The organism is Patescibacteria group bacterium, from assembly GCA_028692545.1.
Classification (GTDB): domain Bacteria; phylum Patescibacteriota; class Patescibacteriia; order UBA1558; family S5-K13; genus STD2-204.
The window spans coordinates 1-57,166 of the sequence record JAQUXC010000001.1; the positions used below are offsets into that span (position 1 = coordinate 1).

Consider the following 57,166-nt stretch of genomic DNA (forward strand, 5'->3'; position numbering starts at 1 on the left):
CTCCTAAATACCATAAAACTCGCTTTTCTTTTGGATAACTTGGTTTTAAAGGCATATATTTGTTTATTAGTTAACAGTGTTACCCCTAAGTATACCAAGTGTTACCTATTAGTGTTAACTGTACAAAGTATTGATATAATTTTAAAAATGATATAATGTATTTATAATTTAAAATAAAAAATGTCATGGGCTTTTTTGCATTGTCTCCCTTCTTCATTTTTATTTTATGTGGATTATGGCGGACAGACAGTTGGATTAGCATTTTAACAATTAGTAAGATTTATATAATAATATTATGGGCTTATAGCTTCCCGCAATCGTTTCACTTATGCGGGATCTTCGCTTCATCCTGCTAAGTAGGATTTCGCTTCGACAGTTGGATTAGCATTTTAACAATTAGTAAGATTTATATAATAATATTATGGGCTTATAGCTCAGTTGGTTAGAGCGCTTGCATGGCATGCAAGAGGTCAAGGGTTCGAGTCCCTTTAAGTCCACCATTCTTCGTTCCGCATAGCGGAACTTCGAATGGCGCAGCCGTGAGAATTAGAAGAATGTTCTTTGTAGTTTTAACGAAGAAGGACTAAAAATTACAAAGTATTATAATAAACCCTCATAGTTTACACCTTCCCTCTCGATAAATTAGAGGTACGGCAGACAAGTAATGGATAAATTATATTTCGGTTGTTCAAATACATTTTTAATATTAATATATATTATTTTACCCCCATATTTTAATGAACTTTCCTTCATTATTAAAATTATTGCGGGCGGGAAGTACATTAAAAACAATTTTTGTGGTAATCTTATTGATATAACTTTTATAAACAAGCCCTCGTAGTTCAACGGATAGAACAGATCCGTCCTAAGGATAAAATCTGGGTTCAATTCCTAGCGAGGGTACCAAAACATTATTAGAATAATTGTATAATCCCGTCTTCAAATATATTATAATTGTTGCGGGGTATAGCTTTGCAGAATAGTGTAATATATTAATAGGATTATTTTTTTAATGTATTTTTATAAAATTGTTCCACGTGGAACAATTTAGCTAGACTTGGCTTATTTTATGTCTTTTTTATATTTAACAAAAAATAGCTTTAAGTTTTTTATTTATTATTTAGTATTTTGAGGTTATCTATATAAATCAAATTGTTCCACGTGGAACAATTTAGATAATTTTAAATAATATGTCACAAATCGGTGTAATAGAGTAATTTTATGCAAATCGTGGTAGTCATAGTCATGGACATAATTTTAAAGTAGAAGTTGTTGTAGAAGGTAAAATTGATAAAAATACAGAATTTGTTGAAGGTATAGATGATTATCAGATCATTTTAGAGCTAAATAATATAATAAAAGAGATTACTAATAAGGACTTAAAAGAAATTTTAATAAAAGAAGGGTATATATCATCTGGTAATGAATCAATTGCAATGTATTTTTTGAAATTTCTTAAACCAAAATTTCCTGTAAAATTTATAAAAATTTGGGAAACAGAAAATAGATATGCTGTTGTATATTCAGAAGAAGTTTAAAATGTTCCACCTGTCTGCGCGTAGCCGCTTCAGCGAAGGCAGGTGGAACATTTTATATATATTTTGGCTCATTTGAGCCATTTTTTTGTACATTTAATAAAATAATAGTTACAATATTGGCTATTTTATGTATTTTTTGATATTTTAAGAATATTTATATGAGTCAAATTGTTCCACGTGGAACAATCTATGTAATTTTTTAGTAAATTAAATAAAAGATAGTTCTATGTCATTTTATATTATAAATTTTTATTAATTATATATTTATAGTCTTTTATAGTATTTAAAATGTTCCACGTGGAACAATTTAGCTAAACTTGGCTTATTTTATGTCTTTTTTATATTTAACAAAAAAATAGTTTTAAGTTTTTTATTTATTATTTAGTATTTTGAGGTTATTTATATAAATCAAATTGTTCCACGTGGAACAATTTAGTATATTATTTGTTTATTAGAGTTATTTTTTTTAGAAATAAAAAACTCCCCTAAGATCAAAACATTATGTATTTTATACCTGGGGAGTTTCACTCCCCATTTTTAGGCCTATTACCAAGGGTATTTTATCTATATTAAATAAGATACTTTTAGTAATTTCCATTTTCATTCTTGCTCTGAGGAGCATTGTATTTTTATATTTTTCTAAACAATCCTTATTATTTTTATACTTTTTTATTAGATCTCATGCTTTTTGCACAGGATTCTAAATTTATAAAATTTTATTTTTATTTTTGTAATAAAGGCTGTCTAGAATTGTTAATGTTCTACTATAATATAAGTATATCATAAGTTTTCAAAAAAGTCAATCTCATATTTTGGCTTATTCAAGCCAAAAATATAAATTTTGTTTTATTATTGCTTTATATTAAATAATATATTTATACATTTTTGTAAAGTTATGCACATATAAATACACTTATCAACAGACTTATCCACAGATTTAACATTCTTATACCCAAGAATTAACATGTTATCCACAGATTTTTAATATGATTAATTGATATTTTTTGTTGTGATCTTGTATTTTTAATGAAATTTATGAATTTATATTAAAATTTAGTAAAAATGTATCAATTTGTATAATTTTTATATATTTGTAAAAATAGTTAAAATAAGCCAGTTGTGTTATAATTATGAGTATATATTCATAATTGACCTTATTTCATTATCTTCAGAATGATGATAAAATTTATCTATTATGGATATTGTAAAAAAAGTAAAACAATTTGTTGAAAGTGAATGCAAAAAACCCACAAGCAAGTATGGATATGAGCCTTTTGTTTATCATTTTTTACCAATGCTCAAATATGCAAAGGATCTAAGTGAAAAATATAAAGCTGATCGAGAAATTGTCTTGCTTTCTGTATGGCTTCATGATATTGGCTCTATTATATGTGGAAGGGAAAATCATCATATTACTGGATCGCGTATTGCAGAGGAGAAATTAAAAGAATTAGATTATTCAAAAGAAAGAATAAAATTAATTAAAAATTGTATTTTGCATCATCGTGGATCAAGAAATGAGAAAATGAAAACAATTGAAGAAAAAATTGTAGCTGAGGCTGATGCAATGAGTGCGTTTGATAACATTTCAGGAATTTTCAAGGCTGCATTTGTTTATGAGAAACTTGATCAAGGTGAGGCAAAAAGGAAAGTAAGAAAAAAATTTGAAAACAAGTGGAAACAATTATCTCCAATTGCAAAAAAGATTATAAAGAAAAAATATGATGCAATTATGTATATATTAAAAGATTAATTATAAATATAAATGAAGAGACTTAAATGTAATATTGGTGAATATGGAATTGTTTTAAATAGTAAAAAAGAATTTTTGATTTTGAAACTTCCTATAAACAAAGAATTTAAAAAAGAAATGTGGATGTTGCCAGGTGGGAGACTTAATTACAATGATCAAGCGGAAAGCGGTTTAATGCGAGAAGTATTTGAGGAAACTGGACTCAAAATAAAAATTGTCAAACCAATACATGTTGCTAGATGGGGTATTGAAAAACCAATAAAATATTCTGTGTTTTTTTTATGCAAGTTAACAGGTAATAAAGTTATAAAACTCAGTAAAGAACATACTGAATATAAATGGGTTGATTTTTCTTTTATAAATAAGATTTCGTGGAATAATATAAATACTAAAATTGCAGTAAAAAAAGCAAAACTAGAATATTTAAATATATTAAAAGAAAATTAATAATTATGAAATTATCAACAAAACAAATAAATTTTATAAACAAAAATTATACAGCAGTTTTTACAACATGTGACTCAAGAAATAAACCAAATTCTATTTTTGTAGAAATTTGTAAAATTGAAGATGAAGACAAAATTATTATCACAGATAATGAAATGAAGATTACCAGAAAAAATTTGCAAGAAAATTGTAATGTTTGTCTTTTGTTTAATGACAATAAATATAATGTGATAAAAATTTTTGGAAAAGCCAAATATTTTAAGTCGGGCAAATATTTTGAATACGTAAAAAAATTAAAAGATAATATTGGACATAATCCCAAAGCAGCGGTTGTAGTAAAAGTTTTAAAAATAATTGAAATTTCTTAAACAAAAAGAAAAGGGAACCGAAGTTCCCTTAATGTGCGATTGATGAGATACGTTATTGACAGGAGCAGGTGTGTTTTTTCTTCAACATGCTGAGCGTAAGCTTTCCATCTCCGCGTTTGATTTTTCCGATTTTTTTTGGTTTGTATCCGTCTGGAACATCAAACATTGTACCATCTTCAATCGGAGTTTGAAGGATGAAACTTATTTTTTCAGTCCCAACGGATTCTGCGGGGCAGTCGTAAAGCACTTCACCATTGTGTTCAGCGCTTTGAACTATACTACCTATTGGTAGTTCAATTTGGAAAACTTCATTAGCTGGTGTGTTTTCCGGAATTTGGACTATTCCTTTCTTATACAGCATTTTTACCTCCTGCTGTTTTTTATTTCGCCTATATATTACTATGCCAATCTTATATTGTCAATTGTATAATCTAGTATTTGATGTTTGATTTTAATATTTATATAAATAATGATAAAATGTATTTATATTATTAATAATTAATTAAATGGAAATAAATAAGCTTTTAAAGATTGCTGTTGAAAAAAAGGCATCTGATTTACATCTTGTAGTAGGTCATGTTCCAGTTTTGAGAATTGATACGGAAATTAAGCCAATGAAAGATGAATCGGAAATAAGTAATGTTGAGTTAAAGAAAATGGTGGAAGGTATATTGACCGTAAGTCAGAAAAAGAAATTTTATGAAGATAGGGAATTAGATCTTTCTTATGAAATAAATAATGTCGGTAGATTTAGAATTAATCTGTGTTGGGAAAAAGATAATGTAAGTCTTGTTTCTAGAATTATAAACAACAAGATTCCAAACATGAATGATTTGGGATTAAATGATGTTGTTGCTGAAATGTTGCTACAAAACCAAGGACTTATTCTTGTCACAGGGCCAACTGGTAGTGGAAAATCTACAACTCTTGCTTCAATGGTAAATTATATAAATGAAAATAGAAAAGTTTCTATTATAACCCTAGAAGATCCTATTGAGTATTTGTTCCCAAAAGCAAGTAGTATTATTACTCAGCGTGAACTTGGTTCTGATATGAAAACATTTGCCGCAGGATTGAAACATGTACTTCGTCAAGATCCTGATATTGTAATGGTTGGTGAGATGAGAGATTTGGAGACTATTGCCCTTACTTTAACACTCGCAGAAACTGGACATTTAGTACTTGCAACACTTCATACTCCAAACGCATCTCAGGTTATAGATAGAATAGTAGATGTTTTTCCTGCTTATCAACAAACTCAAATAAGAATGCAGTTTTCTATGGTATTAAATTCTATAATAGCTCAGCGTATATTACCTAAAAAAGGAGGGGGACTTATTGTTGCAAGAGAAATATTGATAAATACCCCTGCTATTTCAAATATTATTCGTGAGAACAAAATACCTCAAATTAAAACTGTCATACAAACTAGTGCTGACAAAGGCATGTCTACAATGGTTCAGGCAGTAAAAAGATTATATGAAGATGATTTAATAGAAGAAAGTTTAGCAGCATCACTTCTTGCAGAAGAAGATATGAGGCAAAGCACCTCCTAAAAAAATAAATAATCAAAATATGGAAATAAATAATAAAGAACTTAGTATAATTATTTTAGCTGCAGGCAAAGGGGTTAGAATGAATCAGGATATTCCAAAAGTATTGACTATGCTTGATAATGGTAATTGTTTAATAGAAAATCTTTTGGAAAATATAAAAGAGACAAATTATATCAATAATGTTTCTGTTGTTGTTGGATTTAAAGGAGATGATGTGATAGATAAATTAGGAAATAAATATAAATATATTTGGCAGAGAGAAACCTTGGGAACAGGGCATGCTGTAGCTCAGTGCAAAAATGAATTAAAAGGTCATTTCGATAATCATCTCATACTTTATGGTGATACTCCTTTTATATCTCCTGCGACAATAGAAAATATTATAAATATGCACATGGAAAACAATTCTATTTTTTCTATATTAACCTTGCAATTGAATAATTTTGAAGATATTAATTCATGTTATATGAATTTTGGTAGAATAGTAAGAGATGCTAATGGTGAAATTACAAAAATAGTTGAATTCAAGGATGCTACTGATGAGGAAAAAAATATTACGGAAGTTAATCCAGCTATATTTTGTATAAAAGATGAGTGGTTATGGAAAAATTTAGATAATATAAATTCTAATAATAATCAAAAAGAGTATTATCTTACAGATTTGATAGCTATGGCACATGATCAGGGTATAAAAATAAAATCTTTTATATCAAAAAATAATTTTGAATTTATAGGTGTAAATACTATTGAACAGTTGAATTTTGCTAAAAAAGTTGGCTTGAATGTTATTTAATATATATAATATATATTTTATAGATACATTCTTTGTTTTAATAAAGAATTTAGGTAAACTATTGACACAAGGCACAAGTTTCGGTAGTATTACACTACTTAATTAAATTTATTTTTTATTATGACTAAAGAAATTAAAAATCAAGGAACCAAAAAACAAGGCAAGTCTGATAAAGGAAATATAATCTTAAAAGATGTAAAATTTGAGATAGAATCAGGCATGGTTGTTAGAGTTCATGAAAAAATTAGAGAAAAAAATGCAAAAGGTGAGGAAAAAGAAAGAATTCAGATTTTTGAAGGTATTGTAATAGCTCATAAACATGGTAAAGAAATAGGGTCTACTGTTACAGTTAGAAAGGATTCAAATGGTATAGGTGTTGAAAAAGTGTTTCCATTAAATTCACCTTTAATTGACAAAATAGAGTTAAAAAGTAGAATAAAGTCTAGTAAATCAAAGCTATATTATCTTAGAGATTATAAAAAGAGATTAAAAAAAGTTAGTATATAATTTATATTAAAACTTCACGATAAGAAGCTTGTTTGCACGGATGGTGAAATTGGTAGACACGCAAGCTTGAGGGGCTTGTGAGAGTTTTTCTCGTGGAGGTTCAAGTCCTCTTCCGTGCACCATATGTAATTTGATAAATAATTCAAAATTCATCATTGGTTATTCATAATTAATTTAGGGTCCTTGGCTCAGTTGGTTAGAGCGTCTCGTTTACACCGAGAAGGCCATAGGTTCGAATCCTATAGGACCCACCATACACGCCTTGTGTGCAATTATTAATGATGAATTTTGAATTTTCAAAATAAATTATGATTTTCTATGTATACATAGCTCGCTGTAATGATGAAACATTATATACTGGATATTGCAAGGATTTAGATGCTCGAGAAAAAAAACATAACATCGGTGAGGGAGCTAAATATACAAAATATAGGACGCCAATCAAAATTATTTATCACGAAAAATTTGATAGTAGAGTAGGCGCAATGAAAAGAGAAAGACAAATCAAAAAATTGCCTAAAGTTGAAAAAGAAGATTTGATAAATCGTAAATTAAAATAAAAATGTCATGGGCTTGTGGCTCAGTTGGTTAGAGCATCTGCTTTGCAAGCAGAGGGTCGTGGGTTCGAATCCCACCAAGTCCACCATCAAAAATACACTGTTAAAATCAGTGTTTTTTTATTACAAAAATATATAAAGTATTTATTTTTATTTTTTAGGGTTATCGGTTTATACACACTTAATAGATATATGTAAGTTCTTATGAAAATTTAAATTATATTATGTATTATGAAATAATAAGTTATTTTAAAAAAAATAAAATATATACTAATAAAATAAATTTTAATGCTTAAAATATTTTTTGATGATGATTAGTATTACTTGACTTAATTTATAAAATATGGTTATATTTACTATTGTTCTTTTTTATTTACAAAACAATCCAAGGAGGATTAAAATGAAAACACTCTATATCTTAATCATCGCTCTGTTGATAAGTATAGCAATAAGTGCCGAAACAACTTATTTTAATAATTGCTCTTTTAGGGCAATTGATACGGTTGACGGTGAATTTTTTTGGGGTTTATCAATGAATGAATTGAAGGCTCAAAAATTTGTATTGCAAGATGGAAATATTAGTATTGTACAAGAGGTTAATTTACCAGACACTCTTAGCATAGATCAATTCCCAGAAATTATTGCAATTTCTGATGAATTTTATGGGGGTGGGTTTGTATTAAGGGCTGATTGTACAGTAGTTTTTTGGTTGTCACAACTTCCAGATAATCATTTTAGACTACATTACAAAAGTGGACTAAAATCTATAAAAAAATATACCAACAATCAAATCGCCCTCTTTTACACTAGGGAAGATACGGGAGGCGGTAGTTCCATTATCCTAGAAATTGAAAATGGAGATGAAATTGAGGGTATGTACAGTGGTGACGGTACAGGTATTTGTTTTGGTGGAAATCAAAATATGACTGTAATAGGGGGTACTAGGCTTGGAGGTTATAATGGTTATGGTGATAATTTACCATGGGCATTTTTAACTGTACATCGAACTAGTGCATATAATTATTCCTACTTTTTTGACAATTATTATGATATTACCACAGCAGTATTCGTTGATGGTGATAATATCTTTGCTATTATAGAAACCAATCCAGATGAATCCGGTTTTATAACCAGAAGTTTGGTCAAAAAGCCTTATTCTGGACAACCAATTAATATTTGTACTGATATAGTGCAATATAGTAATCACCCTTACCTATTTGAAAAAATTGGAGATTGGATATACCTCGGACAACTTAATGATTTGAAGAGGTATAATATCAATAGTGAGATTATGCAATCCGTAAATATCTTGTTTGATGACAATTTTATCAGATCCTCTACAAGATTTCAGGATAAGATATTAATAGCATTAGACAATGGATTGGTTTTGTATCAACCATCAAACTCAATGCATCTAATAAACTTTTATCCACATAGAAATCCTATAGAAGTGGATAATTGCACAGCAGATACACTTTATGTGTATCCAGGTCAAATATTTCAATACAATGGATCTATGAATCCAATAGAAGAAAATTTTTGGCCTGGGAGTGTAATTGGATTAGATTCAATAACGACTCTTGATGTCGGATTGGAGATAATAAATTTTCATTGGGATTGCTCATTGTTGGATAATGAAGGATTGTTATATATTGATAATCTTCAGATGGGTTGGGTTAGTAATGGTTATTTTGGTATTGATGATTGTGGTTTGCTTGTAATGAATTTACAAAATCACATACCTGAGGGTGAATGTGGGCATATTATTACCAGTGTAAATATTACAAATAATACTCCACTTGGAATAATTGAAGAATCTTGCATAGATAATAAAACAATTATTTCCAACAATGGAGTTATTGGTGATATCGATGGATCTGGAGGAGTAGATCAAAATGATGCAATAATTGGTTTGGGACAGTGGATTAATCAGAATATTTTGCAGACCGGTTATAATCCAAACGGTCAGATTAATATAATGAGGCAATCAGTCCTTGCTCCACATCCCAGTACAGCAAATATATGGGCAATAAATGGATATTTACATAATCCAGAGGATTCATTTTTTGCTAATTTGGGAATAGGGAGCCTTTATGAAGTTGAAAATTGGGTTCCACCCAATTATATAAATAACCAAGGTCTCATAATTATAGATACTAATGATAATTTTGTCAGTATATTTTGGCAGAACTTTGATAATAGTTTTGGTGGCCAAGATATTTTGATTACAAATAACAAGGTTATGCGATGGGAATCAGAAAAAGGATTAGAGCCAATTATTTTCGAAAGAAATAAAAATCAACTAATCCAATTTCAAATTCCTATAAATGCTAAGTTATTATCATTATCAACAAAACAAATCAATTATAGTTCATCTGGAAGTAACGATGATCTTATTGATTTAGATAAGGTACTGAACAATGTCTACCCCAACCCCTTCAATTCTCAGACTTCAATTAGTTTTAATTTGTCAAAAACAGGCAATGTACAAATTGAGGTTTATAATATTAGAGGGCAATTGGTGAAGACACTATTTGCTGGCCAAAAATATGCTGGTAACCACCAGATTATTTGGAATGGTACTGATAATAAGGGTAATTTAGTTACAGGTGGAATTTATTTCTACAAACTTAAATTAGATTCTTATGTCAATACTAAGAAAATAGTGTTGATAAAATAAATATATTACCTCACCTTGCATAATGCGGGGTGGGGTTTTTGTTATATTGTATATTATTATATAAGTGATAAACTAAAATTATAATAATTAATATAAAAATACGGTAAGTTTTGAAAATATACTAGAATCTGCTCCACATGGCGTTAGATATCCAGACAAAGAAAATTAATAAATACATTAAATATTATATAGAATCCCCTGACAGTAGTCTGGGGATTCTATTTTTCTAAAATTAATGAAATATATTATTTAATAGTGCGTATTATAAAATATCAGTGTATAATGATAATTGATGCTAGATTGTGAGACAAAAAATGATGTAGAATTGGTAAAACTTGTTTTAAAAGACCAAGATTATTTTTCGTGCCTTATGAAAAGGTATGAAACAAAACTTATAAATTATATAAGAAGAATATCAAATTTTTCACTTGAAGATGCTGAGGATATTTTACAAGAAGTTTTTATGAAGGTTTATCAAAATTTGAATAATTTTGATGAGAGTTTCAAGTTTTCATCTTGGATATATAGTATTACTCACAATGAAGTAATAAGTCATTTTAGAAAAACTAAATCTCGCCCACAAAAATTTGATTTGGATATAAAAGACGATATTTTAGAAAATATTATTTCCGATATGAATGTAGAGAAAGATGCTGATAATAATATTTTAAAAGAAAGGATAAAAAAAGTTTTTTCTAATATGAATATAAAGTATAGAGAGGTTTTGATTTTGAAATTTATTGAAGGCAATGATTACAATGAAATATCAGATATTATAAAAAAACCAAAGGGTACTGTAGGTACTCTTATAAATAGAGCAAAAAAACAATTTCAAGATAAATTTAAAAACTAGAATAAATTTTATGGGAAATATAATACAGAAAGTTCTGGACAAAATAAAAAGTAGTAAAATAACACCAAAACCAAGATGGATTTTTGTTGCTAGAAATATCTTTTATTGGTTTTTAGCACCAGTATTTTTGATTTTTGGTGGTCTTTCTTTTTCTATTATTATTCATATGTTTTTAAACAATGATTGGGATTTGAGAGCAAGAGTTGGGAGTAGTCTTTTTGGATTTTTGATAGCAACTTTGCCGTATTTTTGGATTATTCTTTTTGTTTTATTTGTTATTGCGGGGTATTTTTATTTTAGAAGAACAAAATCAGGTTACAAATATGAATTTTTGAAAACTGTTTTTTATGGTGGACTTATAATAGTTGTATTGGGTATGTTTTTCTATTTTTCAAGATTTGGTGTATATATAGATAGAAATTTATCAAAGATGGAATTTTATAATAGATTTTCATGTCCAAATGCAAAAATGTGGAATAGACCTGATAAAGGTATTATTTCCGGAGAAGTAATTGATTTTGATTCAAATGGAAATATGAGATTTGTAGATATAAATGGAAAACCATGGGATGTGAAGTTTCCAAAAGAAATGCCACCGCATTTTAGGAAAATGATTGAGGAAAACAATAATAGAATAAAAATAATAGGTAATAGATTTGATGATGCTCATTTTGATTTAGAATCAATAAGACCTTTTAGATGTGGCTGTATGATGGAGGATTGTAATTGTGGAAAAAATGAAAGAAATTTTCCAGATATGCGTAATAATAGTTGTACGCATGATTGAGTAGGCCACTCTAATTAAATATTAAAAAAAAATTATGAAAAAAACTTTATTAGTAGCTGTTTTGGGTTTAATTCTTACAATGGGTATAGTATCTCTAATAAATGCTCAACAGACAAATGGTTCCAAAAATTTTGAAAAATCAAATTTTTTCCCAGGAAGAAATGAAGATGTAAAAAAAGCAATTGAAAATAATGATTACGCCACTTGGAAATCTTTAATGGCTAATAAGCCAATGTCAGAAAAAATTAATGAATCAAATTTTGCAAAATTTTCAGAAATGCATAAACTTATCCAAGCAAACGATGCTGAAGGAGCAAAAAAGATAGCAGAAGAATTAGGAATAAATTCTAGAATGGGAAATGGATTCAAAATGAAAGGACAAGGGCAGGGAAAAGGCTGTGGATGTGCAAATGGTGACGCAACAAAACAATGTGGATGTTCTGAGAGTGGTACCTGTGGTCAGTTTATAGATGAAAATAAAGATGGACAATGTGATAAACGTAATAATATACAATAATAAAAAAATCACTTTATTAAACAAAACCTCTATTTAGAAATATTATAGAGGTTTTGTTTTTTATTGAATTTAATTTGATTTTTTAAAAATATTTTTTATTAATATAAAAGTAAATTGTAGTATTATATTTGTAATAATAAGACCTATTAAAAGTATTCCAATATTTTCAAGAGGTTGCCATTTTATAAAAAATAAAATTATCAAAATAGGCCAAATATTTTTTAGATCTTGTAGTGATGGACCTATCATTGCACCAATATTTAATGATAATAAAATTAGTATCCAGCTTTGCCACTCGTTTAATTTTATTTGAGAAATTATATTTAATGGTATAATAATTAGATCTTTGAAGTTGGTTATTTCTTGAATGTTTAAATAGTTGTCTAGTAAAAATTTATTTATCAAATATAAAAATAGAAAACCACCGAGCGTAGGTGCGAGAGAAATAAATAATTGTCCTAATATTGGAATCTTTGATTTGTAGTGAGATACTTTTGGCTGTCTAGAAAATATTTTGAATTCTTTTATTTCTGCTCCAGTCAATATACATGCTATCGCATGAGATGTTTCATGTATAAATGCTCCGACAAAATAAAATATTGTTGTAATAGTGTTGTTTAGATATTTGTTATTTAAAAAATTACTAAAATATCCAAGTATAGTTATAATAATAATTATTAATCCTATATTCATTTATTTATATTTAATTATTCGCTATAATAAGTATATCACTCTTGACTTTAATTTTATATTTGATTAACTTAATTATACAAAATATATGTTTCAAAAGCACGCAGGCGGTACACAGCTTTTAAATCCAAAAGAAATATTGGAGAAAATAGTTGGTTTAGGATATGGAGACCATGTAGGTGGACTGGGCTGTGGTCCAAAAGCATATTTTGTCTTTCAGGCAGCAAGAATAGTTGGAGACAGGGGTTTGGTATATGCTGTGGATATACTAAAAGATGTGTTGTCATCAGTTGAAAGTCATATAAAAATTCAGGGATTATCTAATGTTAAGTTGGTTTGGAGTAATTTAGAGTCATATGGTGCTACAAAGATTCCTGAAAGTTCATTGGATTTAGCTATGTTTGTAAATGTTCTCTTTGAATCATCAGATGTAGCTAGTATGCTTAAAGAAGGTATAAGACTTACAAAGAAAAGCGGAAAAATACTTGTCGTGGATTGGAAAACAATTGGTGCCCCATTGGGCCCTAAACCTGATCATAGAATAAAATCATCTTATGTGAAGGAAATATTAGAAGCATATGGATTAAAATTAGAAAGTGAGTTTGACGCTGGTCAATATCATTTTGGATTATTATTTAGAAAATAAAATTATGATTTCTTTTTTGAGTGCAGAATATCTTTTTGACGCATACCCACCCGCAATAAGTAGAGGAGCTTTTTTCTATTCGTTGGGTTTTCTTTTTTTATGTATTATATTTGCAATATTGTTACAATATTTTTTTATAAAACATAAAAAGCCAATCTTTAATAGAAAATTTGATAAATATGAAAAAGAATTAGAAAAAAAGTTGGTAGATTTGCTGTTTACATTTGGTTTGATAGGTATATTTTTATTATTTTTTAGAAAAATAAGGGTTCCATATTTTCAGATGAGATTTATAATGATGTTTTGGCTAGGTACTGTATTTGTATGGTTTTCCAGTATTTTACAGAATTACCTTACAAAAGTACCAGAATCAAGAGCATTAGATGAAAAGCAGAGAAAATATGAGAAGTATTTAGAAAAATAAATCTAGAAAATAATATATAATAAGGGTCACATTTATGCGACCTTTATGTTTTATAAAAATAAAATAGGAAAATTTGGACAGAAAATAGCTATATATTATCTTAAAAATAAAGCACATAAAATTATTGCAGAAAATATATACTTTAGAGGTGGTGAAATAGATATATTAACAGAAAAAGATGGTATTTTGAGATTTGTAGAGGTAAAAACTAGAACAAACTTGGAATTTGGATATCCGGAAGAATCTATTTCAAAAAGAAAGTTAGAACATTTAAAAAGAGCTATTGATGCTTATATTTTGGAAAATAATATAGAAAAGCAGTATAATTTAGAGTTTGTAGGAGTGTTATTGAGTGGTAAAAATGCAAGAATAAAGCATATTATCATTGACTAATATATAATTATCAATTATAATATCATATTACATATAGGAGGTAATAATGAAAGCAGGTATAGTTCATCATCTGGGTGAATATGTAGATAGGTGTTCTAGATTTTTTGAGAAAGAGATCAAAGGTGGTTATGCCTATTTTTATGTAGGTAATAAGTCTGGTGGACAAATCTTTGATTTTTTTAGTAAAGATGTGTCAAATGGAGCTTATTCACAACTACTGGCGTTTATGGGATTTGTGCATGAATTTCGCAAGGGCATGCATAAAAAAAACGTCACCTTCTCCTTTGGCTCTGTGGATGTGTTGATTTATGGAATAAGTAATAAAAACCATAAGAGAGCTATGGCTGTGGTTATTTTGGCTGCATATGCAAAAATAGTCTCGAATAAAAATGTCTTTACAGAGATTCTTCAGCAGGCAGCCAAAATTGCTCAAAACAACAACAGGATGGAGGAGTTGATAATCCATGTGTTTGGAGAAGATCCATTTGCATGGATGGACTAATATTTTTAAAACTGAGAGGTTTTGCTTTGTGCAGAACCTCTCTTTGTATTTTTCCACATTTTATACCCATTTTCAGTATATTTTTCAAGTTGACAAATTTTGTAGAAGTAATAAGGTAATATATACTGAGTGACTTAAATATTAATAAATTAGGCCTATGAAAAAAATAGCTTTGATTTTCAGAAAGACCATATTTTTATCTATGGTTTTGTTTTTGTTTTTCGTGGTTACTAATTTTGCTAAAGCATCTGAGACAAATTATGACTTAGAATTTAGTAAAGAATGTAGCTTGAGAAACTGTACGGTTCCTGTTCCAACACTAGATAAACCAAATAATCAAACATTTTATTTTGATGAAAAATTTTATCTTACAGGACTTACTTGGAACGATACTGAAATAGATATTTATGTAAATGGTAAGTATAAAGGATCTGCTACTGTTGTAAATGATGAAAATAGTGATATTGCAAATTTTTATTTTTCTGTTGATGAAAAAACATTATCTAAAGGTGATCAAAATTGGGAAGTCATTGCTTGGTCAAAAAATAGATATGATAGAAGTTTTGTTTCTCAAAAAAATAAGTTTGAAATTCAATTAAGACCAGCATCAATTGTAAATCCAATTTTGGATAACAAAATTCCGGAGATTATTCCAGAAAGTGAAATAATATCTGATGATTCTACAAGTGTTGCTGAGACTGATAACTCAGATTCAAATAATATTAATGTTGAGATAGTAGAATCTGTTGATACTGAAACTAGCTCCTCTACAAATGTTACTATAGTTGGTGATGAAATTCCTGGAAATGTTGTTGTAAATACAGCAACTAGTTCAGATGGAAGTGTTAATATAATAGAATCTGATGAAAGTAATAAAGATATCTCTGCAATTAGCGAGAAACAAGAAATAGATAATACTGATTCAGAGACAATACAACCGGCAACTCCAAGTGAAGTTGAAAAAGATATTGTGAAAGACGATTTAGATCTATCCAACAATCAAACGAAAAATAAAAAATTGGGAATTTTTCTTTTGTTTGTGCTTGTCGTGGTTGTAATATTTACTACTGTTGTAACGAAGAAAAAAAAGGATTGATATTTTAGATTATTCAAAAAAAGGTCTAACTAGTTGTGTTAGACCTTTTTTGTTTATAGTTTTTAAATCTTTAGTTATATTATATGTTTTGTATTAGATTTTTTGGATGATATAAGTATATATACTATTATAGATATGCTTATGTATATATCTGCAAAATTTATAATAGAAAGGCTAAATATTTCTAAAAAATCTATTACTCCATTATAATATATCCTATCAATCAAATTACTAAAAGCTCCTATTATTATAACTCCGATTAAAAATGATTTTGTATATTCATGTTTCTTTATATGTTTTATGAATATAGAGTTTAATATTATAATTATTATAATTGTTAGTATTTCAATAATTATTTGATTTATTTTTAAACCAAATGCTATACCTGTATTTTGTGTAAAATGTAGTGATAATAATTTATTAAAATAAACTCCACTTTTATGGAGTTTATTTATCGCTAAGTATTTTGTAATTCTATCTAGTAGAAAAAGTAAAAATAATAATATAAATATTTTTGTACTTTTTTTCATTTTATAAACTTTTTCTTTTGCATTCCATACATTTTGTAGCCGTTGGAAAAACCATACATCTTTTTTCATCTATTGGTTTGCCACATTTTTCACAAGTTCCATAAGTACCTTTTTTTATTCTCTCTAACGCTTCATCTACTTTATTTAATGATTTTTCAAGTGTTTTTTCTAGATACAAATCACTTTCAAAATCTGCAACCTCTGAGGCGTTTTCATCTTCGTGTTCTCCGTAATTTGGAAACTTTGCATCATAGTCATTGTCAGCATTGTCATTTTTGTCAGCGAAACTCTCAAGTTGCTTTATTAATTCTTCTTTTTCTTGTAGTAATTTTTCTTGTATTTTATCTAATGTTTTTTTATCCATGTGTTTTATATGTTATTTAAAAAGTATAATTATTATATTTGGCTAGTGCTTTTTTGTCAATGGCTTATATATAAACAAAAAACAGGAGCAATGCAGTTGCTCCTGTTTTTATACCTAATAATTTTTATAATACAGCTTCTTTTGCTGCTTTTGCTAATCTGAATTTTACTACTGTTTTTGCAGGAATTGTAATTTTAGCTCCTGTTGCTGGATTTACTCCTTGTCTTTCTTTTCTTTTTGCTTTTACCATTTTACCAAATCCTGGTAAAACAAATTCTCCGTTTGTTTTTACTTCTTTGTATGCTAGTTCAACAAGAGTTTCCATGAATGCTACTACATCCTTTTTTGGTAATCCTGTCTTTTCTGCTAGCACAGTCATTAGCTGTGACTTTGTCATTTTTGCCATTTTATTTAACTTAATGATTAGTTTTGCCCAATATTCATGGGCACATTTATTATACCACTTTCTAATTATATGATAAATAGAGGGTTTTGTTAAGTGCAAAAAAATTATAGTCCATTTTTAAAGTATTTTATGGATCATTTTGTAAACTTTTTCATTTATATCAATGAATTTTTCTTTTTTTATGTTTTTTATATTTATCCAGACCAATTTATTTATTCCAATTTCTTCATATTCATCTGCAAATTTTCTTATTATTTTTTCTTTACTTGATATTTTACATTTATAAAAAAACATATGAGAGTGCCATGCTTCATCCCCCTCCTTAAAATAAAAAAAATTTTCAAACAAAGCTACTAATTCTTTTATTTTTAAATTTTTTATATTTGTTTCTTCCTCTACCTCTCTTTTTAAGGCTTTCTCAATTGTTTCTCCAATTTCTATGCCACCACCAGGAAACCATAGTTTTCCAGATTTACTTTCTGTCAAAAGAACTTCATTTTTTTTATTTAATATAATAGCATAAACACCAGGTCTAAATGTGAATTTGGATATAGGAAATTTTACAGTTTTTCCATGGTTGTTTTTGCATGTTATGGTTTTCATATTTTTATATTAATTATTCGTAATATTATCACTTTAAAATTTTTTGGTAAATAAAAATAAGTGTATTATCCTATTGTTTTTTTAATTTTGTTTTATATTTTTTTGTAAACAATATTAATAATATGAAGATTAAAATTATTATTCCTGTGTCAATAAGTATGATTGAAAAAAAAATATATTTTTGTTTTATATAATTAGAATCAAAATCTATCGGCAAAACACCAGATCCTAAACTTATTAAATCTTCTTGTGCATTAGTAAGAAGTTTGGTTCTGCTACAAATATTGGTGTTTAATTTGTTTTCTTTATCATATGCATAAACAATATATTCTTCGTTTTGTTCGAAAGGATATCCGCAACTTGCTTGATCTCTTGCGGTTGTTAAAATAATTATTTTATAATTAGGTCCTTTCCAGATTTGTGAAACTTCAAATGTAATTTTTATAGGATCAGAACTTTCAATAAATATTTTTTTTGGTATATCTATATTAATAACCTTACCAACAAAAACAGAAGTAGCTTGTTTGAGTGACTCTTCTGGTGAAAGTGGTTGAATACATGAACAAGCACTAACAATAGTTGTGTTTACAAAAAATAAAGGTCCAATGATAAATGATAGTAAGATTATTTTTTTCATATCATAAGTATTATTAAATAATAGCAGTTAATATTTTTTTGTAAAACAAAAAATCACTAATAAATAGTGACCCTTTATGTTTTACATCTTCGTTTATCTCAATCTAATTGAGCTAAGTTCGATGGTCGGGGTGATCTCGTCATACGCATGCCATGGCGACATGTCGTGAACGGGGCCGGCCTTATTCTTCCAATAATTTTTAAAATAAAAATAACCCATATAGAGTTATATTTAATGGTCGGGGTGAGAGGACTCGAACCTCCGGCCTCATGCTCCCAAAGCACGCGCGCTAGCCAACTGCGCCACACCCCGAATTTAATTTTGAATTATGAATTTTGAATAAATTAGTTAATTAATGAATTTCTAAATTTATTCATCATTTGAAACTTATTATTCTAAATTGTTTATTGGTGCCGCGGGGCGGAATTGAACCACCGACACGAGGATTTTCAGTCCTCTGCTCTACCACTGAGCTACCGCGGCTTGATAAATTTTTTTCTAATTTTTATTTTTTATTATTTTTATTTACTGTCCATCTACGCTAAGGCTTCGATGGATCATTCTTCTCTCTTCTTTGAAGAGTCGAATGGCGTAGCCATTCGAAGTTCCGCTCCGCGGAACGAAGAATGGTGGGCGCACCAAGAGTTGAACTTGGGACCTCAACATTATCAGTGTTGCGCTCTAACCAACTGAGCTATGCGCCCAACAATTACAAAATAATTTTCTTTCAATAAAAAAACTCCTTTTTGAACCCCTTATATTACTTTATAACTAATTTTAATAGAATAAATTTTAGGAGTCAATAAAAGGAGTTTTCCCTTAACAACTAAATTGTGGCAGAAATTTCATCGAGCTAAGCCCGATGACCGATCTAATTGATTCGTGAGAATCAATTGACTCCTTAGAAAGGAGGTGATCCATCCACAGCTTCCGCTACGGATGCCTTGTTACGACTTCACCCCTATTGCCAGTCCTACCTTATTCCATGCTTTAGTGCACAGCTTTCGGGTATTACCGACTCTCTTGGTGTGACGGGCGGTGTGTACAAAACCCGAGAACGTATTCACCGCACCATAGCTGATATGCGGTTACTAGCGATTCCAACTTCATGAAGTCGAGTTTCAGACTTCAATCCGAACTGGGACCGGCTTTGATGGGATTAGCTCCATCTTGCGATTTAGCGACCCATTGTACCGGCCATTGTAGCACGTGTGTAGCCCAAGGCGTAAGAGCCATGCTGATTTGACGTCATCCTCACCTTCCTCCCAGTTATCCTGGGCAGTTTCCTAATGAATTGTAAATTAGGATGAGGGTTGCGCTCGTTAAAGGACTTAACCCGACATCTCACGACACGAGCTGACGACAACCATGCAGCACCTGTTACCTGGTTCCTTGCGGCACTCTCCTATTTCTAGAAGATTCCAGGAATGTCAAGCCTTGGTAAGGTTTCCCGCTTATTATCGAATTAAACCACATGCTCCACCGCTTGTGCGGGTTCCCGTCAATTCCTTTGAGTTTTAGTCTTGCGACCGTACTCCCCAGGCGGGGTACTTAAGGTGTTAACTTAACTAAACAGCACTGGAAGGATCGATACTTCCAATACTTAGTACCCATCGTTTAGGGCGTGGACTACTGGGGTATCTAATCCCATTCGCTACCCACGCTTTCGTCTCTCAGTGTCAGGAATGTTCTAGTAAGCTGCCTTCGCATTTGGTGTTCTAGCCGATATCAATGCATATTACTACTACACCGGCCATTCCGCTTACCTCTCCCATCCTCTAGTTTATTAGTTTCTCAAACTATCTCTAAGTTGAGCCTAGAGTTTTAATTTGAGACTTAACAAACCACCTACAGACGCTTTACGCCCAATAATTCCGGATAACGCTTGCAACCTTCGTATTACCGCTGCTGCTGGCACGAAGTTAGCAGTTGCTTATTCTTTAGGTAACGTCACTAATTCTTCCCTAAAAAAAGAAGTTTACGCCCCGAGGGGTGTCATCCTTCACGCGGTATTGCTCCGTCAGCCTTTCGGCCATTGCGAAAGATTCTTGACTGCAGCCTCCCGTAGGAGTCTGGGCAGTGTCTCAGTCCCAGTGGGACGGGCCACGCTCTTACGCCCGCTACTCGTCATAGCCTTGGTGAGCTATTACCTCACCAACTAGCTGATAAGCCATAGACCCCTCCCTAACCGATAAATCTTTACCATTAAAAACACTTACATGTTTTAAATGGACTATCAAGGATTGTCCCCATTTTCACAGGGTTATACTTGAGTTAGGGGCAGGTTATCAATGTGTTACTCTCCCGTTTGCCAGGGATATAAATACCCCTTAGACTTGCATGCCTTAAACATACCGCCAGCGTTAATCCTGAGCCAGGATCAAACTCTCGTTAATTGGAATATTTTTGTGAAAAATATTCAAAAACTTATAAGTGAAAAAATTTCCTTATCTTTAGCTTTCTGCCACAATTTAATTGTCAAGTTGCGAAATTTTTATTATACAAATACTTTATTGCGTAAAAAAAATTAATATAGAATAAAAATATCTATATAGTAAAATAATATTATACCTTTTCAAGAAACATGTCAATACTTATTATTGATTTTTTTGTTGATAAGTGAGAATATTAAATTATGTCTATAATAAGCTATAAAATAAGGGAATTAGAGTATAGTGATCTTGATTTAGAAAAGGGGTTTTTTTATACTTTAGGAAATTTAACAGATTCTCCTATTTTGGATTTAGAAAAATCAAAAAAAATATATGATAAAATAAAATCTCAAGGTACTTATATTTTTGTCGCTGTTTCAGATGATGAGCAAATAGTTGGTAGTATTTCATTATTGTTAGAGCAAAAATTTATTCATGGTGGATCTATAGTTGGCCATATAGAAGATGTTGTAACAAGAAAAGGGTATGAAGGAAATGGAATAGCGAGTGCATTGTTGAATTGTGCGATAGATTTTGCCAAAGAAAATAAATGTTATAAAGTGATTCTTGATTGTAAAGATGATCTTATAAAGTTTTATGAAAAATTTGGATTTGAACATTTTAAACACAAAGGAAATTGCATGAGAATTGATTTTTAATTAGGTTTTTATTATTGACATAAGTTTTTAGAAGTGATATTATTTTAAATAATGGATTTCTATAAATCCATTGATGTAAGTTAACAAATAAGCGATAAAGAAATGTCAGAAAGAGACAAAGAGTTTCTAGAAAGTCTTGTAAAATTCCTTGTAGACAGTCCAGACAAGGTAAAAGCAACAAGAACTGTTGATGAAATGGGAGTATTATTAACTCTCGATGTAGATCCAAATGATATGGGTCAAATAATCGGCAGAAGAGGTAACACAGCAAGAGCAATTAGAACTCTACTTAGAGTAGTAGGTGCTAAGAACAATGCAAGGGTTAACCTAAAGATAAATCAACCAGAAGGTGTTAGAGTTCCTTCAGAATACAATAGTTCAGAACATCATAGTTCAGAACATAGAGGTTCAGAAGTAGAAGCATCAACATCAGATGTAGATGATCTAAAATTATAAATTTTTTTTAAAACAAAAGGCCGTCTTTACAGATGGCTTTTTGTTTTCTATATTTAATATATTATGCAATTCGATATAATCACAATTTTCCCAAAAGTTTTGGACTCTTATTATAATGAGAGTATTATTGGTCGTGCACAAAAAAATAAATTAATAAAGATAAATTATACAAATCTTCGAGATTTTACTACCGACCAACATAGAAGTGTTGATGACTCACCATATGGTGGGGGACCAGGAATGATTTTAAAAATTGAACCAATAGCACGTGCATTAAAATCAATTCGTAGGAAGAAGAAATCAAAAATAGTTTTACTTGATCCAAAAGGAAAATTATACAATCACAAAAAAGCACTTGAATTTTCAAAACTCGATCAAATAATTTTTGTAAATGGGTATTATGAAGGAATAGATTCTAGAGTAGATGAGCTGGTAGATGAAAAAATTTCTATGGGAGAATTTGTGCTATCAAATAGTGAACTTGCAACTGCTATGATAATTGATTCTGCCTCGCGACTTATAAAAGGAGTACTTGGAAATGAAGAATCTCTTAGTGTAGAATCATATTCTGATAATTTTGTAGAATATCCACAATACACAAGACCAGAGCAAATTAAGATTGAAAAAAATATTTATAAAGTTCCAGAAATTCTTTTGTCTGGTAATCATAAGGAAATAGAGACGTGGAGAAGAGAAAAAAGAAAGTGATTATTTTTTCCTACCTACTGGCAGGCAGGTATTTTTATTTATTATGCCCATTGTTTTTTTACTTTTTGAAGTTATGATTTTAGAAAATTAGTATCAAAATTACCATATAGTAGATCACTACTTTTTTTATTTTTCAATGCGTTTTTTAGTACAATAGGTAGTATATTAAGTTTATATTCTAATTTTCCAATTTTTTATCATAAAAATTAAATATTTTATGTATTTATAATCTCATATTTAAGACTAAAAATCAAACAAAAAATACCTATTTCTAGGTATTTTATATTTTATGCCAAATATTGAATATTAGATTTTATCTAGATTAATCTTTTATTTCTAAAAGCTATTCCGGAAGCTGTTTTTAAATATCTTTCAAAATCTAAAGCTTTTTTCTTATCTAAAAACACGCAATAATAAATTAGTTTCCAAGGTCTAAATTTATTAGTATATGGAGATATTCCTCTGTTATGATCATTCAATCTATTTTTTAAATATTTAGAAAAACCTGTATAAAATTTGGATTTAAAATTAATGCTTTGAATAATATAAATATAAAACATAAAAATAAAATCACTAATAAATTAGCGACCCTTTAAAATACATGTGCTCTCCTTCGGAGAATTGGTGTACCATTCGTAGCGTATTTATACCAGAAGAACAAATATTAAAAAATAAGTCCTTCTTCGCCAAAGGCTATGAAGGACATTCTTCGCTACGCGAAGAATGGTACCGGGAAGAGGACTTGAACCTCCAAGCCTTGCGGCACATGCTCCTAAGGCATGCGTGTATACCAATTCCACCATCCCGGCATTTTCAATTTATCAAATGAATAATAAATTTATTACCTCTTTTGATAATGAAATTATTATAGATTTAATATTTTATATAGTCAAGATGCTATTTATTACATTCTGCACTCATCAATTTTTCATTGAAACATGTTCCTTGTTGACATATACAATCTTCACTTGTATAAGCTGCACAAAAATCAAATAGAGTTGTGCACATTTCTGGTTTTTGATATTGATCAATGAATTTTTTGTTTATGCAACTGCGTGAATGACATCCTGGTAATGGTACACAGTCTTCATGATTATTGCATTGTGAATGATTCTCTGTAATTACAGAATTATCTTTTATTATTTCAAAATTACTTATTTCTATTGTTTCGTTATTTATAATATAATCAAAATTTGCTTTTAGTGCGATATGTCCATCTTCATAACTTACTATTGCTTTGTTATTTTCTTCTATTTGTAAATCTGTAATATAGAAGGTTCCACCAAGAACTGCTTTTTCTGAAGATAAGTTTGATATATTGTCTTTCAAATAATTTTTTAATTTTTCTTCTATGGATAATTGTTCTTGTTTTACATCTTCATTGTTTTGAGGATTTTCTACATTTTTTGTATTGTTATTATTTTTGAATAAAATTACCACTGTTAGTAATATTACAAGTGTAAATAATATTATTAGTATTTTTTTTGTCATAGAATTTTTATCCTATCTTTAGGATAGTTATTTATTATATTATTAATGATATCAGTTTGTGCTTATAAATCAATCTATTATTGTTTTCATAATAATATATTGTAATAAAAAATAAATATTGATACAATCTATTTATGGATATTTTAGCAATAGTATTTATTTGGCCAATTATAATATTTGCTCTAGGACTTACATTTATTGCCTTTGGTGATTTTATGATGAGTGGGCATGGGAATTTAGCATTTTCAATATTATATTCTATATTGTCACCTGTTTTTACAATTTTGTTTATTATATTGATATTTAAATTTTTTAAAAGGTCTAGAGAAGATAAAATAGGAAACTTTGTAGATAAAATTCGCAATGTTAGTATAGGATTTTCTCTATCTCTATTATTTCCTATTGTTGTAAGATACTTTATAGAAGCTACAGACAATTCATTAATAGGAACTATTTTTGGTTTAATTGTTGGATTTACATTGGTAGTTTCTGGTATGTTTATGAAGAGAAATAAAATTTTGATATATAGTAATATATTAGGTGGCGCTATGGTTCTCATTTATACATATGCTCAATTATGGAATTTAGGGCAAGGAGCCAGAATAATAGCAGCAGCTTTTGCTCTTATTGTTGCTGTTGTAGTGTCAGTATTGAAATTAAAAGACAAATTAACATAATTTCATGAATCAGAAAAATGTAGCTATAAAATTGATATTTGGTGGTGTTATACTGTTGTTTGGTACCGCCTTAGCTTTTTTTACTGCAAGTTATCTTGAAACAAATGAAGTATTTAGTTATTGGACTACATTAGTTATTTTTACTGGTATATATATTTTTGCAGGTATTATAATTCACAAAATATATTCTATAAGTTTAGGATTTTTGTTTTCTGGGGATATATTATTACTTTATGTATTGGGAGATAATTTTGGTGATATAAATATTTGGGCTAAGTTTATAATTTTGGTAGCTGTATTAATTATATTATATTCTATTACTTGGCTTGTGTATTCAAAAAAAGATTTTGATCAACCTTCTTTACCGATACAAAATTTAATTAATCCAAATACTCCAAATATCTCTAGTTAAGTTATTTTAATTTTTCCCAATTTTCAATTTTACCTTGTATAGTTTCAAAAATAGAATTAGCTTCTATTTTTTTTATTGCTTTGAGTTTTTTAATTTCATCTGGAGATCTTTTTTCTAATTTTTTTATTAGATGATTGAATTCATATTCTAATTGTTTTGAGTTTACTTTTATTGTTTCAAATTTTTTTGGTATTTGAATCTTTTTTACATCAAAATTATAATTTCTTCTTTTGGCTTCTTCTATTATATATAGTAAATACTGATTTATTGATGAAATAGAATTTTTTGATTTTTTGAATCTTTCTAATTGAGGGTGATTTTTGTAGCCTTTTGTTTTTCCTTCAAGGACTTTTTTTGCAAGAAGAGATTCTCGCCACAAAGCTACGAGACCAATCTTGTCTAAATATTTTGGATGTATACTCCAGAGTCTCATTTTTTAATTTAGCTTATATAAATAGAAGTTTAATATAGTGGCAAATGAAACCCAGAATAAATATGGGAGTAATAGATATGCGGATGTTCTATTAAGTTTGTAAAAGTTTGTTATTGTTAATATTATAAAAATCAACAGAATAAGAATGTTTATTAATCCATACAATGGATTTTGTAATGCAAAAAATGAAAAAGACCAAGCAATGTTTAGTATCAATTGTATTGTAAAAATGAAAATTGCTTTTTTATTGTTTTCTTTTTGCAATATTAAATAAAGAGATATTCCCATTAGTATAAATAGAGAAGTCCATACTGGAGCAAATAACCAATTTGGTGGATTAAATGATGGTTTTTGTAATGTGCTATACCAAGTAGGAATATTTGGTGTTGTAAAAAGTGAACCAATAAATCCAGCTGAGAGACATACTAAGATTGAGACTATAAATTGTGCTATTTTTTTTAACATATTTTTGTTTAATTATTATTTATTAAAAAATTTTTTAATAATATTTCCGAAATCTTCTATTGTTTTATATTTTTCTATTTTTATATTTTTGTTTCCAGAAATCATTACAGGAATTCTTTTATCTTTTTGTTCACGATAAAAACATAAAATATTTTTTTCCATTGCCTCACTAGATCCAAGTTCATAGCCAACTCCAATACTTGGAGTAGATATTTCAGCAATAATAATATCAGATTCCTTTAACCAACTCATGTCTCTATTATATATAAATTTATCTGTTTTGATTTCACCTTTTGAATTTAAATTAACATTTCCAACATGTTCAGTAAGAACTGTCCCGTATTGAGATAAAATTTTGATCATTTGGCGATAAATATCTTTGTCATCTCTTCCGCCAGTTATTGATCCTGCAAAATAAATTTTCATGTTATTTAGGTTATTGTTGGTTTTGTAATTATATAACTAATAGTAATTATATAACATAAGTGAGTAAATAAAAGTATATATGATTTTATTTGTTGAAATTTAAAATTTTTTGAATTAGATTAAATAATATTTACCAACAAAACAAAAATACCTATTTGTGATAAGTATTTTTGATGGTGCCGCGGGAGAGACTTCCCGCCTTCACTACTCCCTTTGCTGAAGCTTCGGGAGTCAAGAAAGTTTCGGCGGGATAAACTTTTCGTCTCTCCTTAATTTTTGTTTTAATAATGTTTTATAAAAAATAAAAACTCTCGAACTTGTCGAGAGGTGGTGCCGCGGGAGAGACTCGAACTCTCACGAATTATACATCCATTGGATTTTAAGTCCAACGCGTCTACCAATTCCGCCACCACGGCACAAACATAAATTTTTTAAAGCTTACTAAATTTCTTAATTACAGAATATATTATAATTTTTCGCCCTTACGAAGCTTTAGCGAAGTAGGGCGTCACCACGGCATTTTTTAATTATGAATGATGAATGATGAATTTTGATGTAAGTTAATTGCTCAGTTTTTAAAACTCATTTTCAAAATTATACTTAATATTATACATAATTGTATTTATTAGGCAAGTATATTATAGTCTTTATTATTTTTTAATTTTTTATATTTGAATATAAGCTATTATCTTTGGATTTATTTCAAATTTTATACCTGATTTTTTTATTTTTTCATTTATTACATCTTTTAATAAATTAAGACCGCCCTTATTTTTTATTGTTTCTATATTAAATATTCCATTCTCAGAAAATATATTTTGAATTTCATAAAATACTTTTTCGTTTTTTAGATCCTCAAAAATTTTGTCTATAGTTTTTATTAAATCTATTGCCGTATCTTTACTTTCTTCTAGAAGTAAAACGTCTATCAATCTTTTTGCTCCATCTTCTCCTTCTAAAACATTTATGAAACTTTGTTCCAATATTGATGTATTTTCTTCTAAAGATTTTTTTGTATCTTCATTCATAAACTTTTCTGTATTTAATCTAAATCCAACATTTTTAAAACCTATGTTTGCGAGCATATCTGCATCAAAAACAATTTTATCTTCTATAGTTATGGGATCAGGGTATCTTTTTCCACTATTTATATATTTTACCAAAAAAGGATGGTTCATATGTCTTTCTATTGCAGATTTTACAGTTTCTATAAATTGATCATTTATTTTTATTCCATCTATTGTTGTACCTTCTATTTTTTTTAATATTTCTTCTGCTCTTTGGATGCCTGCAGTATGATGGGTTTTTAAATCAGATATTAATTTTCCGCTATCATGCAAAATAGTTGCAGTAGTTGCAGAAACTTTTTCTTTTTTTGATAAGTTTGGAATTTGTTCCATTATTAGAAGCGCGTAATCCAAAACTGTTTTATTATGATTTTCTAAAACTGCCAAATTTCCCTCTTTTTTTTCTTTTAGTTCTTGATCGGTTTCTTCTTCTATATCTTGTGCATATAAGTATTCTCTCATTTCTATTACTTGAGAGTATTTTTGTTTTTCTGTTCCATTTTCATTGTCATTTTTCATTTGACTATTATTTTTCATTTCAGGTAATTTGAAATAATATTCATCATTTAAATTTAGAGATTCAGCACTGTTTGTATTATTATATAAATTTTCAGCTTCCTTCATAGTTTTTTATTATTAATAATGTTTATAATAATAGCATTATTATTGTATTTTGTCAACATAAATTTTTTTATTTTATAATTATAGTATTATAAATATTTAATATTTTAAACTTTGGATTAAAGTTTATTATTTATGTGTTTTAAGCTCTTGACTTATTTTTTATTTTCTATATAATTATTTACAGTTATCCACAAGTAATAATTAACAAAAAAACTTGTATCAAATAGAAAAAAATATAACAAACAAATATAGATTGAGCGGATTTTAATACTCTAATTTTATTAGTTATAGAACCGCTAGATAGCGGTTTTTTTGAACCTTAAAAATGTAATCAATAACTAGTAGTAATATCAGGCTTTCTTATGAAGATTTATCTGGTAGAAATATTTTTTTCTCAAACTGGAGAAATCTTTTGTAGAATCTCTCGCACCTTGGTGCTACTTACTACTAATTATTGCTTATATTATTGTGAGCAAAAATTAGCTCATTGAAAATTTATTTTAAGGTATACTGAAACAAAGAAATATTTTATGTTTCAGTGATTGCAATTTTAAGAGTATACGGTGGATGCCTTGACACTAAAAGGCGATGAAGGACGTAGCAATCTGCGATAAGCTTCGGTGAGGTGATAAGCAACCTTTGACCCGGAGATTTCCGAATGGGGCAACCCACTGACAATGAAACTGTCAGTATCATTAACTGAATACATAGGTTAATGAAGGCAACCTGGAGAATTGAAACATCTTAGTACCCAGAGGAAAAGAAAGAAGATACAGTTTTTACGCTAAGGTTTACAAATTATTTGTGGACTCTTAGTGTAGAAATTTCGATTCCCTAAGTAGTGGCGAACGAAAGGGGAAGAGCCTAAACCATATGAGTGTTGATTGTCAATTTTAAGAAGTTCGCTTTTTAGAAAAGATTATCTTTAAAGATCATAAGTCGTTGCTTATGTGGTGTATAGTAAATTATGTTCGGAGCTTATGAATCCGAGATGGAGTCTACAATAATGACTTCCCTAGTAGAATAAGCTGGAAAGCTTAACCAAAGAAGGTGAAAGTCCTGTACATAAAAGGGGTTATTGCTCTATGGTAGTTTACTTGAGTACTTTAGGACTCGAGAAATCCTGAAGGAATACAGCGTGACTATGCGCTAAGGCTAAATACTTTTAGTGATCGATAGTGAACAAGTACCGTGAGGGAAAGGTGAAAAGCATCCCGGTGAGGGAGATGAAATAGTATCTGAAACCGTATACTTACAAGCAGTCGGAGTCCCGTTTACGGGATGACGGCGTGCCTATTGAAGAATGAGCCAACGAGTTTATTTATGTTGTTTGTTTAATCCCGCATAAGGGAGTAGGCAAAGCGAAAGCGAGTCAGAAATTGGCGTATTTAATCAAATAGTATAAGTTATGCTTAACTTATGCTATTTGGTTGAAAGACAGCATGAATAAGACCCGAAACCGAGTGAGCTAACCATGACCAGGATGAAGGTGCAGTAACATGTACTGGAGGTCCGAACCCACTAGCCGTGCAACACTAGGGGATGAGTTGTGGTTAGAGGTGAAATGCCAATCGAACTCGGATATAGCTGGTTCTCCTCGAAATAGCTTTAGGGCTAGCCTTGTCGTGGAGTCTAGGGGTAGAGCACTGAATGGGGTGGAGGGAGAAATCTTATCCACTCTAACCAAACTCCGAATACTAGATACTCTATACGGCAGGAGTCAGACTATGGGGGCTAAGCTTCATCAGTCAAAAGGGAAACAGCCCAGATCCTCATTTAAGGTCCCAAAATCTTAGTTAAGTGTAAAAGGCGGTGTTATTACTTAGACAGCTAGGAGGTTGGCTTAGAAGCAGCCATCCTTTAAAGATAGCGTAATAGCTCACTAGTTAAGTGATAGTGCGCCGATAATGTAACGGGGCTAAACTAAGTACCGAAAATAGGAATCTATAAATTATTAATAATTTATAGGTGGTAGAGGAGCATTCTATATTCACTGAAGCCTGATCCGCGAGGAAGGGTGGAGGATATAGAAGAGAGAATGTTGGCATGAGTAACAAAAAGACAGGTGAGAATCCTGTCCACCGTAAACCCAAGGTTTCCTGAGCAATGATTGTCATCTCAGGGTTAGGCGATCCTAAGCCGAGGCTGAAAGGCGTAGGCGATGGAAGAGCAGGTTAATATTCCTGCCCTACTTTAAATTATCGATGGGGTGACGTGGTTTTGAATTGATAGCGTTTTTTGGCTATAGACGTTGGTCTGGATGTGATGTTTCTTAGGTAAATCCGGGAAACGTGAAGTCACTGAGAGGTCAGAAGATTGAGACTTCGGTCAAGGTCAATTATCAAGGATAGGTCACCAAGAAAAACCTCTAAGAGCTACGGTTTAAAGTAATCGTACCGCAAACCGACACAGGTGGGTGAGGCGAGTAGCCTAAGGTGTACGAGAGAATCTTCGTTAAGGAACTCGGCAAAACAGCGGCCGTAACTTCGGGATAAGGCCTGCCTCGAGCAATCGGGGCCGCAGCGAAAGAGTCCAAGCGACTGTTTACCAAAAACACAGGTCCCTGCAAAAGCGTAAGCTAAAGTATAGGGGCTGATGCCTGGCCAGTGTCAGAACGTTAAGGGGAGAGGTGCAAGCCTTGATCCGAAGCGCTGATGAACGCCGGCGATAACTATAATCGTCCTAAGGTAGCGAAATTCCTTGTCGGGTAAGTTCCGACCTGCACGAATGGCATAACGACTTGGACACTGTCTCAACGAAGAACTCGGTGAAATTGCAATACCGGTAAAGATGCCGGTTACCCGTAGTCGGACGAGAAGACCCCATGAAGCTTTACTATAACTTGATATTGGTTTAGGGGTATATTTGCTTAGTATAGGTGGGAGACTTTGATACTTTGTTTTCGGACAAGGTGGAGTCGCCAGTGAAATACCACCCTTATGTGCTTTTAAATCTAATCCTATGCCTTGAATCAGGCTAGGAGACAGTGTTAGGCGGGTAGTTTAACTGGGGCGGTTGCCTCCTAAAAAGTAACGGAGGCGTTTACAAAGGTTGGCTAGCTCCCGATGGAAACGGGATGTGGTCGTGCAAACGCATAAGCCAGCTTTACTGCAAGGGGTACGACCCGAGCAGTTGCGAAAGCAGAAGTTAGTGATCCGACCGTTTATAATATTAGATTTATCTAATATTCGATATAGGACGGCGGAAGCTCATCGGATAAAAGTTACTCTGGGGATAACAGGCTAGTCTTGCCCAAGCGTCCACAGCGACGGCAAGGTTCGGCACCTCGATGTCGGCTCATCGCATCCTGGGGGTGAAGAAGCTCCCAAGGGTTTGGCTGTTCGCCAATTAAAGCGGTACGCGAGCTGGGTTCAGAACGTCGTGAGACAGTTCGGTCTCCTATCCACTACGGGCGCATGGAATTTTGAGGAGTCCCTTTCCTAGTACGAGAGGACCGGAAAGGACAAACCTCTGGTGTACCAGTTGTTCTGCCAAGAGCATTGCTGGGTAGCTATGTTTGGTTTGGATAAGCGCTGAAAGCATCTAAGCGCGAAGCCGTCTCCAAGATTAGAATTCCTTATTTAGGTACCTTGTAGACTACGAGGTTGATAGGCTCTAGGTGTAAGATTAGTAATAATTTTAGCCGAGGAGTACTAATTACCGAGCAATCACTGAAACATTAAGTGTTTGTTTGAAAGAAAGTATAACTTAAAATAAATTAAAATCATTAGATAGCTTGATGTGAATCACAGTTCACGTCAGGAATTTGGTGATTTTAGCGGTGGGGAAACACCCGGTCCCATTTCGAACCCGGCAGTTAAGCTCACTTGCGCCGATGATATTGCATTTTTGTGAGAAAGTAGGTAGTTGCCAATTATATGAAAAACTCGAGTTTATACTCGAGTTTTTCTTTTTATGTGTTTTCAAAATTTAATTTATTTCAACAATTTTATTATGAGTTGTATGTCCTTTTATAATTTCTATATTTGATTTTGAAGTTTTGAAATGTTTTGAAAGAAATTTTATAAGTTCTTCATTTGCTTTTCCTTTTTCTGGGATTGCATTTAATTTTATTTTTAAAAAATCATCACGTTGTTCCGTGATTTCATTTTTTTTGGCATTTGTTTGAATTTTTATATTGTATTTCATATATCAATGGTAGAGGCGTAGCAATGCTACGCCTCTACGTGATGATTTTTTAAAAATCAAAAATACCTTTTCCTTGTCTCAAAATTTCAATATTATCATCTACCAAACTTACTATTGTTGATGGTTCATTGTTTAACTCTCCTGCATCAAGGATAAGATCTACTTTTCCATACCAATCCTTTTTTATATCATTAGGATTTATATAATTTATTTCACCGGCTAAATTTACACTTGTTGTAACAATTGGATTTCCTAAGCTTGATACAATATCAAGACAAACACGATTATCAGGGATTCTAATTCCAATTGCTTTTCTTTTTGGGTCTTGGAGAATTTTTGGAGCATCACTAGATGCTGTTAATATAAATGTATATGGTCCTGGTAGATATTTTTTTAAAATTTTGTACTGCATGTTTGAAACATTTGCCCATCTGCTAATATCTTTTAAATCACTACAAATTATACTTAGTGGTTTTTGTTTTTTGCGGTTTTTTATTGTCTGAATTGTTTGAATTGATTTTTTGTTTAAAATATCGCAACCAATACCATAAATAGTATCTGTTGGATAGACTACTATTTTTCCAGATTTTAGCATTTCAACTGCACCATTAATAATTTCTTGATCTGGATTTTTGATGTCGATTTGTTTTATTACCATGAATTTATTTTATACCCAACGTCCGACGTTGGCAACGTCGGACGTTGCATCAGCTAAAGAAAATAAGGTAAAATAGCTATATAATAAAAATTTTATGAATAGTTTTGAAAAAGGAAATCTAGCTCAGAATCTGGACAATTCAACAAGTTTAGAATTTGAAGAAAAATCAGAAGATTTTGTAATTGATCAAAAAGAAAATCAACAAGAAGAATTGATGAGTCTTTTGAATATAAATAAGGTAGAATTACAAATTATGATTTTAGAGTTAGAGGGTTATCTAAGTCAAGTAAATTTTGTACAACATTTGAAATTTAATTCTAGAGTTAAGAAGGGTTTTTTAAGTAATAACATTTTTAAGAAAGGAAAAGAAATTTTAGAAAGCAATATCCTTGAATCAAAAACGAGCATTAAAAGACCTTCTTCAAAAATAAGCTCAGATATTATTAGAGAATTAGATATAATTAAAAAGATTTTTAATTTTAACGTATTAGATGTAGATCCGACAGCTCTAAATTTTTTATTGAAAGCTTTACAAGAAAATGATCTAGATAGAGTTTCTAAAATATTTAAATCTGGTAATGAATATGGAGTTGGGGGGCTAAATAAGGAATTTATTTTAGATGTAGATGAAAAAAGTGAGAATAAACTTTTAGAAATTGAAGATTTGTCGAAAGATAAAAAGCTTATATCAGATTTTTATAAATTATATGGAAACATTGTTATATCTGTAGATAATTATATAAATAGATTATCCGACTATTGCAAAAAATTTACTTTAGAAGATTTAGATAAGGATAAATTAAAAGAAATAATTTTTAAGGATTTGCATGGTTCAGTTGATGAGGTTATGGAAATTTTAATGACTACTAAGGAAAAATCAGATCAGTCCAAAAAAATTAAATATATATTAGAAGAGTTGAGCAATAAATTTATTAAAAGAAAAACAGTAACAAAACATTTTTTGGCTATTTTTATTGATTCAGTTAATATGAAAAATCCAAAAGATGATAAAAGTAAACTTTTTTTTGAGAGATTAAAATTAAATATGGAAAGAGTTATTCTTGATGAAAGTGTTGTTGATTTGCCAATAAACTTTAATCAAGAAATAGAGCATGATATAAGAGAATATAAACCAGAAATTAAAAATCCTCATAAAAAACAAGTTTATATACCTATGGGTGTTTCTAGTGATATGGGATTTGTAGCAAATGACAAGCCACTTGAAGCTTTAAAAACCTTATTATGGGCTCAAAACCAAAATACAGATATTAAATTTAGAGTAATAGACTCAATTCAAGAAAATAATTATAGAGCTCTCGGGATAGATGAAGACAGTGCAAATAGTATGTCAAGACGCAAAGGATTTGTAGATAGAGAGTGGTATGAAGAATATAACAAAGGTCTTAAATTATCAAATGATATACTTGGTTATGAAGGTAGATCTAGATTTGATGATGAAAATAAATATTTAGATGATTTATGTGACAGAGATAAGTCTTTTCAATCTTGTTTTAATACTATGATTGAACCAAAATTATTTGAAAGAGCAAAAGAAAAAATCCACAATTAAGTGAAGAGGAAATTATGGATATATTATCTGGCTATCCAAAAGAAGAAGTCGCTTTTATACTTGGCTATAATGGACTCAAAATAGGTCATGAAAAAGAATTTAGATATGATATTTTAGCTAAAATAATTAGTGTTTATAAATTACTAAAAGAACATAAAGATGAGATAAGAGAGATTATTAAGACAAGCCCAGAAAGAGAAAATTATGATCCAAAATCTATAATAAGAGATTCAGATAGGTACATTAAAGATCTAAGTGTATTTTTGGGATCTTTAGAAGGACTAAGTGAAGAATACAAACAGATGCTTATTCAACTTTCTGAATTAGAAATAAAAGAGCCTCATCAAAAAGAGCAAATAGCAATATTGAAAAAGTCTATAAAAGAATATTTAAAAACAAATCCTAACGATAATAATACAAAAATTAATTTGAATAAATTCAAGGGTGCTGGATTATTTCAGTGGGAGCAAAGATATATTTTGAATTCATATTCTGGTATAGCAAAACAAATAAAGAACAAAAAATGGTATGATGATTCAAAATTTCCAGAGTTTTATTATATACAAGATGCTGGAAAAAGTTTTGGTGTCAAAGATGAAGACAATGATTATTTTGATTTTAGGGAATTTTATTCTTCTTATAAAGAGGATATTAGTCCAGAAGATTTAAATCAAATAGTGTCAAAAAGCGGTTGGCAATCTTTTGCAACGTTTTTTGCATTAAATAGAGAAACACAGACTAAATATTTTAATAGTCAAATAAAACCACTTTTAGAAAATTATTATTTGGCGACATCTATTAATAAGAATCAAGCTATTGAGAGATACAAAAAAGATTCTAAAAATTTTTCTACTTTTTTCGATGTGATATTATTTATACAAAAAAATATAATTTCAAAATCTTATTATGACTCAGCTCACGGAGACAAGAATTTTATAGATAATAGAAATAGTTATGATTTTGATGGAGAAATTTTATTATAATTTTGAATTGTGAATAAAAATAAAAACCGCCTCGCTAAGTGAGGCGGTTTTTATAAAGATTATTTTATTCTTTTGCGTTTTTCCAAACTATTTCAAATATAGATTTTTGGGTTTTGTATATTTCTTCGTTTTCTATAATTACGCCTATTAATTTTTTGTCAGAAAAAGTCATAAAAGAAACTTTGTTGTCATAAATTTCCATTTCAAGATACATTGGATATTCTTTTCCATCGATGTATCTGAGTTCTGTAACTTCTTTATCATAATCTTTCATATAATCTCTTGCATATGGAGTATCTGCAAGTATAGCACGTTTATAAATTTTTAATTCTTTTCTTTTTGTAATGTATTTGTCATTTGCACGTCCCATGTATTTTTCCATTCCATAAATATCAGCATAGGTTACGATTTCTGTTTTTGAAGACAGAGAATCATTGAGGGTTTTTGCAAGTCCGTCTTTTCCTTCATATATTCTTACTCCTGGCTGATTTGAAACAAGGTTAAAGCTTGATAGTAGCATTGGCATCTGGGAATCAAGAGAAATTTCGGCTTTTTTTACTTCTCTTTCTCTGTTCTCTATATATTCCCTTAGTTTATCTGGGTGATTTGGGGAAAAAGAGAGGATTTTATTGGTTTTTCCTTGTTTTATAAGTCCTTTTTTTACTAAATCTGATAAGGCATTGTATATAACACCTCTTTTTAATGGGGTTTTTTTGATAATATCACCTGCTAGTGACTTGCCATTTATAAGCAAATGTTCATATACAATGGCCTCATTTTGAGATAATCCTAACTCTATTAATAGATCTTTGTGCATATGTTTTTGAGTTATCCACAGCTCATATTTAGAGCTATATTTGGAATAATTATTTAAATCTTTACAAAACCCCTTATTTATTGGGTTATGTTGATATTATACTATTATTTGAAAATAATATCAATTTTATTTGACAAATTTGTAAATAAATTTTATAAGAATATGTTATACAAATATGACAATAATTATATATTATAAAAGATAATATAATATAGTAAATATAGGCATTTTATTGTATATTTATATATTACTTATCATAAGTACTTGACAAGTCATTATAGATATGCTATGATGATTAATCAAGCTAAAGAAACAAAAAAATAGCTTGAGAAAGAAAGAACTTTAAAAAACTACATAAAAGCCATCTTAATAAACCAAGTGTTTAAAAAGATGGTGCAAATAAGCTGATGTTAAGAAATCCTTCAATGCTTGTAAGGGTTTCTAACTAGCTTGTTCGTAGGATGAGGAGATTCCAAAAATGGAGTTAAACACTGATCGAGTTTCGCGAACAAACTTGATAACAGTGTCCTTTCAAGTAAGCCTTGTGTCTTCCCGAATTCTTATAAAAAGAGTCGAAGATCACTGAAAGAAAGCCACATCACCCGAAATCTTTTTAAGGAGATCGGCTGGGAAGTAAGGAATTAACCACTCTTTGCTCTCAGGAATTTCCTTACAAAGAGTCCCGGGTAATAATTCGGGACTTTGTGTTAAAAAATAGACCTTCGAGGTTTTTGAACCTCGAAGGTCTGGGGAAAAATAGTTCTTTGAAAATTCATGTTATGTTATTCACCGCTTTTTCTGATTATTGGATTAGTCATAAGAAGCGGTGAATAACCAGTATCTCTATTGTCTCTAACCACTTACTATTTGAAAGAGTAGAAGTTAAGGTGAGGCAAGGGAGGAGATATGAAAAATATTTATTCAACAGTACTTTTTCTGGACAGTCGGTCCAGAGAAATATTTCCGGAGTTTGGGTCTATGACTCAAACTCTGGAGGGGTTAATTTTTCGACTGGGGATTAAATCTCCGGTTGAGGCTAGGGATTTTTTCCCTAACATCCGGGATGGAGCATTCATTTGTCCTTTCCCAACTTTTATACCCCTAGAGGGGTATAATGCCCAGTCTTCGGCCGGGTTTGTAAGGATCGTTGGAGTTAGTTACTCCAACGCAACTCTTCTCGGGGGAATTTTTTCCGCCGGGAAGGGGTTATTCAAAACAAAGGAGTCCCTTCAGGGACTCCTTCTACCCCCGGAAACCTTATTCCGGTGGGCTGAAACCCATAAAAATCTTAATTGCAATACGGCAGATGCCGTGTTGGAAGGCTTGTATGCTCGTCAAGGGCATATGGGTCTTTATATAGTGGAGGGTCAGAGCAATTATGCTCGGGCCCTATACATCCAGCCTCCCAAGGGCTGGAGAGGAGAAATAATTACTTTTCCCTGGGAACACCGGACTGATATATTTGGTCCTGTTCCAACCGAGGTCACTCAGGAGGACCTACAACCCTCCGAGTCTCCAGACCTCACCTCCTCATCAGAACAAGAATGTCCTCCCGAGGAAGAGGTTTTGGAATTCGAAGTTCCAGAGATCCTCGTTGAGGATTAATTCCGGAAAAGTCAGTTTGTAAATTCTGACTTAAAACAAAAATTTATATGCGGTTATGGGAAGCGTGTTTGGTTACCGCTTCCCTCCTTTAATCAAATTGTTATTGAAAAATAATGGTTTGATATTGAGGATTATAAAAATCAACCTCCGAGGTTTTTAAACCTCGGAGGTTGATAGATAGCTCTTTAACAAAATCTTAATAATATTTATTTGGCGCAGAACTTATTATTTATTATGTTCGCGCAAATAAATGATAATCCTATTTTATTTTAGGATAGTTTTATTATGCAGAACTTATAGGACTTTTATATCTAATAATTTTTATACTTGGTCGTATAATTATTGTTGAATACAAAGGGCTTCTGCGTCGAAACAAATATTATTAAGAAAAAATTATCCATGGAGGAAAAATGAAAAATCTATATCGTCAGGAGTGGGTGGAATCCAATCGCGACATGGGATGTCAGTGTGACGGATATTCTCTTCATTTAAGCAAAGAGGATGCTGCGGAATTTATTGGGGCATATTGGGACAATATGCCCGACAATGCCCCACAGACCTATTCACGCCCAGAAGGCGTGCCACAACTTATTGAGGTTGATGAAGAAATCTATACCAAGATTTCAAAATCAAAATTTGGCGTTCGATTTTGGGAGCGCTAAAAATCAAAAGGAGGAAAAATGCAAAGAATTTTCTTTTTTCTGGGAGAGTTGAAGTTTCAGCTTTCTCAAGTCCCACTCTTAGTGACATACGTTATCATTACTATGATAGCGGTGCCAATGTCATTTCCCCCTTGCATGTTGGTTCAGGGGATTTCTCTTACTTCAATTGGAGTTGAGGAATGGCAAAAAATTTTGTCATTTTTTATTCAATTTGAAGTTTCTTGTTTATTTTTACTAATACTCTGGCTTGTTTGGAGTATAGTAAAGACAATTAAATCTCTCAAACAGATGAATTCTGCGAGAGAGTGAATTTACAAGAACTAAAAGGAGGAAAGATGAAATCAATTAAAAGCTCTGATAATACAATCAGGGCTTTTTACTTTAATAAATTTTTAATTGACAATATCATTGTTATATGTTATAATTTTATAGTTCAATTAGTCCTTTAATAATTGAAAAGTGACGGCCGATGTCACTATAAATAAAGATTGGGGAAAATCCTACCAGAAAGGGTAAAAAATACGCCCGCGACTTTGGGTAAAAAAGGAGGATACAATGAAAGGTATCCAAAATAGTCAGAAATTCTCGTTAGAGAAATTTCAATCCCATAACTTAAAGGTTTCGATGGAACAAATAATTGGCCTTAATAATGGTCAATGTGTCGCAATATTCTATCATAAACCTTACTACTCACGGCCTAGTTACAATGTAGCCCAGTCTGATCAAGATATTCATCAACTTTATGAGGGTCAGACTACCCAACACACGGGAACAGTAAGAAACGAAGTTTTGGTAATAAAAGAGATTGCCAAAAAGATTGTGTTGACTGAAGACAAGATATATTGCGGTTCTATAACTGGACTCGCGACGCTTATTGATGTATTTCAGAAGCAGTCCGGGGAGTTTTTTATTGAGGATAATCTGTGGACCAGTTGGAACAATTCTCAAGAATGGAATGAATCAATAAAGGATTTTTCCTTTAGAAGATTTGAGGTGGGGTCTGGTACGGAACTAGACAAGTATAACCAAATGGGCATAGAAAAAATGGAGGAACGGAAAAATTTTTTCCAAAAGACTATGTCTGATGCTATTTCATTGGGAATATCCAAAGATAGAGCTCTTCAAATCGTGACGAATAATAATGTCACGGTTTTAGAAGCAGTTACTCAATTGGTATTCAAGGATGTTCCTAAAAAGGACGCTCGGAAAATAGCAAATAAAGCAAGTGCATGGAGCTATGCACAAGTGATTCTTGGGTATGATCCCAAGATCATAACTGGAAAATTCGAAAATTTAATTTCTGCGTGCCGAGAGTACGCAAATTTATAATAATATTATTCTGGGGATATGTATCACCTATACAATATTGATACACTTCCCCTTTTTTATTCCAAAAAATTTTTAATTTATAATTAAAATTGCCTTTCAAATTATAATTTGATATATTTGTATATGATTTACTTAATTTATTATTAATATTTTTTTATGTTAAAAACTGCAGTTATTGGTCCTGGAAGATGGGGTACTACAAATGCTTGGATATTATCTGATATTAGTGAAAAGGTTTATGTATTTGGTGAAAGTGATGACAAAGATTTGATAAATTTAAAAGAAAAAAGAGAAAATGATTATATAAAATTGAAAGACAATATAGCATTGTCATCTGATATAAATGAAGTCCTAAATTATGCAAGTGATTTTGTCTGTGTTGTAATAAACGGACAAAATACAAGAGAATTTTTTGAAAAATACAAAAATGAATTTTTAAATTACAAAGGTGATGTAGTATTGATGATGAAATCTCTTGAAAAAGAAACTGGCATGAGACTTTCCAAAATTTATGAAGAAGTCACAGGACGTAGCGACAATTTGGCAGTTTTGGTTGGCCCTGCTCATCCACAAGATTTGGTAAATGGACTTCCAACTGCAATGGTTGTCTCAGGTACAAATCAAGAAGTAATAAATCGTATTGAAATGAAATTCAATCATCCGCTTTATAGATTGTATTGGAATGAAGATTTAATAGGAGTAGAAATTGGTGCAGCACTAAAAAATACAATTGGTATTATGGCTGGAATTTTGTCAGGACTTAACATGGAACCATGTTATGGAATTCTTATAACTCGTGGTCCAATAGAAGTTTCAAAAATTATAAAAGCACATGGAGGAGAATTTCATACCCCATTTGGACTTTCGCATTTAGGCGATTATGCTGCGACTGTTTTTTCTCATTATAGTTTTAATTTTCAATATGGAAAAACATTTGCAATGGGAGAAGATTGGGATAAGAGCAAGGTCGCAGAAGGATCTGAGACTATTTTAGCAGTAAAAGAATTAACCGGAGATTTCAAAAAAATAGATGCTCCAATTCACAGAGCACTTTATAATATTTTGTATAATAGTGGAGATGTAAAAAAAGAATTGAGAGTATTGTTTGAAAAATCCAAAAGACATGAGTTTTGGGATTGATATTTTTAAAATAAAAAGAAAAGCCAGATTTTAGAAACCTGGCTTTTTTTGTTGATTTGTTTGGTTTATATTGTCTAGGGTGATGCAGGAGTATCTGTAGGAATTGTTACATTGGTTTTGTGGTTGTGACATCCTTTTCTTCTGCAGACCATTACACTTCCAAATGTATCGTGTTTACCGATAGATTTAAACATTGCAATAGGTGATCCACATGATATGCAATTTTTCCAAAAGTTTGGAATTATTGTTTTGCAGTGTGGGCAAAACAATTCAACAATTGTACTATTAGGAATTTCTTTTCGAGATATATTTTCAAAGTTACCCCAAATTGCAGATAAATTTAGAAGTGTTTCTTCTTCATTGAATTTGGCGATGACTTCAATAGTTTCTTGTCCTTGTATCAGGATTTCATTTGTGTTGAGATCCTTTCCACAAGTACTGCAGACGAGTTTTACTATTTTCATTGTTCCTCCTTAACATTTTTTTGTCGTTCTGATTTTGAACTCTTCGCCACTTACAGCACATTTGATAGATGTGAGTGGTTTATTACAATATTGACACCGTGGTATAGATTTTAGAACGAGTCCGTTGTTTTTGAGAATTTTTTGTGTTAGGTTTTCGACGGATGTTGTTCTTGATCCATTTCCGATCTGAGTTCTAAATTTTCCACTCAGTTTGTTGTTGAAGTTTGCGGTGAAGAGTGCTCTTCCACATTTTGGACACATTGGAAGAATATTTTTTTGATCTGGCATTTTACCTCCTACGGTATGTTGTTTTTTATAATTAAAAACCTCGGTTTAATACCGAGACTATAATTTTATATTTTGTATATTTATTAAATAAAATTATGCTCGGCAACCGAGAGTATAATCAAGGATATAATAATAAACAACTTATTTATTTTTTGTACCCTATATTTTTGTAGTTTTATCTTTCTCATAAAGTAAATATTATACTTGAGTTTTTATTCTGTCAAATCTAAGTATAACTTTATTTTTTGTTCTCTAAAGTTTTCATCTTGATCATAAACTATTACAGACAATATATGTTCCCCATTTTCAATTAAATCATTAAAATCGTAATTATAATTATATGGGTAGTTGTTATTTGATCCTATAAACTTATCATCTATTTTGTAAACTACTCTATTTATTTCATTTCCATTTTTTGCATTTACATTTACTTCTATATTTATATTATTTTCAGAAATTGTACTATTGTTTTGTGGACTTGTAATATTTAGATTAGGTTTATTTTCCTCTGTATGAGTAGTCTCATATTCTGTGGGAGGATCACTTGTTTCTATATTATTTTCCTTTGCCCATTTAACTACCGCTTCTTCCCATGAAAAATAATTTGGATCAACACTAGGATCTTCTGGAATACTACCGAGTGGATCTTCTCTATTTATATAATGTAAAATATTGTGAATTTTATTGAATGTTTTTTCTATTATGGATCCAGGTGGGGTATTCTCTGTAGCGAGTAATCCAGAAGAACTATCTATCCTTACTTTTGTTTCTTGCATCATAGCACCACCAAGCATTGGTTTTGATATTTCTTTTCTATCATAGCCAGCAAACCCTGTTTTTGGAATGTCTTTTAGAGCCTCTCTCATAAATGCATTCCAAATAGGAGCAGCTACAACACTACCATCGGCACCACTAGTCATTTTTTTGTTGTCATTGTTTCCTACCCAAACAGCTGTGGCAATATTTGGAGTATAACCTATTGTCCAAGCGTCATTGAAATCATTTGTAGTTCCTGTTTTTGCTGCAACAGGAATATCGCCAAGAGTTAGATAATTATTTTCTCCAAATATAAAACTTCTGGCGCTATTGTCGGATAGAGCACTTGTGGTTTTTCTTGTTGCTTCTTCATCCATTACTTTTTTACCTTTTGAATCTTTTGCTTCATAGAGGACTTTTCCATTTGAATCTTCTACTTTTAGAATTGATCTTGTTGGTTTTTCTACGCCATTTCTTGCAAGAGTCGCAAATCCATTTAAATGTTCCATCATTTTTACTTCAAGTCCACCAAGAACAAGAGATAGTCCATATCTGTCTTCACTTCCTATCGTTGTATATCCAATATTTTTTAAATAATTTAATGCATTTGGAATTCCTACGAGGTATAAAACTTTTACAGCTGGAATATTTAGTGATCCAGAAAGTGCATTTCTAAGGGCTATTGGTCCATGATTTTTTAGATCATAATTTTTTGGCTCATAGTTTCCTGAGTCAGTTTTGAATATAGTGGGAACATCAAACACAATGGTTTCTGGTTGATATCCTTTTTCAAAAGCTAGTGTATATATAAGAGGTTTTATAGAACTTCCTGGTTGTCTTTTTGATAAGGTAATATTCACTTGTCCATCAATATCATCATTCCAGAAATCACGTGAACCAACCATGGATATTATATCTCCACTCTTTACGTCTATTGAAAGAAGTGCAGCATTGTTTGCATTGTATTTAGATGGATAATTTTCTGTTTTTTCTTTTATTAAATTTTCTGCAAATTCTTGTTTTTTGTAATCAAGTGTTGTGATAACTTTTAGCCCACCTTGTTCTACTAATTTTTCTCCCAAAATTTCTACGAGTTCATCTTTTACATAAAAAACAAAGTGAGGTGCTTTTATATTATTTTCTTTTTGTTTGAAAACTAATTTTTCAGCTATTGCATTGTCATGTTCTTCTTGAGTAATATATTTTTGTTTGAGCATTAGTCCTAAAATATATTGTTGTCTTCCAATAAGTTCTTCCCTATTTGGACCATAAGGAGAATAATATGAAGGAGCCTGAGGCATTGCTGCAAGAGTGGCTGCTTCTGCTATTGTTAGGTCTTTTGCGTGTTTGTCAAAATAGTAGTTTGAAGCAGACTCTATTCCATATAACACTGATCCATAAGGAATTTCATTGAAATACATTTTGAGTATTTCTTCTTTGGAGTATTTTCTTTCTATTCTATATGATAAAATCCATTCTTTTATTTTTCTCTCTATACTTCTTTCATCTGTAAGAATTGCATTTTTTACAAATTGTTGAGTAAGTGTAGAACCACCTTGCGCTCTTTGACCCTTTAATCGTGGTACTATCTGACCTCGTAATATTCCCCAAATAGAAATTCCTTTGTGATTATAAAAATTTTTATCTTCTATTGATATAGTTGCATTTACTACATAAGGGGGCAAATCTTTTATTTCTATTAGAGTACGTTGCACATTACCATGAACATCATAGAGCATTGTTTCTCCAGTTTTATCATAAATTTTTGTACTCTGTACGATAGATCTATCTATAATCTTGTTTGGATCTGGTAAGTCACGGGAGTACCATGCAAATAATATAAGTGTAAATATTAATAATAATATAAAAGCTATAATTGCTTTTGGTATCATTTTAATAATAAACTTTTTGAATTGCTTTTTGTTTTTTTTCAGACTTTTCAATGTATATTTTGTAGAGATATTTTTTATAGGTCTATTTTTTAATTCTACATTTAATTTTTTTGAAAAGATTTTTGGCGTTTTGAATATATTTTTTCTTTTTTGCAATTTTTGAATTCTTGGATTTACTGAATAACTAACATTAGAACTACCTACACGTTTGTTTGTCCAGCTTGATTTATTCCCTAGGTTTTTAAAATGATCTATTGGCATATGAAAAGTTTTTTTAGAGTCACCTCGACCGATCCCGCATTGCGGGACTTCGGTCGAAATGACTTCCGATATCGGTCGAGACGACAACAAAAGATGATGTCTTACAATTTTCCAAAATAATTTTTAATTAAATAACCTTATCACTTATTATGTATTATAGCAATATTATATTATAAAATAAAACTATTGTTTTATTGGGGTTTTCGTATTAATATTTATATATTAAGAAGTATAAAGTTAAAAGTTGGAAGTTATAAATTTTATGTTTTATTTATAACTTTATAACTCAGTACTTTCTAACTAAATTTTTATGGATAAAATTAATAATGACAAATTTAATGAACTTCTAACTCGTGGAGTGCAAGATATTGTAGGACGTGAGGATTTGGAGAAAAAATTAAAATCAAATGAAAAAATGAAAATTTATATTGGGGCTGATCCAAACAGGCCAGATATTCATATTGGTCACGCCGTGGCAATTAGAAAACTTCGAAAATTTCAAGAGTTAGGACATAAAATAATTTTTCTTATTGGTGATTTTACAGCACAGATTGGAGATCCAACTGGCAAAGATGAGGCACGTCAACAATTATCCCCGGCTGAAGTAAAGAAAAATGCAAAAACTTATAGAAATCAAATCTCAAAGATATTAGACTTCAAAGGAAAAAACAAGGCTGAGATAAAATATAATTCAGATTGGAATAAAAAATTAAAATTTCAAGGCTTGATAGAGCTTGCCTCAAACTTTACAGTACAACAATTTTTAGAGCGTGATATGTATCAAAAAAGAATAAAAGAAGGTAAGCCAATTTCACTTCACGAATTTTTTTATCCACTTATGCAAGCATATGATAGTGTATTTATGGACGTTGACATGGAAGTTGGTGGAAATGATCAATTATTCAATATGCTTTGTGGCAGAACTTTGATGCAAAAGTTGAAAAACAAGAATAAAATTGTAATGACCTTCCAAATGCTTGAAGGAACTGATGGAAGAAAAATGTCAAAGTCATATGACAATTATGTTGGAGTAAATGATTTGCCAAATGATATGTTTGGAAAAGTTATGTCTATCACAGATGATTTGATTATAAAATATTTTATGCTTTGCACAGATTTGAAAATGAGTGAAATCAAAGAGCTAGAAAACAAAATGAAAAGTGGTGAAAATCCAAGAAACTTGAAATCAAGATTGGCATATGAAATTGTGAGTATTTATCATGGAGAACAATATGCAAAATTAGCGCAATGTGAATTTGATAATGTTTTTAAAAACAAAGAAAAACCGGCTGATATAAAAAAGGTTTCTCTAGGTGATGATAAGGATATTATCAATTTACTTTATGAATTTGAATTGGTAACATCAAAAACAGAAGCAAGGAAAATGATTGAGCAAAATGCTGTGAAAGTAAATGATGAAAAAATTACTGATATGAATTTTGTCTTCAAAAAAGGCGAAAAATATTTGATTCAAGTTGGAAAGAGAAGATTTTTGGAAATAGAATAACCCTGTTTTGCTGGATTGTGTATTTATAAAAAGATAAACGTCGGATGTTTAGTCCGACGCTTTTTTGATAGTTTATAAAAGTGGTTATATTGACCACCTCCTTATTTCTTTTATGATCTTATTCACATGGTTTTTGGTTTGTTCCACTGTGTGCATACTGGTGTTGTGTGTAATAGTCTCATAGAAATCAAAGGATCCTTTTTTCCTCGAGAATAACACCATATTTGGATACAGGTTTTTGTCCCTGCACAGTTGAAAGACTTCGTAAGCACTTTGGAACAAATTTTTGTCCATTTTGAGTGATTTACCGTCGCGACTGTCCATATCAATCAAAAGCAGATTAGCCTTGTTTTCGGAGAACATAGTTCTTATATTCTCCCCATCATGTGCTTGGGTTATGGAGTCCAAAATTTGAACTTCAAAACCTTTCTCTACAAGAGCCTTGAGAACTGGTGTTAGGAATTTTTCATTCCTTGAATATAATAGGACTTTCATCTTTACCTCCCGTCACACATAAAGTAGTGACTCTAATTTTTCTTTTATTTGATGTCTGTTGTGTAGCATTGAACTTGTCTTTTCCAAGACAATAATATCTGTTGAAAAATCAACTCCATGCAAGAATTCATCTTTCATTTCTTGAATTTTTGTTTCGGTGCATCCGGAATATATTATGAACGCTCCTGGATAGAAGATTGATTTGAGTTTTTTTAAAAGTACAAACCCATTTGTTTCTGTCATCTCAAGGTCGCTTATGATAGCGACAATTTTTTGATTGGATTCCACGGCCTTTAAAAGCTCTTTGTAGTCATCGTGGAATACAAGAATTGATGTATTGGGTATATCAATTTTTTGCAGAGCATATTTTAATAGCTCTAGATCACCCAAGTTATCATCTATTATCGCGATACATAATCCTCCTTGTTGCAATTGATGCAACAAGTTTTTAGATTTTTTTACGTAGTGCGTCATTTATCCTCCCGTCTAAATTGACAATTTCTATCTGTAGAATACAACTTTTTTTGAAAAAGTCAATTCCATAATCATTGCATAATAGGTTAATAGTATAATTGTTTAATAGGATAATATAGAAGTTTGTTTTTATTTTCCCTGTTTTATTGTATAATTTATAGGTGAAGATTAAATAAAAATAAAAATTATTTTAAAATTATATGTTTAGTAAAAAAAATAAGAATAAAAAAACAATACCAGTTCAAAGTGAAAAAAAAGAAGAATCAATCTCTAAATTTGAAGATACAAAAAATTGGATAGAAGAAGAGGAAGAAGAGGGGGAATTATTGGTAGACGTTTTTCAACAAAATGATAATATATTAATTCGTTCTACTGTGGCTGGAGTAAAGCCAGAAGATATTGATATAGATATCAATAATGATATGATAACAATCAGAGGGAAAAGAAAAGAATGTTCTGGGATAGATGAAGATGATTATTTTTATAGAGAATGTTATTGGGGTAGTTTTTCTAGATCCGTAATATTGCCTTGCGAAGTACAGGCTAGTAAAGTAAAGGCAAATTTGAAAGATGGGGTGTTGACCGTTACGTTACCAAAAGTCAAAAAAGAAAAATCTGTAAAAGTCTCGATAGATGTTAAATAGTAATTATTATTTTTTGTAAATTGGATTCCCTCATTTTTTATGGGGGTTTTTATTTAAGAAATTTATGTTTTTTTTCAAAAAAAAAGATAAGCAAGAAAATCTAGAAAACGAAAAAGGGGTTCAAGAAAAAAAGAAACCATTTTTTGTTATTTTAGCTAGAGTTTTTGTGATAGTTTTTATAGTACTGATTGTAATAGCTCTTTTCTTATTGTCATATAATTCTTTTTTTTCACACAAGGTATTTCCAGGTGTTTATTTGAATGATATTAGTATGGGAGGAAAAAGTTATTCAGATGTGTATAATTTTCTTGATGAAAATAGTAACAAATTTATAAATGATGGAATTGAATATAAATTTAATGAAAAATCTATAATAATAAAACCAATTGTAAGCATTGGAAGCGATGGTGCGACAAGAGAGCTTGTAAGTTTTTACAATGATGAGACAGCGAAAGAAATTTTTTCTATAGGTAGAAGGTCAAACTTTTTTTTAAATATGTTTGAGCAGTTGAAGGTGTTACTTATACAGCCAAAGAATATAGAATGGAAATATGATTTTAGTGATGAGACTTGGAAAGATATATTGAAAGAAAGTTTTTCTGAATTTGAAAAACCATTTACTCCACCACATACAGAATTTGAAAATGGTGAAATGATAATAAAAGATTCAATAGATGGAGAAGAATTTAATTATGATTTACTTGTAAAATTTACAAAACAAAAAATAAACAAATTTGATTTTAGTAAAGTTATACTTGTTTTAAATTCTATAAAATCTCCTGTTACTATTGATATGGCAAAAGAAAAAATAGAAAATGCAAAAAATATTATAGATTTAAAAGAATTAATATTTCATTACAAAGAAGATGATTGGAAAATAAATTCTGATATATATACAAATTGGATAGTTTTTATAATAGATGATGCAAATAATACAAAAGTGAGTTTTGATTTTGATAAATTCAAAGAATATTTTGAAAAACATATATCTATATCTATAAATCAAGAAAGTAAAGACGCGAAGTTTGAAATTATTGGAGGTAAGGTAAGTAAATTTCAAGGTAGCCAAGATGGATATGAACTGAATTTGGAAGAAAGTTTCAAGATAACAGAAGAAAAAATAAATAATTTAGAAAATAATATAGATTTGGTTGTAGATGTGAAACAATCAGATGTTGAAACAAAAAATGTAAATGATTTTGGCATAAAAGAAATAATAGGCAGTGGAGAATCAGATTTTAAAGGTAGTCCAAAAAACAGAATTCACAATATAAAAACTGGAGCAGCAAAATTAAATGGAATGCTTATTGCGCCCGGCGAAGAATTTTCTACAATAGGAAATTTGTTGCCAATTGATGCAGCAGGCGGATATCTTACAGAACTTGTAATAAAAGACAACAGAACTATTCCAGAGTATGGTGGAGGACTTTGTCAAATAGGAACTACTGTTTATAGAGCAGCTATTGATAGTGGATTAAAGATTACAGAGAGGCGCCCACATTCTTATCGTGTTGTTTATTATGAGCCAGCAGGAACTGATGCGACAATCTATGATCCATGGCCAGATTTGAAATTTGTAAATGATACAGAACATTATATTTTGATTCAATCAAATATAGTTGGTACAAAATTATATTTTGATTTTTGGGGAACAAAAGATGGAAGAAAAGTTACTATTTCAAAACCAGTTATTTATAACATTGTAAAACCTGCTCCTACAAAAGAGGTGCAAACTGATACTTTGGCGCCAGGAGTAAGAAAATGTACAGAATCAGCTCATGCTGGAGCAGATGCTTATTTTGATTACAGGGTAGAATATGCAGATGATAGAGAAGTTTATGAAGAAAGAGTTAGATCTCATTATGTTCCATGGCAAGCAGTTTGTCTTGTTGGTGTAGAAAAAAAAGTTGAAGAAGAAATTCCAACAGAAACAACAACTGGGGATATGGGAGATACTAATACAGAGAATACTGCTACATCCTCTCAAGAATAAATTTGGTTTCGTTAAACGGTTTTGATGTCCATAACGTTAGACGTAAAACGTAATATTTCGTCCTGCTAAGCGAGACAGGTTGCCACCTAAACCGTATATCGTATAATGATTTACAAAACTATAAGTTTTGTAATTTTTGTTTTAGTGTCTAGTATTGCAAAAGTACTTTTATTGAATAATCCAGCGAGAGTTCCTGGATTTAGAACTTTGCAATTATTTATTTTTTCTTCCCATGGTTTATGAGTATGACCATAAAAGACAAAATTATATTTGTCAGTTTTTGCTAATTCTTTTGCAGACTCAGGAAAATGAGTAAAGGCAATTTTTATGTTATCTATTTCAATCTCACCAAATTCTTCAAAAAGTTTTATATTTTTTGTATCTTTAGATGTCATTTTTTTCATCATTTCATGATCTCCGTCTACATTTCCAAGTGATAAATAAATATCTCCTTCAAATTTTTGTGCTAAATATTTCATCACGCCAGGAGCACAAACATCTCCACAGTGAATTATTATTTTTATATTTTCCTTTGTTAATATTCCAAGCATTTGATCAATTCTTGGAATATTGTCATGGGAGTCAGACATTATTGCTATTTTCATAAATTTAGATGATTAGTAAGTTAGGATAGTTATGGTTCATTTTATATTATTTTTTTATGATGAAAATATATTTTGTGCTTTATTTTGTTTTCCATACAATATAATTTTATATCCTTTTCTAAATTAATAAAATAATCATTTTTTGTAAAATAAATTTCTTTGTATTTTGAAACAAGGCTAGGAAATTTGTTTTCTAAAACTTTGAAAATATTGTTTTGAATTGATGGGTATAAATTTAGATTTTCAAACCAATATTCATCAACAAAATTTTTTGTAATATTTATTATTTCTTTCCAATTTGTAATTTCGGGAAGTATTGGAGAAACAAACAAAATTGTTTTTATATTATTTTTATGTGATTTTTCAAGTGTATTGATTCTATTTTCTATTTTTGGTGAATTCTTTTCAAAAAATTTCTTGATATTTTCATCAGATGAACACATCGAAATTACTACTTCAATATTTTTGAATTGTTTTAATAATTCTAAATCTCTCAAAATAAGATCTGATTTTGTAAGAATATTAAAATGAGCATTTACATCTTTGATATTTTCTAATATTTTTTTTGTAATTTCAAATTCTTTTTCTGCTTCTTGGTATGGATCTGTTACAGAACCGATTACTATTATTTTATTGCATATCTTTTTTATTTCTTTTTTGATAATTTCTGGTGCATTTATTTTGACATCAACGAATTCTCCCCACTCTTCACTGTGATTTGTAAATTTTTTCATAAAACGAGCGTAACAATAAATACATCCGTGTCCGCATCCAGTATATGGATTTATAACAAAATCAGCGCCTGGAAGTCCTGACTTTGTAATTATTGATTTCGCAGTAATCTGTTTTATGAGCATTTATTTAATAATTCTATAATTTTCATCTTCTATAAATACAGCTTCTTCATCATTAATTTCTATTATATGATAGTCAACTGTTTTTTTAAATTTTTGTAATTCTTTTTTCATATTTGGTTTGAAATGTGGAAGTATTGAAATATTTGTAAGGTTTAATCCTGTTAAGTTTTTTAATTTTATGATATTTTCATCTGATTCAGATCCCCAACCAGCAAGCTTTATGTTATATCCAGCAATAATACTTCCAGCACTTACTCCAAAATATAGTGAGTTATTTTTTATTACAGATCTTTTTACAAAATCAAATATGTCAGTTTTTTTCATTCTATCTAATATACAAAATGTGTTTCCACCACAAACCCAGATAATATCAAAATGTTTTTTGTTATCAGTAAATTTATCATTGTGCATATCAAAAGGAGTCACATTTGTAATTCCAATACTTTTTATTTTTTCTTTTGTATACTCTATATAAGCTTCTGGCTCTATATCTAATTTATAAAAAATCAAAAGCAAAGAACAATCTTTTGCCTTTTTTGGTAATTTTGAGATAAAAAACTTTTTTAAATTTTGAGTTGAAAGTCCGTCCGAACTGAGAAATAATTTCATAAAATTATTTTATAATTCCATTTACAATAGATAGTGTCAAACTTAGAAGCAATGCATACCAAAAACTTATTACAGTAAAACCTGGTACAAAATGTGAGGCAAGAAGTATCATTACTGCACTTATTACAAATGTAAAAAGGCCAAGAGTGAGAATTGTAAGTGGTAATGTCAAAAATATTAATATTGGTTTTAATACTGCATTCAAAAGTCCTATTACAAGTGCTGTAATAAGTGCCGTTGCAAAATCAGTGATTTTTATTCCAGATAATATTTTTGGTGATACAAATATTATAAGTGCATTTATTAGCCAAACCGCAAGCATTTTCATAATTTTTTGTATTTAATTGTTATATATTGTATTATATAATTTTATAACACTTATAGGAAATCAATATTTGATTTTATTGTTTTGTGAAACAGGTATTGTTTTCTAAAAAAAGATATATTACGGGAGGAATAAAATGAAACAGAGAATAATCTTTGTTAGCGATGACTTGGATGAGCATGAGAAAAACCTGTTATCTATTATAGGAAAGTATTTTGAGTCCTTTGAAAAAAAGGGGTTGATGGATAACAGAGAATTTGTCTTTGTAGGCGGAACAAATATAGAAATAGGGGTAGGGGATGAGGATATTGTTATTTTTTTTGTGACAAAAAAGAATGTTGCAAATGAAGACTATGTATCCTTATTATCACTTCCTTTTAAGAAAAAGTTCTTTGTCTCTACAATTTCAGCTCATTCTTTTCGTGCAATTGGGGTAACGGAAGACAATTTCATTCCAATTATTCCAAAAGATGGTTTCTTGAAAATTTTTTCCTAGTTTTTTATTAGGAGAATAATTAGGGAGGGGTTTTACCTCTCTCTTTTTTATTTTTCTAAAAAAATGTTATATTTATGTATATGAGAGTAAACAAAAATTTATTAAAAAAATTATATTTAGCATTTCTTGTATTATTTATTATTTCAGCGATATCAAAAAATGGCCCATTATTTTTTATTTTTATAATAATATTATTAATTTATATATTTAATAAAACAAATTTTAAAAACATTATAAACAAAAATATGTCTGAAACAATAAATTTAGATGATTTAAAATTGAAGAAAAATTTCAAGAAAATATCCACTATAATTATATTATTTGTCTTGTGTTTGTGGTTTTTCTTTTCTTCTATAATAATAATTGATGCAGGACAAACTGGTGTTTATTCTCTTTTTGGTAAAGTAAGAGATTCTGAACTTAGGTCTGGTTTTCATCTTGTAATTCCACTTGCAAGAGTACATAAAATGAGTATAAGAACAGAGGAATATACTATGAGTATAGCTGCAAAAGAAGGAAAAAGGGTAAATGATGATTCTATATTAGCTCTTACAAAAGAAGGGCTTAGCGTGGCACTTGATATTACTGCACTTTATAAATTGAATGAAGAATCAGCATCGGAAGTTTACAAAACATTGGGCTTGAATTATGAAGAAAAAATTATAAGACCGGAAATAAGAAGCTCTATAAGAGAAGTCAAATTATGAGGCAAAAGATATTTATTCAGAAAAAAGGCAAGAAGCTGCAAAAGGAATTTTGGATAATCTGAAATCAAAATTAGAGCCACGTGGAATAACTGTAGAAGATTTGCTTCTTAGAAATATAAATCTTCCAGCAGATCTTGCTCAATCCATACAAGAAAAACTTCAGGCAGAACAAGAAGCTCAAAAGTATGACTTTTTATTAGACAAAGAGCGAAAAGAAAAAGAACGAAAAATAATTGAAGCAGAGGGTCAGCGTGATGCTCAGAAGATTATAAGTGATAGTCTTACAGAAAATTATTTGTATTATTCATATATAAACCAGTTAAAAGATAGACAGGGAACTATTTATGTTCCTACGAGTCCAAGTACAGGAATGCCATTATTTAGAAATTTAGGGGAATAAAATAAATTTTATTATAAAAAATAACCTAGTTTTAAAATTAGGTTATTTTTTGTTGATAAATATGTTGTATATATAATACATAGATATCTTTTTATAATAGATGTTAATGAGCCATTAAGATTTTGTACTCCTCTTATTTTTTGTTATTATTGGGGCTTGATTTATTTTGATAAATATATTATATTTACATTACTTTGTGACTAGTTTTGACAAAGTTTTGTTATAATAAACATGGTATGCCGCTATCGTCTAGTGGTTAGGACATCAGGTTTTCATCCTGGCAACCGGGGTTCGATTCCCCGTGGCGGTACCACTCGCTTTGCGAGAATTTCAAATTTTAAATTCCAAAATTTGTTGTTTGGTGTTTGTAATTTGAAATTAACTAATCGAGCTTAGCTCGACTAATACGTTTACTCGGTTCTCTGGTTTGTCCGACTAGTACTTGGTAAACGAAGAAAGGACTAACTTATGTTAGACAAAAAAATAAAGGACGAAATTATCAAAAAGTTCAAGACACACAAGAATGACACAGGTTCTGCTGAGGTTCAGATTGCTATTTTAACCGAAGAGGTGAAGGAACTTACTGAGCATTTGAAGAAACACAAGAAAGATTTTTCTTCAAGAAGAGGTTTGATAAAAAAATTAAATCAAAGAAGAAAGCTTCTTAGATTTTTGGAACGTGATAATCAAGAAAGTTTTGGAAAATTAGTAAAAAAATTAAATTTAAAAATTACTAAAATTTCTGAAATGGCTCTTGAAGAAGAAGCAAAAATTGAAAAAGATGTAGAACAGGAATTAGAAGGAGATTTAGGAGAAATTGACGAAGAGTTGGAAAAATAATTTATCAATTAATTACAAGAAAATGTTTTTCAAAAAAAATAAAGAATATACAATGGAATTTGCTGGGCGCAAATTGATAATAGAAGCACAAAAATATGCTCCTCAAGCCACAGCAAGTTGTCTTGTAAGATATGCTGATACATCTGTTCTTTCAACAGTTGTTCAAGGAGATCAAAGAGATGGTATCGATTATTTTCCTCTTACAGTTGATTATGATGAAAAAATGTATGCAGCAGGAAAAATAAAAGGTTCTAAGTGGGTAAAAAGAGAAGGTAGGCCAACTGATGAGGCAGTTTTAACGGCCAGAGTAATAGATAGATCTATAAGACCACTTTTCAATGAAGAATCAAGAAAAGATTTGCAATTAGTTACAACTGTTTTGGAATATGATGGAGAAAATGATCCAACTTTTGTAGCTCTCTTGGGTGCATCAATATCACTTTCCATTTCTCCAATAGAATGGGCAGGTCCAGCTATTGGTTTCTTTGTAGGTAAAATAAATGGGGAATTGGTTTTGAATCCTACGGTTGAAGCAAGGAGCAAAAGTGATTTTGAAATTTTTGTTACCGGTACTCCATATGGTATTGATATGATAGAAGCAAGATGTAAAGAAGCAAGCGAAAAAGATATTATGGAAGCAATAGAATTTGCAGACAAACATATCAAAAAACTTATTGCTTTTGTAGAAGATATAAAGAAAGACATAGGAGAAGAAAAAGTTTTGGAAGATTCAGGATTATCTGAAGAAGAAAAACAAGCAATAGATTTGGTAACAAGAAAAGTTGATGAATTTTTGGTTGATAAAAATGCAAATACAATATTCACTCCAGATAAAGTGCAAACAGAAGCTAATATCAAAAAACTCATTGTAGATTTAGATGCAATACTAAAAGAAGACAATGAAGTGTCAAAAGAACTTCGAGCAAGAGGAGTAATGTTGCTTGATCAAAGACTTACTGAAAAAGCTAGAAATATGATTTTGGTTGATAAGGTAAGACCAGACGGAAGAAAGATAGATGAACTAAGAGAAATAAATTGTGAAGTTGGGATATTTAATCGTACTCATGGTACGGGATTATTCAAAAGAGGTCTTACTCATGTACTTTCAATTGTAACTCTTGGTTCGCCAGGTGATGAACAAACATTAGATGGCATGGAAGTTGAGTACAAAAAAAGATATATGCATCACTATAATTTTCCTGGATTTTCTGTTGGACAAATTTCTCCAAATAGAGGAACTTCAAGAAGAGAAATAGGTCATGGTGCACTTGCTGAAAATGCACTTATTCCAGTTCTTCCAGACAAAGAAGATTTTCCATATACAATAAGAGTTGTTTCAGAAGTATTATCTTCAAATGGATCTTCATCTCAAGCATCTGTTTGTGGTTCTACGCTTGCTCTTATGCATGCTGGAGTTCCAATAAAAAGACCAGTTGCTGGAATTGCTATGGGTCTTATCACAAGCAAAGATGAAAAAGATTATGTAGTTCTTACTGATATTCAAGGTGTAGAAGATCACAGTGGAGATATGGATTTCAAGGTTGCAGGAACTGAAGTTGGAATTACAGCTATTCAGCTTGATATAAAATTAAGAGGAATTAGTATAGAAGTATGTAGAGAAACTTTGGAAAAAGCAAAAATTGCAAGACTTCAAATTTTGGAAATAATGAACAAAACAATTTCAGAACCAAATAAGGAATTGTCTCCATTTGCTCCTAGAATTATAAAGATAAATATTGATCCAGAACAAGTAAGAGAAGTAATTGGTCCTGGCGGAAAAGTAATAAACAAAATTATTGATACTTATGATGTTCAAGTTGATATAGAACAAGACGGTACAATATTTATAACTTCTACAAATCAAGAAAATGGTGAAAAAGCAGTCGAATTCATAAAAGGTATGACAAAAAAACTTCAAATAGGTGAAATTTACGATGGAGTTGTCACAAGAATTATTACTGATCAAAGAGGTGGAGAAGTAGGTGCTATTGTAGAAGTACTTCCTGGAAAAGATGGAATGGTTCATGTATCAGAATTCAAATATGAAAGAGTAGAAAAAGTTTCTGATATTGTAAAAATTGGTGACAAAATCAAAGTAAAAGTTATCGATATAGATTCTGAGAAGGATAGAGTTTCTTTGTCA

Annotated in this window: 57 protein-coding genes, 11 tRNA genes, 3 rRNA genes and 3 pseudogenes (1 of these 74 cut by a window edge); 43 read left to right on the forward strand and 31 right to left on the reverse strand. The window is 30.2% G+C overall.

Features of this window, described 5'->3' with window-relative positions:
* Positions 1-423: 423 nt before the first annotated feature.
* From PHZ07_00005 to PHZ07_00030, 6 genes and pseudogenes are all read left to right on the forward strand, one after another.
* Positions 424-500, forward strand: a tRNA-Ala gene (locus PHZ07_00005).
* Between the two features lie 331 nt (positions 501-831).
* Positions 832-906 (forward strand) — tRNA-Arg (locus PHZ07_00010).
* Between the two features lie 338 nt (positions 907-1,244).
* Positions 1,245-1,538, forward strand: a pseudogene (locus PHZ07_00015) (6-carboxytetrahydropterin synthase).
* A 1,195-nt stretch (positions 1,539-2,733) separates the two neighbouring features.
* On the forward strand, positions 2,734-3,291 hold the full coding sequence (locus PHZ07_00020; protein MDD3283975.1) for an HD domain-containing protein: 558 nt from the start codon (positions 2,734-2,736) through the stop codon (positions 3,289-3,291).
* A gap of 12 nt (positions 3,292-3,303) precedes the next feature.
* Positions 3,304-3,738 carry an NUDIX hydrolase gene (locus PHZ07_00025; protein ID MDD3283976.1) on the forward strand — a complete coding sequence of 145 codons (435 nt, stop codon included), beginning with the start codon at positions 3,304-3,306 and terminating at the stop codon, positions 3,736-3,738.
* Between the two features lie 5 nt (positions 3,739-3,743).
* Entirely contained in the window at positions 3,744-4,106 is a 363-nt protein-coding gene (locus tag PHZ07_00030; protein ID MDD3283977.1) for a pyridoxamine 5'-phosphate oxidase family protein, read from the forward strand.
* 52 nt (positions 4,107-4,158) lie between these two features.
* Here the strand turns inward: PHZ07_00030 and PHZ07_00035 are convergent, their stop codons facing one another.
* A complete protein-coding gene (locus tag PHZ07_00035; protein MDD3283978.1) occupies positions 4,159-4,467 on the reverse strand; it encodes a hypothetical protein in 309 nt (102 codons plus the stop codon).
* Positions 4,468-4,612: 145 nt separating this feature from the next.
* Here PHZ07_00035 and PHZ07_00040 point away from each other — a divergent pair, with 145 nt between their 5' ends.
* The 11 genes from PHZ07_00040 to PHZ07_00090 all read left to right on the forward strand — a co-directional run bounded on the left by PHZ07_00040 (position 4,613) and on the right by PHZ07_00090 (position 12,356).
* A complete protein-coding gene (locus PHZ07_00040; protein MDD3283979.1) occupies positions 4,613-5,662 on the forward strand; it encodes a PilT/PilU family type 4a pilus ATPase in 1,050 nt (349 codons plus the stop codon).
* Positions 5,663-5,681: 19 nt separating this feature from the next.
* Positions 5,682-6,455 carry an NTP transferase domain-containing protein gene (locus PHZ07_00045; protein MDD3283980.1) on the forward strand — a complete coding sequence of 258 codons (774 nt, stop codon included), beginning with the start codon at positions 5,682-5,684 and terminating at the stop codon, positions 6,453-6,455.
* Between the two features lie 120 nt (positions 6,456-6,575).
* A complete protein-coding gene (locus tag PHZ07_00050; protein MDD3283981.1) occupies positions 6,576-6,962 on the forward strand; it encodes a 50S ribosomal protein L19 in 387 nt (128 codons plus the stop codon).
* A gap of 34 nt (positions 6,963-6,996) precedes the next feature.
* Positions 6,997-7,084, forward strand: a tRNA-Leu gene (locus PHZ07_00055).
* Positions 7,085-7,139: 55 nt separating this feature from the next.
* A tRNA-Val gene (locus tag PHZ07_00060) sits at positions 7,140-7,216 on the forward strand.
* Positions 7,217-7,270: 54 nt separating this feature from the next.
* A complete protein-coding gene (locus tag PHZ07_00065) occupies positions 7,271-7,522 on the forward strand; it encodes a GIY-YIG nuclease family protein (protein ID MDD3283982.1) in 252 nt (83 codons plus the stop codon).
* A gap of 9 nt (positions 7,523-7,531) precedes the next feature.
* Positions 7,532-7,608: transfer RNA gene (locus tag PHZ07_00070), tRNA-Ala, on the forward strand.
* Positions 7,609-7,919: 311 nt separating this feature from the next.
* Entirely contained in the window at positions 7,920-10,199 is a 2,280-nt protein-coding gene (locus PHZ07_00075) for a FlgD immunoglobulin-like domain containing protein (GenBank protein ID MDD3283983.1), read from the forward strand.
* A 292-nt stretch (positions 10,200-10,491) separates the two neighbouring features.
* Positions 10,492-11,052, forward strand: coding sequence for a sigma-70 family RNA polymerase sigma factor (locus tag PHZ07_00080; GenBank protein MDD3283984.1), 561 nt, complete (start codon positions 10,492-10,494; stop codon positions 11,050-11,052).
* Positions 11,053-11,062: 10 nt separating this feature from the next.
* Entirely contained in the window at positions 11,063-11,839 is a 777-nt protein-coding gene (locus PHZ07_00085; protein ID MDD3283985.1) for a hypothetical protein, read from the forward strand.
* Between the two features lie 34 nt (positions 11,840-11,873).
* A complete protein-coding gene (locus PHZ07_00090; protein ID MDD3283986.1) occupies positions 11,874-12,356 on the forward strand; it encodes a hypothetical protein in 483 nt (160 codons plus the stop codon).
* A gap of 69 nt (positions 12,357-12,425) precedes the next feature.
* On the opposite strand, the gene PHZ07_00095 is transcribed toward PHZ07_00090, so the two are convergent.
* A complete protein-coding gene (locus PHZ07_00095; protein MDD3283987.1) occupies positions 12,426-13,049 on the reverse strand; it encodes a M50 family metallopeptidase in 624 nt (207 codons plus the stop codon).
* Between the two features lie 85 nt (positions 13,050-13,134).
* Here PHZ07_00095 and PHZ07_00100 point away from each other — a divergent pair, with 85 nt between their 5' ends.
* The 5 genes from PHZ07_00100 to PHZ07_00120 all read left to right on the forward strand — a co-directional run bounded on the left by PHZ07_00100 (position 13,135) and on the right by PHZ07_00120 (position 16,107).
* A complete protein-coding gene (locus PHZ07_00100) occupies positions 13,135-13,692 on the forward strand; it encodes a methyltransferase domain-containing protein (GenBank protein ID MDD3283988.1) in 558 nt (185 codons plus the stop codon).
* Positions 13,693-13,696: 4 nt separating this feature from the next.
* A complete protein-coding gene (locus PHZ07_00105) occupies positions 13,697-14,116 on the forward strand; it encodes a hypothetical protein (protein ID MDD3283989.1) in 420 nt (139 codons plus the stop codon).
* 45 nt (positions 14,117-14,161) lie between these two features.
* On the forward strand, positions 14,162-14,509 hold the full coding sequence (locus PHZ07_00110; GenBank protein ID MDD3283990.1) for a YraN family protein: 348 nt from the start codon (positions 14,162-14,164) through the stop codon (positions 14,507-14,509).
* A gap of 46 nt (positions 14,510-14,555) precedes the next feature.
* Positions 14,556-15,011 (forward strand): hypothetical protein, encoded by a 456-nt coding sequence (locus PHZ07_00115; protein ID MDD3283991.1) that lies wholly within the window; start codon positions 14,556-14,558, stop codon positions 15,009-15,011.
* A gap of 157 nt (positions 15,012-15,168) precedes the next feature.
* A complete protein-coding gene (locus PHZ07_00120; protein MDD3283992.1) occupies positions 15,169-16,107 on the forward strand; it encodes a hypothetical protein in 939 nt (312 codons plus the stop codon).
* Positions 16,108-16,181: 74 nt separating this feature from the next.
* On the opposite strand, the gene PHZ07_00125 is transcribed toward PHZ07_00120, so the two are convergent.
* From PHZ07_00125 to PHZ07_00165, 9 genes are all read right to left on the reverse strand, one after another.
* Positions 16,182-16,706 carry a signal peptidase II gene (locus PHZ07_00125; GenBank protein ID MDD3283993.1) on the reverse strand — a complete coding sequence of 175 codons (525 nt, stop codon included), beginning with the start codon at positions 16,704-16,706 and terminating at the stop codon, positions 16,182-16,184.
* Positions 16,639-17,001: a TraR/DksA C4-type zinc finger protein gene (locus PHZ07_00130; protein ID MDD3283994.1), complete on the reverse strand. Its 363-nt coding sequence runs from the start codon at positions 16,999-17,001 to the stop codon at positions 16,639-16,641. Before PHZ07_00130 ends, PHZ07_00125 begins: the two co-directional genes overlap by 68 nt.
* A gap of 124 nt (positions 17,002-17,125) precedes the next feature.
* Positions 17,126-17,407, reverse strand: coding sequence for an HU family DNA-binding protein (locus tag PHZ07_00135; GenBank protein ID MDD3283995.1), 282 nt, complete (start codon positions 17,405-17,407; stop codon positions 17,126-17,128).
* A gap of 117 nt (positions 17,408-17,524) precedes the next feature.
* The gene (locus tag PHZ07_00140) at positions 17,525-18,010 is read right to left on the reverse strand and encodes an NUDIX hydrolase (protein ID MDD3283996.1); all 486 of its coding nucleotides are present in this window, start codon (positions 18,008-18,010) and stop codon (positions 17,525-17,527) included.
* Between the two features lie 70 nt (positions 18,011-18,080).
* The gene (locus PHZ07_00145) at positions 18,081-18,647 is read right to left on the reverse strand and encodes a hypothetical protein (GenBank protein ID MDD3283997.1); all 567 of its coding nucleotides are present in this window, start codon (positions 18,645-18,647) and stop codon (positions 18,081-18,083) included.
* 235 nt (positions 18,648-18,882) lie between these two features.
* Positions 18,883-18,959, reverse strand: a tRNA-Pro gene (locus PHZ07_00150).
* Between the two features lie 96 nt (positions 18,960-19,055).
* Positions 19,056-19,130 (reverse strand) — tRNA-Phe (locus PHZ07_00155).
* A gap of 144 nt (positions 19,131-19,274) precedes the next feature.
* Positions 19,275-19,351 (reverse strand) — tRNA-Ile (locus PHZ07_00160).
* Between the two features lie 201 nt (positions 19,352-19,552).
* Positions 19,553-21,043, reverse strand: a 16S ribosomal RNA gene (locus PHZ07_00165).
* 239 nt (positions 21,044-21,282) lie between these two features.
* On the opposite strand from PHZ07_00165, the gene PHZ07_00170 reads away from it, so the two are divergent.
* The 3 genes from PHZ07_00170 to trmD all read left to right on the forward strand — a co-directional run bounded on the left by PHZ07_00170 (position 21,283) and on the right by trmD (position 22,902).
* Complete coding sequence (locus PHZ07_00170; GenBank protein ID MDD3283998.1) at positions 21,283-21,738, forward strand: GNAT family N-acetyltransferase; 456 nt, start codon at positions 21,283-21,285, stop codon at positions 21,736-21,738.
* Between the two features lie 102 nt (positions 21,739-21,840).
* Entirely contained in the window at positions 21,841-22,194 is a 354-nt protein-coding gene (locus PHZ07_00175) for a KH domain-containing protein (protein ID MDD3283999.1), read from the forward strand.
* Between the two features lie 63 nt (positions 22,195-22,257).
* Complete coding sequence (gene trmD / locus PHZ07_00180) at positions 22,258-22,902, forward strand: tRNA (guanosine(37)-N1)-methyltransferase TrmD (GenBank protein ID MDD3284000.1); 645 nt, start codon at positions 22,258-22,260, stop codon at positions 22,900-22,902.
* 317 nt (positions 22,903-23,219) lie between these two features.
* On the opposite strand, the gene PHZ07_00185 is transcribed toward trmD, so the two are convergent.
* From PHZ07_00185 to PHZ07_00195, 3 genes are all read right to left on the reverse strand, one after another.
* Complete coding sequence (locus PHZ07_00185; GenBank protein ID MDD3284001.1) at positions 23,220-23,462, reverse strand: GIY-YIG nuclease family protein; 243 nt, start codon at positions 23,460-23,462, stop codon at positions 23,220-23,222.
* A gap of 164 nt (positions 23,463-23,626) precedes the next feature.
* Positions 23,627-23,711 (reverse strand) — tRNA-Leu (locus PHZ07_00190).
* Positions 23,712-23,799: 88 nt separating this feature from the next.
* Positions 23,800-24,393 carry a hypothetical protein gene (locus tag PHZ07_00195; GenBank protein MDD3284002.1) on the reverse strand — a complete coding sequence of 198 codons (594 nt, stop codon included), beginning with the start codon at positions 24,391-24,393 and terminating at the stop codon, positions 23,800-23,802.
* Positions 24,394-24,527: 134 nt separating this feature from the next.
* Here PHZ07_00195 and PHZ07_00200 point away from each other — a divergent pair, with 134 nt between their 5' ends.
* Together PHZ07_00200 and PHZ07_00205 are read left to right on the forward strand one after the other, a co-directional pair.
* Positions 24,528-25,070 carry a hypothetical protein gene (locus tag PHZ07_00200; protein MDD3284003.1) on the forward strand — a complete coding sequence of 181 codons (543 nt, stop codon included), beginning with the start codon at positions 24,528-24,530 and terminating at the stop codon, positions 25,068-25,070.
* Between the two features lie 4 nt (positions 25,071-25,074).
* Positions 25,075-25,482, forward strand: coding sequence for a hypothetical protein (locus PHZ07_00205; GenBank protein ID MDD3284004.1), 408 nt, complete (start codon positions 25,075-25,077; stop codon positions 25,480-25,482).
* Between the two features lies 1 nt (position 25,483).
* Here the strand turns inward: PHZ07_00205 and PHZ07_00210 are convergent, their stop codons facing one another.
* The 5 genes from PHZ07_00210 to PHZ07_00230 form a co-directional block, all read right to left on the reverse strand.
* Complete coding sequence (locus PHZ07_00210; GenBank protein MDD3284005.1) at positions 25,484-25,915, reverse strand: pyrimidine dimer DNA glycosylase/endonuclease V; 432 nt, start codon at positions 25,913-25,915, stop codon at positions 25,484-25,486.
* A gap of 3 nt (positions 25,916-25,918) precedes the next feature.
* Positions 25,919-26,380, reverse strand: coding sequence for a tryptophan-rich sensory protein (locus tag PHZ07_00215; protein ID MDD3284006.1), 462 nt, complete (start codon positions 26,378-26,380; stop codon positions 25,919-25,921).
* A gap of 15 nt (positions 26,381-26,395) precedes the next feature.
* Positions 26,396-26,806 carry a nucleoside 2-deoxyribosyltransferase gene (locus tag PHZ07_00220; protein MDD3284007.1) on the reverse strand — a complete coding sequence of 137 codons (411 nt, stop codon included), beginning with the start codon at positions 26,804-26,806 and terminating at the stop codon, positions 26,396-26,398.
* A 328-nt stretch (positions 26,807-27,134) separates the two neighbouring features.
* Positions 27,135-27,222 (reverse strand) — tRNA-Leu (locus tag PHZ07_00225).
* Positions 27,223-27,471: 249 nt separating this feature from the next.
* A complete protein-coding gene (locus tag PHZ07_00230) occupies positions 27,472-28,497 on the reverse strand; it encodes an HD domain-containing protein (protein ID MDD3284008.1) in 1,026 nt (341 codons plus the stop codon).
* A gap of 538 nt (positions 28,498-29,035) precedes the next feature.
* Here PHZ07_00230 and PHZ07_00235 point away from each other — a divergent pair.
* A 23S ribosomal RNA gene (locus PHZ07_00235) occupies positions 29,036-32,171 on the forward strand.
* A 91-nt stretch (positions 32,172-32,262) separates the two neighbouring features.
* A 5S ribosomal RNA gene (gene rrf / locus PHZ07_00240) occupies positions 32,263-32,373 on the forward strand.
* 54 nt (positions 32,374-32,427) lie between these two features.
* Here rrf and PHZ07_00245 read toward each other — a convergent pair.
* Complete coding sequence (locus PHZ07_00245; GenBank protein MDD3284009.1) at positions 32,428-32,646, reverse strand: DUF167 domain-containing protein; 219 nt, start codon at positions 32,644-32,646, stop codon at positions 32,428-32,430.
* 49 nt (positions 32,647-32,695) lie between these two features.
* Positions 32,696-33,304 carry an L-threonylcarbamoyladenylate synthase gene (locus PHZ07_00250; GenBank protein MDD3284010.1) on the reverse strand — a complete coding sequence of 203 codons (609 nt, stop codon included), beginning with the start codon at positions 33,302-33,304 and terminating at the stop codon, positions 32,696-32,698.
* Between the two features lie 94 nt (positions 33,305-33,398).
* Here PHZ07_00250 and PHZ07_00255 point away from each other — a divergent pair, with 94 nt between their 5' ends.
* Both PHZ07_00255 and PHZ07_00260 read left to right on the forward strand, forming a co-directional pair.
* Positions 33,399-34,874, forward strand: a complete 1,476-nt coding sequence (locus PHZ07_00255) for a hypothetical protein (GenBank protein ID MDD3284011.1) — start codon at positions 33,399-33,401, stop codon at positions 34,872-34,874.
* Positions 34,875-34,888: 14 nt separating this feature from the next.
* Positions 34,889-35,857, forward strand: a complete 969-nt coding sequence (locus PHZ07_00260; protein MDD3284012.1) for a hypothetical protein — start codon at positions 34,889-34,891, stop codon at positions 35,855-35,857.
* 64 nt (positions 35,858-35,921) lie between these two features.
* Here the strand turns inward: PHZ07_00260 and PHZ07_00265 are convergent, their stop codons facing one another.
* Positions 35,922-36,674, reverse strand: a complete 753-nt coding sequence (locus PHZ07_00265; GenBank protein ID MDD3284013.1) for a helix-turn-helix domain-containing protein — start codon at positions 36,672-36,674, stop codon at positions 35,922-35,924.
* A 906-nt stretch (positions 36,675-37,580) separates the two neighbouring features.
* Here PHZ07_00265 and PHZ07_00270 point away from each other — a divergent pair.
* The 4 genes from PHZ07_00270 to PHZ07_00285 all read left to right on the forward strand — a co-directional run bounded on the left by PHZ07_00270 (position 37,581) and on the right by PHZ07_00285 (position 41,410).
* Entirely contained in the window at positions 37,581-38,279 is a 699-nt protein-coding gene (locus tag PHZ07_00270) for a hypothetical protein (protein ID MDD3284014.1), read from the forward strand.
* Between the two features lie 410 nt (positions 38,280-38,689).
* Positions 38,690-38,941 carry a hypothetical protein gene (locus PHZ07_00275; GenBank protein MDD3284015.1) on the forward strand — a complete coding sequence of 84 codons (252 nt, stop codon included), beginning with the start codon at positions 38,690-38,692 and terminating at the stop codon, positions 38,939-38,941.
* A 624-nt stretch (positions 38,942-39,565) separates the two neighbouring features.
* Positions 39,566-40,270, forward strand: coding sequence for a hypothetical protein (locus PHZ07_00280; GenBank protein MDD3284016.1), 705 nt, complete (start codon positions 39,566-39,568; stop codon positions 40,268-40,270).
* 156 nt (positions 40,271-40,426) lie between these two features.
* Positions 40,427-41,410, forward strand: a complete 984-nt coding sequence (locus tag PHZ07_00285) for a glycerol-3-phosphate dehydrogenase (GenBank protein MDD3284017.1) — start codon at positions 40,427-40,429, stop codon at positions 41,408-41,410.
* A 74-nt stretch (positions 41,411-41,484) separates the two neighbouring features.
* Here PHZ07_00285 and PHZ07_00290 read toward each other — a convergent pair whose 3' ends face one another.
* The 3 genes from PHZ07_00290 to PHZ07_00300 all read right to left on the reverse strand — a co-directional run bounded on the left by PHZ07_00290 (position 41,485) and on the right by PHZ07_00300 (position 45,071).
* Positions 41,485-41,874, reverse strand: coding sequence for a hypothetical protein (locus PHZ07_00290; protein ID MDD3284018.1), 390 nt, complete (start codon positions 41,872-41,874; stop codon positions 41,485-41,487).
* Between the two features lie 9 nt (positions 41,875-41,883).
* Positions 41,884-42,162, reverse strand: a complete 279-nt coding sequence (locus tag PHZ07_00295) for a hypothetical protein (protein ID MDD3284019.1) — start codon at positions 42,160-42,162, stop codon at positions 41,884-41,886.
* A gap of 212 nt (positions 42,163-42,374) precedes the next feature.
* Positions 42,375-45,071, reverse strand: coding sequence for a PBP1A family penicillin-binding protein (locus tag PHZ07_00300; protein MDD3284020.1), 2,697 nt, complete (start codon positions 45,069-45,071; stop codon positions 42,375-42,377).
* A 310-nt stretch (positions 45,072-45,381) separates the two neighbouring features.
* Here PHZ07_00300 and tyrS point away from each other — a divergent pair, with 310 nt between their 5' ends.
* On the forward strand, positions 45,382-46,578 hold the full coding sequence (tyrS, locus tag PHZ07_00305) for a tyrosine--tRNA ligase (protein MDD3284021.1): 1,197 nt from the start codon (positions 45,382-45,384) through the stop codon (positions 46,576-46,578).
* Between the two features lie 84 nt (positions 46,579-46,662).
* Here tyrS and PHZ07_00310 read toward each other — a convergent pair whose 3' ends face one another.
* Both PHZ07_00310 and PHZ07_00315 read right to left on the reverse strand, forming a co-directional pair.
* Entirely contained in the window at positions 46,663-47,073 is a 411-nt protein-coding gene (locus tag PHZ07_00310) for a hypothetical protein (protein MDD3284022.1), read from the reverse strand.
* Positions 47,074-47,085: 12 nt separating this feature from the next.
* Entirely contained in the window at positions 47,086-47,547 is a 462-nt protein-coding gene (locus tag PHZ07_00315) for a hypothetical protein (protein ID MDD3284023.1), read from the reverse strand.
* Between the two features lie 200 nt (positions 47,548-47,747).
* On the opposite strand from PHZ07_00315, the gene PHZ07_00320 reads away from it, so the two are divergent.
* Both PHZ07_00320 and PHZ07_00325 read left to right on the forward strand, forming a co-directional pair.
* Entirely contained in the window at positions 47,748-48,191 is a 444-nt protein-coding gene (locus PHZ07_00320; protein MDD3284024.1) for an Hsp20/alpha crystallin family protein, read from the forward strand.
* 64 nt (positions 48,192-48,255) lie between these two features.
* Positions 48,256-50,184, forward strand: a complete 1,929-nt coding sequence (locus PHZ07_00325; GenBank protein ID MDD3284025.1) for a VanW family protein — start codon at positions 48,256-48,258, stop codon at positions 50,182-50,184.
* 110 nt (positions 50,185-50,294) lie between these two features.
* Here the strand turns inward: PHZ07_00325 and PHZ07_00330 are convergent, their stop codons facing one another.
* From PHZ07_00330 to PHZ07_00345, 4 genes are read right to left on the reverse strand one after another with little or no spacing between them, the layout of a single operon-like run.
* Complete coding sequence (locus tag PHZ07_00330) at positions 50,295-50,789, reverse strand: YfcE family phosphodiesterase (protein ID MDD3284026.1); 495 nt, start codon at positions 50,787-50,789, stop codon at positions 50,295-50,297.
* Positions 50,790-50,830: 41 nt separating this feature from the next.
* Positions 50,831-51,646: a radical SAM protein gene (locus tag PHZ07_00335; protein ID MDD3284027.1), complete on the reverse strand. Its 816-nt coding sequence runs from the start codon at positions 51,644-51,646 to the stop codon at positions 50,831-50,833.
* Complete coding sequence (locus tag PHZ07_00340; protein MDD3284028.1) at positions 51,647-52,255, reverse strand: Type 1 glutamine amidotransferase-like domain-containing protein; 609 nt, start codon at positions 52,253-52,255, stop codon at positions 51,647-51,649.
* A gap of 4 nt (positions 52,256-52,259) precedes the next feature.
* Positions 52,260-52,583 (reverse strand): phage holin family protein, encoded by a 324-nt coding sequence (locus tag PHZ07_00345; protein MDD3284029.1) that lies wholly within the window; start codon positions 52,581-52,583, stop codon positions 52,260-52,262.
* A gap of 133 nt (positions 52,584-52,716) precedes the next feature.
* Between PHZ07_00345 and PHZ07_00350 the strand changes: the two genes are divergently transcribed.
* From PHZ07_00350 to PHZ07_00370, 5 genes and pseudogenes are all read left to right on the forward strand, one after another.
* On the forward strand, positions 52,717-53,076 hold the full coding sequence (locus PHZ07_00350; protein MDD3284030.1) for a hypothetical protein: 360 nt from the start codon (positions 52,717-52,719) through the stop codon (positions 53,074-53,076).
* A gap of 245 nt (positions 53,077-53,321) precedes the next feature.
* Positions 53,322-54,183: pseudogene (locus PHZ07_00355) on the forward strand (prohibitin family protein).
* A 238-nt stretch (positions 54,184-54,421) separates the two neighbouring features.
* Positions 54,422-54,496, forward strand: a tRNA-Glu gene (locus PHZ07_00360).
* Positions 54,497-54,651: 155 nt separating this feature from the next.
* Positions 54,652-54,912 (forward strand): annotated as a pseudogene (gene rpsO / locus PHZ07_00365) (30S ribosomal protein S15).
* 133 nt (positions 54,913-55,045) lie between these two features.
* Positions 55,046-57,166, forward strand: partial view of a polyribonucleotide nucleotidyltransferase gene (locus PHZ07_00370; GenBank protein MDD3284031.1) — the 5' portion only. The gene runs 129 nt beyond the window's last position; only the first 2,121 of its 2,250 coding nucleotides appear in the window; the start codon lies at positions 55,046-55,048; its stop codon lies beyond the right edge, outside the window.

Coding starts and splice junctions, on each gene's coding strand:
- PHZ07_00215 (MDD3284006.1), bottom strand. CDS start 26,380: ATGTTAAAAAAAATAGCACAATTTATAGTCTCAATCTTAGTATGTCTC.
- PHZ07_00295 (MDD3284019.1), bottom strand. CDS start 42,162: ATGCCAGATCAAAAAAATATTCTTCCAATGTGTCCAAAATGTGGAAGA.
- PHZ07_00170 (MDD3283998.1), top strand. CDS start 21,283: ATGTCTATAATAAGCTATAAAATAAGGGAATTAGAGTATAGTGATCTT.
- PHZ07_00310 (MDD3284022.1), bottom strand. CDS start 47,073: ATGAAAGTCCTATTATATTCAAGGAATGAAAAATTCCTAACACCAGTT.
- PHZ07_00135 (MDD3283995.1), bottom strand. CDS start 17,407: ATGGCAAAAATGACAAAGTCACAGCTAATGACTGTGCTAGCAGAAAAG.
- PHZ07_00020 (MDD3283975.1), top strand. CDS start 2,734: ATGGATATTGTAAAAAAAGTAAAACAATTTGTTGAAAGTGAATGCAAA.
- PHZ07_00025 (MDD3283976.1), top strand. CDS start 3,304: ATGAAGAGACTTAAATGTAATATTGGTGAATATGGAATTGTTTTAAAT.
- PHZ07_00130 (MDD3283994.1), bottom strand. CDS start 17,001: ATGGATAAAAAAACATTAGATAAAATACAAGAAAAATTACTACAAGAA.
- PHZ07_00075 (MDD3283983.1), top strand. CDS start 7,920: ATGAAAACACTCTATATCTTAATCATCGCTCTGTTGATAAGTATAGCA.
- PHZ07_00220 (MDD3284007.1), bottom strand. CDS start 26,806: ATGAAAATTTATTTTGCAGGATCAATAACTGGCGGAAGAGATGACAAA.
- PHZ07_00285 (MDD3284017.1), top strand. CDS start 40,427: ATGTTAAAAACTGCAGTTATTGGTCCTGGAAGATGGGGTACTACAAAT.
- PHZ07_00275 (MDD3284015.1), top strand. CDS start 38,690: ATGAAAAATCTATATCGTCAGGAGTGGGTGGAATCCAATCGCGACATG.
- PHZ07_00115 (MDD3283991.1), top strand. CDS start 14,556: ATGAAAGCAGGTATAGTTCATCATCTGGGTGAATATGTAGATAGGTGT.
- PHZ07_00090 (MDD3283986.1), top strand. CDS start 11,874: ATGAAAAAAACTTTATTAGTAGCTGTTTTGGGTTTAATTCTTACAATG.
- PHZ07_00205 (MDD3284004.1), top strand. CDS start 25,075: ATGAATCAGAAAAATGTAGCTATAAAATTGATATTTGGTGGTGTTATA.
- PHZ07_00250 (MDD3284010.1), bottom strand. CDS start 33,304: ATGGTAATAAAACAAATCGACATCAAAAATCCAGATCAAGAAATTATT.
- PHZ07_00040 (MDD3283979.1), top strand. CDS start 4,613: ATGGAAATAAATAAGCTTTTAAAGATTGCTGTTGAAAAAAAGGCATCT.
- PHZ07_00045 (MDD3283980.1), top strand. CDS start 5,682: ATGGAAATAAATAATAAAGAACTTAGTATAATTATTTTAGCTGCAGGC.
- PHZ07_00345 (MDD3284029.1), bottom strand. CDS start 52,583: ATGAAAATGCTTGCGGTTTGGCTAATAAATGCACTTATAATATTTGTA.
- PHZ07_00210 (MDD3284005.1), bottom strand. CDS start 25,915: ATGAGACTCTGGAGTATACATCCAAAATATTTAGACAAGATTGGTCTC.
- PHZ07_00120 (MDD3283992.1), top strand. CDS start 15,169: ATGAAAAAAATAGCTTTGATTTTCAGAAAGACCATATTTTTATCTATG.
- PHZ07_00085 (MDD3283985.1), top strand. CDS start 11,063: ATGGGAAATATAATACAGAAAGTTCTGGACAAAATAAAAAGTAGTAAA.
- PHZ07_00350 (MDD3284030.1), top strand. CDS start 52,717: ATGAAACAGAGAATAATCTTTGTTAGCGATGACTTGGATGAGCATGAG.
- PHZ07_00125 (MDD3283993.1), bottom strand. CDS start 16,706: ATGAAAAAAGATGTATGGTTTTTCCAACGGCTACAAAATGTATGGAAT.
- PHZ07_00260 (MDD3284012.1), top strand. CDS start 34,889: ATGGATATATTATCTGGCTATCCAAAAGAAGAAGTCGCTTTTATACTT.
- PHZ07_00030 (MDD3283977.1), top strand. CDS start 3,744: ATGAAATTATCAACAAAACAAATAAATTTTATAAACAAAAATTATACA.
- PHZ07_00095 (MDD3283987.1), bottom strand. CDS start 13,049: ATGAATATAGGATTAATAATTATTATTATAACTATACTTGGATATTTT.
- PHZ07_00065 (MDD3283982.1), top strand. CDS start 7,271: ATGATTTTCTATGTATACATAGCTCGCTGTAATGATGAAACATTATAT.
- PHZ07_00265 (MDD3284013.1), bottom strand. CDS start 36,674: ATGCACAAAGATCTATTAATAGAGTTAGGATTATCTCAAAATGAGGCC.
- PHZ07_00145 (MDD3283997.1), bottom strand. CDS start 18,647: ATGAAAAAAATAATCTTACTATCATTTATCATTGGACCTTTATTTTTT.
- PHZ07_00200 (MDD3284003.1), top strand. CDS start 24,528: ATGGATATTTTAGCAATAGTATTTATTTGGCCAATTATAATATTTGCT.
- PHZ07_00245 (MDD3284009.1), bottom strand. CDS start 32,646: ATGAAATACAATATAAAAATTCAAACAAATGCCAAAAAAAATGAAATC.
- trmD (MDD3284000.1), top strand. CDS start 22,258: ATGCAATTCGATATAATCACAATTTTCCCAAAAGTTTTGGACTCTTAT.
- PHZ07_00255 (MDD3284011.1), top strand. CDS start 33,399: ATGAATAGTTTTGAAAAAGGAAATCTAGCTCAGAATCTGGACAATTCA.
- PHZ07_00050 (MDD3283981.1), top strand. CDS start 6,576: ATGACTAAAGAAATTAAAAATCAAGGAACCAAAAAACAAGGCAAGTCT.
- PHZ07_00105 (MDD3283989.1), top strand. CDS start 13,697: ATGATTTCTTTTTTGAGTGCAGAATATCTTTTTGACGCATACCCACCC.
- PHZ07_00315 (MDD3284023.1), bottom strand. CDS start 47,547: ATGACGCACTACGTAAAAAAATCTAAAAACTTGTTGCATCAATTGCAA.
- PHZ07_00080 (MDD3283984.1), top strand. CDS start 10,492: ATGCTAGATTGTGAGACAAAAAATGATGTAGAATTGGTAAAACTTGTT.
- PHZ07_00175 (MDD3283999.1), top strand. CDS start 21,841: ATGTCAGAAAGAGACAAAGAGTTTCTAGAAAGTCTTGTAAAATTCCTT.
- PHZ07_00195 (MDD3284002.1), bottom strand. CDS start 24,393: ATGACAAAAAAAATACTAATAATATTATTTACACTTGTAATATTACTA.
- PHZ07_00185 (MDD3284001.1), bottom strand. CDS start 23,462: ATGTTTTATATTTATATTATTCAAAGCATTAATTTTAAATCCAAATTT.
- PHZ07_00270 (MDD3284014.1), top strand. CDS start 37,581: ATGAAAAATATTTATTCAACAGTACTTTTTCTGGACAGTCGGTCCAGA.
- PHZ07_00330 (MDD3284026.1), bottom strand. CDS start 50,789: ATGAAAATAGCAATAATGTCTGACTCCCATGACAATATTCCAAGAATT.
- PHZ07_00230 (MDD3284008.1), bottom strand. CDS start 28,497: ATGAAGGAAGCTGAAAATTTATATAATAATACAAACAGTGCTGAATCT.
- PHZ07_00340 (MDD3284028.1), bottom strand. CDS start 52,255: ATGAAATTATTTCTCAGTTCGGACGGACTTTCAACTCAAAATTTAAAA.
- PHZ07_00280 (MDD3284016.1), top strand. CDS start 39,566: ATGGAACAAATAATTGGCCTTAATAATGGTCAATGTGTCGCAATATTC.
- PHZ07_00140 (MDD3283996.1), bottom strand. CDS start 18,010: ATGAAAACCATAACATGCAAAAACAACCATGGAAAAACTGTAAAATTT.
- PHZ07_00335 (MDD3284027.1), bottom strand. CDS start 51,646: ATGCTCATAAAACAGATTACTGCGAAATCAATAATTACAAAGTCAGGA.
- PHZ07_00110 (MDD3283990.1), top strand. CDS start 14,162: ATGTTTTATAAAAATAAAATAGGAAAATTTGGACAGAAAATAGCTATA.
- PHZ07_00035 (MDD3283978.1), bottom strand. CDS start 4,467: ATGCTGTATAAGAAAGGAATAGTCCAAATTCCGGAAAACACACCAGCT.
- PHZ07_00100 (MDD3283988.1), top strand. CDS start 13,135: ATGTTTCAAAAGCACGCAGGCGGTACACAGCTTTTAAATCCAAAAGAA.
- tyrS (MDD3284021.1), top strand. CDS start 45,382: ATGGATAAAATTAATAATGACAAATTTAATGAACTTCTAACTCGTGGA.
- PHZ07_00320 (MDD3284024.1), top strand. CDS start 47,748: ATGTTTAGTAAAAAAAATAAGAATAAAAAAACAATACCAGTTCAAAGT.
- PHZ07_00290 (MDD3284018.1), bottom strand. CDS start 41,874: ATGAAAATAGTAAAACTCGTCTGCAGTACTTGTGGAAAGGATCTCAAC.
- PHZ07_00300 (MDD3284020.1), bottom strand. CDS start 45,071: ATGCCAATAGATCATTTTAAAAACCTAGGGAATAAATCAAGCTGGACA.
- PHZ07_00325 (MDD3284025.1), top strand. CDS start 48,256: ATGTTTTTTTTCAAAAAAAAAGATAAGCAAGAAAATCTAGAAAACGAA.